Below are 57,671 nucleotides of genomic sequence, written 5' to 3'. Positions count from 1 at the left end.
TTTCTTTGCTTGCTAAAGGGAATGCAGCACTCTCAGTGAGCATGACGGCTTTTGCTACACTGCTCTCCATTGTGATGACTCCATTTAACTTTACATTTTGGGCAAGCATGTACGGCCCAACTAATGCCATACTTACTGAGATCCACCTCGACTTGTTTGAAGTCTTCCGGATTATCATTCTGATTTTAGGTATTCCCCTCATTTTAGGAATGACCCTCCGCCACTTTAAAGACGACTTCTCCAAAATGATCTCCCCATACATCAAGAATTTTGGGATTATCTTTTTTTCAGGATTTGTAATTGTTGCTTTCAGCATGAATTTCGACCACTTCATAAACTATGTGCATCTTGTAATAGCTGTGGTCTTTTTACATAACGCTATTGCCCTTTCAAGCGGATATGGGCTTGGCTATCTTTTTAAACTTCCAAAACCTGACCGAAAATCTATCGCCATTGAAACGGGAATTCAAAATTCCGGCTTGGGATTATTGCTTATTTTCAATTTCTTTGACGGACTTGGTGGTATGGCTTTAGTTGCTGCCTGGTGGGGCATCTGGCACATCGTGGCGGGACTAAGTATCGGATGGTATTGGTCAATCGGAAAATCAACCTTACAACGCAAATTCAGTAATGCGTAAAATAAATTATTTGTGGTATCAATTTTGGCGGCATACAATTGTAGGTAACGGCCTCAAAATCTTTTATAAAAAGATGCAACTCACGGGAAGGGAAGACCTCCCCAAAAACAAGCCTCTCCTTTTTGTTCCTAATCATCAGAATTCATTCATGGATGCTTTTTTGGTGACAACGAATCTTAAGCAGGTCATGTATTTTCTGACCCGGGCAAAAGCTTTCAACCCGCCGATTATGGGTTGGTTTTTACGGTCGCTGAATATGCTTCCAGTTTATCGTGTTCGGGATGGACTCAGCTCTGTTCAAAAGAATAATGCCATTTTTGATCTTTGCTATGATTATTTGAAAAATCAGGAATCGGTTTTGGTGTTTGCTGAAGCTAATCACAACCTGAAGCGACGGATTCGGCCTTTAAGTAAGGGTTTCACCCGAATCGCCTTTGGTGCAGAGGAAAAATATGATTGGGATTTAGACATACAGATTGTGCCGGTCGGTGTCAATTATTCAAGTCACCGCGAGGGTAGAAATCATGTTCATATTAAGTTTGGGGAGTGCATCCCGGTAAGCAAGTTTAAAGAAGCTTACATAGCAGATGAAAACGAAGCCAGCATGCAGATGAAAGATGAAGTTTCTGATGCAATGAAAAAGCTGGTCTTCCATGTGGAGGATCTTGATGAATACTCGGTTCATAAAATTTTATGGGAGGAACTGGAAGCTGACAATACTACCATCACCGATCCGGACATTTCCAATGCCCGCATCCAAAAAACCGATGCTCATATTACTCCCGAGCTAATTGAAGAAGCAAAAGAACTCGATAAACTTGCAGATAAACATAAGGTTTCCCTCAAAGACGTTGCCATCGGTAAACAAATTAGTGCCAAAGATGTAGTCTTATCTCCACTGTATATCTTTTCGTTTCTCAACAACATTATTCCCTATCAACCCATCAAATATTTGATATCCAACGTCATAAAAGATCGCGCCTTTGACGCGTCTATTAAATATATATCGGGACTTTTTCTGCTTCCTATATTTTATGGAATTGTAGCTGCAGTTTTAGCGATAGTTGGGGTTGATTCAGCTTTTATCTACGGATATTTAGTTCTCAGTGTATTTACGGCCCCTTTTTTCACTCGTGCAAAAGAGTTGTTCACCAAAAATTCAGCCCAACAAATTGAGAAATCTAAACCGGCTGTCTATCAGGAAATTAAGTCGCAGCTAGAGGCTTTCAAAAAGTTACGGCAGACCATTCTTAATGAATGAAGCCCACGTGCTTAGTGTTTATCTATCGAACTCAAATAAAAAATAGATTCACTTAATGAAGCTCTTTACTTTTTTTGCTGCCGTCTTATTTGCAACATCAGCATGTACGCAACAGACTGAAACTGAAATGACCGCGATGAATTCGGATACTGAACATTCTGAATTAGTAGCTACAGTAATGCAAGTTGGTGACAGTAACGTTGCCGGTTCTGTTACTTTTAGCAAAGCTGAAAATGGGGTCAGAATTCAAGGAAATTTTGAGGGACTTGAGCCTGGCAACCACGGTTTTCATATCCACCAATATGGAGACTGTACTGCTGATGACGGAACAAGCGCCGGCGGACATTTCAATCCTGCCAATAACGATCATGGTGCACCAACCGATATGGTTCGTCACATGGGCGACTTGGGTAATATTGAGGCTGATGACAGCGGAATGGCATCCGTTGATTATGTAGATGAAACGGTTACTATGAACCAAATTCTTGGACGAGGAATTATTATTCATGCCGGTGAAGATGATTTAACTTCACAACCAACAGGAGCAGCTGGGAGTCGCGTTGCTTGCGGTGTTATTGGAATAGCACAGAAGTAGTTTTAGCGACCTGGGACGAGACCTTACAGTTATAATAAAAGCTCACTTTACCGGTGAGCTTTTATATTTAAACCGAGGTTATATCGACTTCCACTCTTCAAATAATTCTTCAATTTCTTCGGCAGATGATTTCTCCAGTGCAGCCTCAGCGAATGCTTCAAAATCACTCTTTGATCGGGAGCCTAAAAGTTCGCTTATCTTCGGAATAGAGCCTGGAACCATACTCAAATCTTTGATTCCAAAACCGGTGAGGCAAGCTGCACCAATTTCATCTCCGGCAAGCTCACCACAAACGCTCACCTCAATATCTGCTTTATTAGCACCTTCAACCGTCATCTTAATAAGCCTCAAAACGGATGGATGATAATGCTGAAAAAGATTACATATCCGCTCGTTCCCACGATCGACAGCCATGGTATATTGGGTAAGATCATTCGTACCCACACTCAGGAAATCTACCTCCTTAGCAAATTGATAAGCTGAAAGAGCTACGCTTGGAACTTCCACCATGAGTCCGAGCGGTACATTATCATCAATTTTAATCCCTTCTGAAAGAAGCTCGCCCTGAATCTGCTCAACTTCTTTCCTGATAGCCTTAACCTCATTGATGATAGAAATCATCGGTACTAAAATTTTAATTCTGCCCGGATATTTAGCAGCTATTTGCAAAATTGCCCTTAGCTGATTTCTCAATAATTCTTTTTCATCCAGTAATAAGCGAATTCCTCTCCAGCCTAAAAATGGATTGCCTTCTTTCACAGCTCGGCCGCTACTTTTATCTCCTCCAATATCAAACAAGCGAATGGTAACTGGGCCCTCAGAACCTTCAAGGATAGAATTATAGAAAGCGAGTTGTTCTTCTTCACTTTTGCGGCGCCGATGCCCAAACAGTAAGCTTTCAGTCCGCAGTAATCCAATTCCCTGTGCTCCTTGTTTTTTTACTTTCGGCAGTTCAGCTTCAAACTCAATATTTGCCTTTAGCGTGAAGGGAAAGCCATCGGAGGTTTCAAAAGTATCACTGCATTTTTTTGTCTTAGCCTGATCTGCTTTTGCAGCCTTCTTTTTATATTCTTTTAAGGTCTCTTTTGAGGGATGGTGAACTAAACTTCCCGACTCACCATCCAGTATAATTAATTCATTATTGTGAACCTCTTTTGTTACGTGATCTGCACTTACAATACAAGGCATGCCTAGCGATTTTGCGATAATAGCTGCATGAGAGGTCACACCTCCCTTCTCCATCACTAAACCCACAGCACCATCTTCGTAATAAGAAACCAGATCGGTAGGACTAATTTCCCGCGCTACAATTAAAGCTCCTTTTTTAATCGATTTTTTATTTTTCTGATCGGAAACCTTAGAAATAAATCGGTCGCGGAGGTCTTCGAGGTCTACAATACGCTGCCTAAACAACTCAGACCCGCTCTCTTTCAGGCGTTCAATAAATTGGCAATAGGTTTGGTATATAGCGAAGTCGACACTGAGGAGTTTATTCTCAATAATTTCGAAGACGTTACGCTCGATTTCCTCATCTTTAATAATCTGTTGCTGAGTATCTATAATTTCGGCAGACCCGGAGTCATTGAGCTCATCAGCCATCAGCTGAAGTTCATCAATAAGGCTTTCTCTGGCTTTTAGAAAGCGGTTCTTATTACTTTTAACCTTCGCCTTGGTAATAGAAGTTGGGTTAACCGTCTTTGATTTTGAGCTAACAAGAAAGGCTTTACCAATAGCCACCCCGCCACCTACGCTGCGGCCTTTTATAATCCCTTCTTTAGTGTTGGTGGCTTCCATCATATTATTTCAGGCGATTCTATTCATCTTCCATTCCGAACTTACTTTCTACTAAATTCACAATTGCATCCAGTGCTTCTTCTTCGTCCGGGCCGTCTAATTCCAGTTCTAACTCAGCTCCACTTTCAGCGGCCAGCGTCATCACGCCTAATATACTTTTCCCGTTCACCCTATACCCATAACTATGGATGTAGAAGTCGGATTTATATTTACTGGCAAGTTTAACCAGCTGCGCCGAAGGGCGAGCGTGTAAACCTGCTGAATTTATTATAGTTACTTTCTTTTTGATCATGAGAATAAATTAGTCTCTTAAAATGAAAATAATAATTACAATATGCCAAGTTTTTGAACCTAATTTATGACACCTTCATTCTATACTAAATGAAATAACAATAAGTTCTTTAAAAACCGATTAATCTTTCTCGCAATGTTTCTTAAATTGTGACGAATTAAAAAAATTGATTGATGTATGTCTGTAAATGAAAACGACGTCCGTTACATGGCCGACTTAGCCCGGCTACAGTTATCCGATGATGAGGTGAAATCCTTCACCGGTGATATGAATAAGATTCTGGGTTATATGGAACAGCTTGAAGAGCTTGATACTTCTGACGTAGAACCGCTTGAGCATGTTATTGACCTGGAAAGCCGACTTCGTAAGGATAAAGCCGAAGAACCTCTTTCTCATGATGACGCCCTCAAAAACGCCCCTGATGCCGATAGCGATTATTTCCGCGTTCCAAAAGTGATTGAATAAAAAAGCCTGCATGACTGACCAAGCCTCTTCACCGAACCAAGATTTCTTTTCAAGTCTCCCTGAAACGCGCAAGCACATTATTGCGCTTGTGATTCTATTTTTGGTTCCATTCATTTTATTTACTGCTACTACTATTGGCGGAAAGGAATTTAAACGTCATGATATTACCCAGTGGCGCGCTGGTGCTGAATCTGTAATTGAGTACCGAGAAACTTATGATAAAGAGCCACTATGGGTGAACAATATGTTTGGTGGGATGCCGGCATTTGTGGTTTCTGTCAAAAAAGCAGTTCCCCATCTAGATCACTTTTCAGGATACTTCAATAATATATACCCGGCATTTCAATATTGGGTTCTATTATCAGGAACCTACTTTTTATTGATTATAATGGGTTTTAGAAGCCTGACTTCTCTTTTTGGGAGCCTTATGTATGGGTTAACCACCTACTTCCCTATTATCATAGTTGCAGGTCATACATCTAAATTTTCGGCCTTAGCTTTTGCACCCTGGATGATAGCGGGGTATTGGCTACTCACCCGAAAAGAGAAAAAGCTTCCCGGATTATTACTCTTCACTGTTGCATTGACCCTAGAGCTCCGAGCCGGTCATCCACAGATAACTTACTACTTCTTTTATTTACTGGGATTCCTATGGCTGTTTGATACTTGGAAAGCCTACAAAGAAAACCGACTTCAAGAATGGGGTATGGCTACCATTTTGTTGGTTTCAGGAGGTATTGTGGGAATTTTAGGACATGCACAAAACCTCTTATCTCTTCGTGAGTATGCAGAATATAGCATACGAGGAGGTTCTGCCTTAGACAATTCAACAGGATTAAGTACAGGTTATGCTTTTGCCTGGTCTCAGGGAATTAGAGAAACATGGACTTTACTTGTGCCAAATATTTTTGGAGGTGCATCTCCTGAGTACTGGGGTCCTAAATCTGTTACTTCTGGACCTCATTACCTTGGAGCCCTAAGCCTTCCTTTTGTAATATTAGCACTTTTCAAGAATAGAACCAGAGTGATGCTTTCTTTCTTTGCAGCAGGAACGTTAGGCATTATCTTTGCCTGGGGAGAAAATTTCAGTTTACTCAATGAATTTGCTTTCGACTATATCCCATACTTTGACAAATTCAGAGCTCCTGAAACCTGGTTAACCCTCACAGCGTTTTGTTATACCATTGTTGCAGTATTTGGTTTGGAGTGGCTTGTCGGTTTTGCCCAATCAAAAGGAAAACAGCTAAAAGAATTATATGTGCCCATAGGGATTTCAGCCGGAGTGATTCTGATACTTTTTATTCAAATCAACTCCATGAATTTTACACGCCCTGGAGAAGTAGCAAATATTGCTAATCAGATAGCTCAACAAAATCAGGTAAGCCCGACAAATCCTCAGGTACAGCAGCGTGCTGAGAGTTACGTTAATGCACAGATGGTCCCAGAACGAGAAGAAAAAGCGAATGGCGATTTACTCCGACTTGCTATTATTTTTGCTATAGGTATAGGTCTCATCTATTTGATGTCAAATCAAAAAATACCTGTTAGTCTTGGCTTAATTGGATTTATTGCCATTTTGACTTTTGATATGATGAGTGTGGATAAACGATATATCCCTGAATCTTCCTTTGTAGCAGAGAATGTAAGCCCTGAGAAAACTTTAGAATCCCAACGCAGGGATATTGACACCTATATCCAAGAAAACATCTCTGAGAATTCAGAGTACTCATACCGTGTATTTCCTTTGTTAGATAACCCTTATAGCAGTGCTGATGCAGCCTATTTCTACCCCATATTAGGTGGCTATACGGGAGCAAAGCTCAGTGTTGTTCAGGATGTCATGTATGGGCAGCAAGGACCACTTAATGTTCAGACACAAAACTTCAATCCGCAGCTACTTGATCTGTTGAATGTAAAGTACCTGACTTATACACAAGGACTTCCTCTTCCTGGTTTTGAACCGGTATTCCAAAGTCAAAGTGGGGTCGTATATGAGAATCAAAATGTGTTACCTAAAGCCTTCTTTGTTGACTCTTTAATAACAGTACAAGAGCCTGCTGCGGCCTACAACTATTTAATGCCTGGACAGCTTGATTTTTCTTCAACAGCCGTAGTGGAAACTTCCGATAATATATCTTCTACAGAAGACACAACAGCTTCAGCCGAAGTCGTCAATTATACCGGCCCTGAAATGACTCTTAAACTTTCTCGATCTGAACCCGGGTTCCTTGTACTCAGCGAAATTTATTATCCTGCAGGTTGGACAGCTACTTTGAATGGTAAAGAAATCCCGATTTATAAGACCAATTACTTATTGCGCGGACTTCAAATTCCTGCGGGAGAGCATACTCTTCAACTCAACTTTATGCCTCAATCATACCAAATAGGTGTCATGTTTGCATGGATTTCCTTGATTCTTCAACTTCTGATTGCTGCTCTCTGGGGCTTCACATGGTTTAAAAACCGCAGTGACAGTGGCTCGTAAGAAAGTTCTGATAATAACCTACTATTGGCCTCCAAGTGGAGGGGCAGGTGTACAAAGGTGGGTGAAATTTTGCAAATACCTCCCCGACTTTGGCATTGAACCTATAGTATTAACTGTAGAAAACCCAACTTATCCATTGCTGGATGAAACGCTGACAAAAGATGTTTCACCAGAGTTAGAAGTATATCGATCTAAAAGCATAGAACCGTACTCTGTATTTGGGAAACTTACAGGCAAGAGTAAAAAGGAAGTATCCACTCCCTCAACTGCTTTTTCTACAGAAGGGGGATTAATACAAAAAGCCGGTGTCTGGATTCGAGCAAATTTTTTTATACCTGATGCGCGAATAGGATGGATTAAAAATGCATCTTCTAAAGCCAAGCAGATCATAGAAAACTATGATATTGAGACCGTTATTACTACCGGACCTCCGAATTCTACCCATATCAGCGGAACCAAAATCAAAGAGTGGAATCCCGATTTAAAATGGATTATGGATATGCGGGACCCATGGTCGAAAATTTTCTACAATGAAACTCTGCCACGAACTGCTCTAGCTCAGAATATTGATGAACACTTGGAACAAAAAGCTTTAAGCAAAGCCGATGAAGTTATTGTCGTTTCCAGGCATATGGCTAAACTTCAAGACAAGATTTACAGAAGGGACTATCAGGTTTTACCCAATGGCTTCGATCATGAAGACTTTCCTAAAGTTCAGTATAAACACTCTAATTCAAAGTTCACAATAAAGTATGTAGGCAGCATGACAGAACCTGCCATACCTCATGCTTTTTTTCGAGCCATCAGTTCTCTTGGTGATTCCGAAAAAGCAAAACTGGACTTGCAGTTCTTTGGCTCCTATAATTATCAAGTACATCATACCATTGAAGAAGAATATAAGATTAAATATCTCGTAAATTTTAATGGTTACATACCTCACAAAGAGGCTAAAATAGAAATGCAGAATGCAGATTTATTACTTTTAGTCATCCCTAAATCAAAGCACAATAAATTAATTCTGACAGGTAAATTATTTGATTACATTGGCGCCCAAAAGCCTATACTCTATATTGGACCTAAGGATGGAGATGCAGCCAAAATCATTAAGGACTACGGACTAGGAGAATGTTTTGATTATTCCGAAGTAGATACGCTTAAGATTTATCTAAGAAAAATGATGGCCAAAAAAACCGGCACTATCCAAACTGATAATGAGAACTTAAGAGATCATCCTTACAGTCGTTATAGCCTGACCCGGCAATTGAGTCGTATCATTAACCCTGAGGGAGAATAATACAGATACTAATATTACTGATCATATCTCTGGTTTTTTCTCTATAAATCGTTTTAGTATACCCCCACAAGAAAATTCTCAATCATCACCATGAGGTGCCAGAACAAAAACTTTTTGATATCTTCTATAGACATATTAGTCTTATTTTGAATTTTGGATAAGTTAAAAAAGAATCCCTAATCGAAATTAATACCGATAAATCTGTTTAAAAAAATACACCTTTTACTTTTTCTGTTCCTTTTCCAGCTGACCATACAAATTAATAAGCTTTTTAGCCTCTTTTTCCCAGTTATATTTTAGTTTGACTGCTTCTCGACCATTTTTAGAATACTTTTCACGAACTTTAGCATCTTCAAAAAGATGAATTACATGCTCACTAAATTGATCCTGAGATTCTTCTTCATATACAATACCGCATTGTTCTTCGTCTACCAGTTTCTTAACGGATGTGCAATTGGTAGCTAATACGGGCACCCCAAAATACATGTATTGATAGAGTTTATTCGAGCTGGAGTTATTAGTTTGAGGTGTTCTTTTAAAAGGTACTAAACCAACATTGCTGGCTTCTAAATAAGAGCGGATTTTATTTTGCGGTTGCCAACCTTCAAAATCAATTACATCTTCCAGATCAAGCTGTTTTGTAAGTTGTTGGAGAGTATTCATCACCTCCCCATCACCCACTAACAACAGCTTTATATTGCTATTATACTCTTTAACTGTTGCCATTCCCTTTACGACATGCTCTAATCCTCTATTGCTTACAAACCCCCCTACATATATCAATGTGAAAAAATCTTGGTATCGATCAATAATAGCCTCATCAATCTCATAATTAGAAAATGTGGCTGTATCAATACTATTGGAGACAACTGAAATCTTATCTTCAGGTACACCTTTAGCAATATTCTTATCCTTCATTCCTTCATTCACTACAATGAGTCTGTCAAAATATTGAAGCCATTCTTTTTCTTTTCTTTCCCACTTTGATATAGAAACAATAAGCTTATTTGGGTAGGTCGTACTCCATTTATAATCTTTTAAAGCATCCACATAATTTTCATGGAGATCTCCTACAAACCATTTGTTTACTTTTTTTCTTACTAATCTAATAGCACCAAATAAGTAAAGATCGTGAACATGAATGGCATCGTAATCTTCATTACTTAACACTTCTATGATTTTTTTTGCCACATAATAATCTATCCAGGGAATCATAGCCGCTAACCCATGCATCTTATCTGCAATAAATTTGGATAAAGCTATTCTGTAAACAGTAATCCCTTTGTGATTAATAACTTCATTCCGCTCGTAGTCAGCTATAGAGAGAATTCCTACAGAGTACCCAGCTTTAACTAGCGAAATTGCCTCTTTTTCTACTCTTATATCCGTTGGGAATGCTTTGTCTAAGACCATTAATATTTTCACACTCATCCTCTTTTCATCAATGTCTTTATTCAAGTAAATCGGAGCTCAAGATATATTATATTTGGGCACATATGTAATTGAAGTAGTCAAATAAACAGATTTAATTTATAGTTTGTAAGACACTTAATATGAAAGATAATTTAATACTCTTGACATCGACATTTCCTTTTGGAACTGGAGAAACTTTTCTTGAAACAGAGCTTACTTATTTGGCTCAAGGCTTTTCTAGCATCATTATTTTACCTACAAAAAAAACTCTTACTCAGAATTCCCGTCCAATACCCAAAAATTGCACCGTTGATAGTTCGATTATTTCTCAAGTAAACAGCGAAAGCAGTCTCAGGCGTGTCATATCAAAGTTATTTGTTGCTCTGAAATCCTCTTTTTTTTATCAGGAATTGGCAGAGATTTTCCCAACTCGTATAAACAAAGAAGTAATTGATAACTTACTCACATATTCACGTGATGCTGCGTTAAGTAGAAAAGCTATTCAAGAAATCAGGAAAAATAATTCTGCCGATAATGAAAAATGGATAATCTATTCTTACTGGTGTAATGGAGCTACATTAGGCGCTACTATAGCTGGCACTGATATTCCTGTAATTTCGAGAACCCATAGGGGAGATTTGTATGAGGAGTTACACTCAAAAAACTATATACCTCTACGTGAAAAGACCATAGCTAATATTGAAGTATTGTATAGCATTTCGAAAAATGGAGTTCAATATCTTTCGAATAGATATAGCAAGTACCAGTCTAAATTTCAGCTTTCCAGGCTTGGCATTCCAATTCCTGATGAAAATGAAATGCAGCATAATGAAAAAAAAATACCACAGACTCTTACCTTGGCTTCTTGCTCAAGTATAAACAAGAATAAGAGAGTTGATAGAATAGCTCTATCATTAAAAAAATTCGCCTCAAAACACCCTAAAATTAATTTATATTGGAACCACTTTGGTTCCGGGCCAGGTTTAAATAACTTAAAAAAACTGACAGCTGACTTTCCGCCAAACCTTTCTGCAAGTCTCCATGGACATATTGATAATCAAGAACTACTTGACTGGTATAGCAAAAACCCAGTTCACATATTTATAAACCTAAGCAAATCAGAAGGCATCCCAGTCTCAATCATGGAAGCAAATAGTTATCGTATCCCAGCCATTGCAACGAATGTTGGGGGTACTTCTGAACTTGTTAATACAGAAAGTGGCTGGTTGCTAAATCGGGATTTTAACTCTTCAGAAATTCAAGCAACTTTAGAGGAAGCGCTACTTAAGCACTCAATTAGAATTCAAAAAGCAGATAAAGCGTACAAAACGTGTCTGAGTCATTTTGACTCAGGAAAAAATTACCCCGACTTTACCAAAAAGCTAAAAGAAGTTATGCTTGAACATGATGCACACTAACAATAGTAGGATTTAAGTTTTGCTTAAGTACGTAAAAGAGACCATTAAGAATTCTGCTATTTATAGCCTTGGCAATGTTTTTGTAAAGTTGACAGGGTTTATTCTTATCCCATTTCTTACAAATCCTGAATACTTAAGTGTTAATGATTATGGAGCGCTGGGAGTTTTTGAAGCTGTAAACCAAATCGTTATTTCAATAATGGGATTTGGTTTGTACAACTCATTAATTAGGTGGTATTATGAGCAGGATAAGGATGAAAATAGAGCCACATTCTTTACCTCATCCCTTCTAATTGGATTTCTGGTTATCGCTATTGTTTCAATCACTTATTTATTTAAAAGTGACTTATCTCTATTAATATTTGAAAACGCGGATTACCAAGACATTGTAGTTCTTGTTATGGTATCTACTGGTCTACAGGCGCTTGGAGTAATGCCTGCAACGTTAATGCGTATGCAGGAACGGGCGGGTTTTTTTACAGTCACTAATATAATAAAGTTATTAGTTACACTGATTGTCACCTTGTACTTCCTACTCATGCGAAGCGACGGCTTGTTTGCAATTTATGCCGGACAAATAGCTGGTTTTACTATCTATCTTATTATCCTGATACCTTACATGCTTAAAAATTCCATGCTGCGAATTCATTACCCCGTTTTTACAGAAATGATGGGCTACGGGGTTTCAATGATGATGGCCGGTTTGGCTGCTTCTTCTACAAATGTAATTGATCGCTTTGTATTGAACTCTATGTCAGGTTTGCAAGAAGTTGGCTTGTATTCATTGGCATACAAAGTTTCTTCTATCCTAAAGGTGTTAATAATCACCTCTGTGAGTATGGCACTTACCCCGTTGATGTTCAAGAAACTCAAAGATCCGGACAGTCATCGGTTTTATCAAAAAACTATGACTTATTATGGATTCGGGATGATGATCTGCATAATGGGGGTTTCTTTGTTTGGGAAAGAAGTCCTTAAGGTATTTACAGGTAGTGCTGTTTACTGGTCTTCATTTTCTGTGATTCCCATTTTAGCATTTGGTTTGTTTTTTGTTGCCTTAAATGATGTTGTGAATATTGGACTAAGAATTGCAAAAAAAACATCCCGAATTACACTGATGACCGCTATTGTTTCCATTCTAAATCTAGTGCTAAATATACTCATGATACCTGTTTTAGGGGCAGAAGGAGCAGCACTTGCGAGTTTTATTTCACACTTGGTTTTCTTTTTGGGGCTATTCTACTTCTCAAACAAAGTGTATCCAATTCAATTTGAATGGCGAAAAATAATCCTCATTTTCTCAATTGGCGTTGCATTAGTATATGCATCTTTGCTCACCAATGGCATGCATTTGGCCATCCGACTTACTGTAAAAACATCAGCAATTTTAATGTTTCCTTTTATTCTATATCTCTTCAATTTTTATGAAGAAGTGGAATTGAAACAGATAAAGAAAATTTGGCTTCAGTGGAAGAACCCAAAGAACTGGAAAGAGAATATAAAACAACTTAAATAGATGCCTTTTAATTAGGCTCGATTAAATAAGTCCGTTCTTTTTCAAAGCCTCAACCATCTGGACTTTATAATCGGAATTTGAAATTCCCAAAGGAATATGAGCCATATATATTTGATCTGCTTTAGCAAGGCTTCTTTTGAAATTATCAGTGTTTTCTCCAATAATTGAATCGAATGTACTTGCAGGTTTTTGACCCATTGAAAGCGCGTTAAACTCATGCCACCTAAGGTGGTTGAAAAAGAGATCGTACTCTGTAGACATAATAATTGAATTAAAAATAGCTGCTTTCTCTGCAGAAATAACTTCCATTTTGATTTTTTCAACCTTACTCCTAAATAAAACCACAAAAGATGAAATCTTTTTCACACTGTTAGAAACCTGTCCATAAAAAACAGCAGGGCTAACTCTCCTCCTTACTTTGTTTTTTCCTTTTAGCTCATGCAAGCTGTAATGAATTCTATTCGCCAAAGATAGGTCGCCTAATATCTTTTCCTTTATTTGTTTAACCCCCTGAAGGTTATAGCCATAAATTTTTGGGTAGGAAAAATTTGGGAAACAATTGCCTTCAGAATCAACAACTGCTATATCATCATTGAAAAAAGTGCATTTATGGTTCAGGCATAAATCCATTTCCAATGATGTTTTACCTACGCCTCCAGTCCCCCCAAATAGAACAACATCGCCTTTGCCATTAACTACTCCTGAACTATGTACTACAGAATAATCCTTCTCAAAGAATGCCATAGGTACTAATAACAACTCATGAAATATTTGGCCAATAGCTTCCTCATCGGTAGCATACTGTATGGACTTCCATTTACGGATATTTCTTTTCAGAGAAGATTCCCGATTAATACTAAAGTTAATTTTTACAAGTTGATGTTCCTCAAATACAAACTGTACAGTAGCAGATCCAAGTTGACAAATCATGCCATCACCTGATAACCAATTCAAAGTAGGATTACTGCTTATAACATCACCCTTTTCAACATCTGATACATAGTTAATAGCTATATCATAATCCTTTGATCTCTCTATTGGGTATTGTGATAACTCATTATGCAGTATTGCACCAGCACTGCTTTCAAAAGTGTCTACTTTAATTCGCATTCCAAAGATCTGATAAATACGGTTCATTCTAGTCTCTTAATAAGGAAATAATTTTATACTCTACTCAATAGCTTCTTGATTTTACTCATAATGAAAACAAATCTCGCCTTCATCTTATAGCAAATTAAGGTAGTTATTGTACAGATATTCATCCACACGAACCTTATCTTCTTTCAAATAATTTTCAAAGGAAATAGTAAGGTATGGCCAAACCAAAATACACCACCCACCTCGGAATGGTAGACATTCTTCCTGACGAATCTCCGAAGTGGAGAGCGCTCGAACAAATCATTCACGAGGAAGCTGCTAAGTTCAATTTTGAAGAAATACGAACTCCTATCATGGAGCAAACGGAGCTGATTGTTCGCGGAATTGGTCAGCTGACAGATATTGTCTCCAAGGAGATTTTTGCTTTTAAAAAGGGCGACAGCCACTATGTTCTGCGACCTGAACTTACAGCACCGGTAGTGCGTGCTTTTGTGGAACACCACATGCAGCAGCGCGGTGGTTCTCAGAAACTGTATTACATCGGACCGATGTTTCGGGCCGAGAAGCCACAGAAAGGCCGTCAACGACAGTTTCATCAGTTTGGGGTTGAGATTATCGGGAGTGATGACCCTGTTGCAGATGTGGAATGCATTTCTTTTATGATGCAGATCTACAAACGTATTGGTATTAAGAATTTTGAGCTGAAGCTGAATTCAGTGGGAGACCCTGAAAGCCGGGAGGCTTATAAAGAAGCTTTGAGAGATTTTCTTAAGCCAAACCTTGACAAAATGAGTGAACTTTCTCAAAAACGTTTTGAGAAAAACCCGATGAGAATTCTTGATTCAAAGGAAGAAGAAGATCAGGAATTCATCAAAAAAGCACCTGTTATTCAGGATTATTTGAATGATGAATCGAAAGAGCATTTTGAGAGGGTTACTAATTATCTGTCTGAGCTTGGAATTGATTACACGCTGGATCCTTACCTCGTGCGCGGCATGGATTATTATACCCGTACTGCTTTTGAGCTTACAAGCCCAGATCTCGGCTCTCAAGATGCCTTAGCCGGGGGAGGTCGCTACGACCTGCTTGTTGAGGAAATTGGTGGACAAGATACGCCCGCAGTAGGTTTTGCCGCCGGCATGGAGCGACTAATGATTGCTTGTGAGGAGCTGGACATCAACCTCGCCGAAGAGAAGTCGGTAGATGTTTATTTTGTGACTTTAGGTGATGAAGCTCGAAACTGGGCTCTTTCCCACCTCCCAAAAGTTCGAGAGGCCGGCCTTTCAGCTACCATGGATTATATGAGCAGATCCATGAAGGCTCAAATGAAAGATGCTAACCGCGAAAATGCACTCTACACTATCATTGTTGGCGGGAATGAATTACAAGAAGGTAAATTCACTCTGCGCAATATGAAAGAAAGCGAAGAAGCATCCCTCGAATTTGAAGCCATTGTAGAGAAGCTTACTCAAAAGCTTCTCTAATTATTCAGCTTGGTTATTAATTCAGCAGTTTTTTCAGTGATTTGATGTCTTCAATCTCACCGATGATGGAGACTTCATCATCTTCCTGAAGGACTGTTATTCCATGTGGAATTTTGATCTGGTCATTCCGCCTTATAATTGTGATCAGACTTTGACCTGGAAGGGAAATGTCTTTAATCATCTTTCCAACATACTCTGAAGTTCCATCATCATTGCTTAAAATAAGCCTGATGAAACGTTCATCCCTTAATAAAATCTCACGAAGTACTTCTTCATTATCTGCTGCTATCCACCTATTCAGGAAGTTTTTCGTACTTACCATTTCAGCGATATGGGCCAATATCCTCAAATGTTGACCCGCGTTTTCGTCAGGGCTTATGAAGAAAAGTAAACACTTTAAGGATTCATCCCCTACTTTTTTAGAATTCAGCTTTTTGAGCTTATCTACTTTTAAGCCGCCTTTAATACGAACCAACACCATTTCAGGTAAAATATCAGCATCAATTCGGGCATGATTCAGAGCTACCCCGCTTGCAATAGGAATGATTTTATCGGCATCGAGCTCAGAAAACATTTCATATAATTCATCAGTACTTCTGCCTAGTTTTTCGGAGTACAGCTTGCTGGTTTCCTCAAGAATCTCGTCGTACCCAACGGATGAATCGAACTCGAGTACATCTGCTCTTGATATCATTTCCTCATATGGATCTTCTTGACGCAGACCTTTTTCTCGTAATATATTTCTCATTTCGTGCTCAAGTCCCTGATCTTTGTTTTTTCCAAGCCGGGCATGAACATGAAAAATAGCACCTTGACGATCTACTTTATCCGCTGCATAGTACTTGAACCAAATAATTCCGAATACACTCACAAGAATTGTGAATAGAATAGATAAGACGCCCATTTCAAAAATCAGAATAATGGATAGTATAATACCCGCAATCTGTATCCAGGGATAGAATGGTGAATTAAAGCCAGGATCATATTCCTCAATCTTACTTTCTCGCATTACAATTACGGCAAGATTCAGTAACCCAAATAGCAGTAACTGAAAAGCACTCGCGAGCTTCGCAACTTCAGCAACATTGAAAGCTACCAAGAAGAATATCATCATCAATACCGTGGCCACTACTGACCATAGCGGTGTTCCCAGTTTACTAAGCTTGGCAAATCGTTCGTTGATTAATTTATCGCGCGCCATTGCCATTGGGTATCTGGAAGCCGACATAATTCCTGCATTTCCAGTTGAGGCAAAAGCCGCTACAGCCGCAATCACAACCAGAATTAGTCCTGTTGGTTCAGGAAGCCAATCTAAAAATACCTCTCCTGCTGTAGCAACCGGCGTAAGATCTTCGCGGAAGGCTGCAGGTTCAAGCAAAGCAACCATGATATATACACCTATCACATAAACCGTGACCGCTGTAGCAATCGCCAGAAACATTCCCAGAGGAATATTCCGATCTGGATTTTTAACCTCTTCGGCTATGCTAGCTACTTTTGTGAGACCGGCATAAGACACAAACACCATCCCTACCGTAGCGAAAAATCCATAATAGCCATCAATAAAAAATGGAGTGAATTGCTCTTGAGTCACTTTTACAATATCCAGCTCAAAAACAGCAAATACCCCTTGTACAATGTAGAAAAACATGATGGAGACTAACGCTGTTACCAAAATCTTCTGCAACATCGTGGTTTCTTTAGCTCCCACCACATTCAAAATCCCAAAAACGATGGTCAAAATCACAGCTACTGGTATTATCGGAACTTCATAAAAAATGGATATGTACGCTCCCATACCTATCAAAGCAAAAGCACTTTTCAGGACTAAGGCTAACCATGAACCGTATCCCCCAATTGTACCAATCATGGGTCCCAGACTTCTGTCGATGATATAGTAAGTACCTCCAGCTTTAGGCATGGCCGTCGCTAATTCGGCAACGCTAAACATAGTTGGGAGTACGATAATACCAGAAACCAAATAAGCTAAAAATACAGAAGGACCCGTTTCAGCGGCTGCTAAACCAGGTAATAGAAAAAAGCCTGAACTAAACATTGCTCCAGTAGCAATTGCATATACATCTGATAGCCCTAATTCTTTGGCTAATTTTTCATGTTTCATGTTATACTGCCCTTGAAAAGGTTTTAAAAGTAGTTAGTAAATCCAGATTGAAGCTCTGCTTCATAATATTAAATCAAAAAAATAGACAGTTCTCTTGAACTGTAAGTAGTCCTGAAATTGTTTAAAGGTTATCCCGATTTGAACAGATAAACTTACTTAGCATCCATCCTTATGCTAAAAGGAAAATTTACGGGATTATTGATTGAATTTGATCATTTATTTTAACCCTAGCATAATAACATAACCTTACCATAATTACATGCTGATCTGCCTTTTAAGCTTTTGGTTATTATATAAATATTATTCTGAATGATCTTCAAAAGTTAGATGTACATTCAGTACCTTATACACGGTATTTTATGAATGCGTTCATAAATTTTATTTTTTAAACTTTAGGCCATTCTTAGTAATAAATTAATGAACCTAATACGGTTCATTTTGCTTTGAATACAAAATTTTAGCTTCAGTCCAACTCAACTAATTCATGTTTCCAAACACTATTATTCCTGCACTGCAAAAGTTTAAAACCCCCTATTTTTTCTATGATTTTGACGTACTCAGAAAGACGCTCGAAGAAGTAAAGAAACATGCAATTGCTAAAGACTTTCATGTTCACTTCGCTTTAAAGGCGAATAATCAAACTCGTATTCTTGAGATTATTAAGGAAGCGGGTCTGGGAGCTGATTGCGTAAGTGGTGGTGAAGTAAACCGTGCCATTGAAGCAGGATTTAATCCGGATGAAATAGCCTTTGCAGGGGTTGGTAAAAGTGACGAAGAAATAGAATTAGGGCTTAAGCATGATATCTTTTGCTTCAACGTTGAGTCGCATCAGGAAATAGAAGTACTTAATGAAATGGCCGGAAAACATGGGAAAAAAGCACACATCGCTTTGCGACTTAACCCAAATGTTGAAGCCGATACGCATAAATATATTACGACCGGACTCAAGGAAAACAAGTTCGGAATTAATGAGACCGATTTAGATGAGGTCCTGGGAATGTTGCCTCGGTTAAAAAACATCGAATTAATAGGCATCCACTTTCATATTGGATCTCAGATCCAAAAATTCACTCCTTTTGAGGAGCTCTGCAAAAAAGCCAATCAGCTTAACAATTACATCGAAGACAAGGGATTCAAGCTTACGGTTATTAATGTTGGCGGTGGATTTGGCATTAACTACGATCACCCTAACAATAATTCTATTCCTGATTTTGAACGTTTCTTTGGGCTTTTTAAAGAGAACATCACCCTAAAAAGTCATCAGAAGTTACACTTTGAATTAGGCCGTTCAATTGTAGGTCAGTGTGGTAGCCTGATTACGAAAGTGCTGTTTACGAAAAGCGGACAGGCCAAGAACTTCGCTGTGGTTGATGCGGGCATGACAGAACTTATCCGTCCCGCTCTCTATCAGGCTACTCACCGTATCGATGTTCTTACAAGCGATAAAACTGAAAAAACCTATGATGTGGTTGGCCCGATTTGTGAGAGCTCAGATACCTTCCGAAAAGACATTTCCATCCCAGAAGTTCAGCGCGGTGATCTAGTGGCTATCCGAAGTGCCGGTGCATATGGTGAAGTAATGAGAAGTGCATATAACTTGAGGGAAGCGAATCCTTCTATATTCTCAGATGACATCAAATAATTCAAAATTTTGAATTATTTGAGCTTCCCGGCAATATACCCAGTTGTCCATGCTGCCTGAAAATTGAATCCACCTGTGACTCCATCAATATCTAGCACTTCACCCGCAAAGTAGAGATCTGGTGATTTTCGGCTTTCCATTGTTTTCATATCTACATCCAGCAGGCTAATTCCGCCACAGGTTACAAACTCTTCTTTGAAAGTCGTTTTTCCCTGAACCTGATACTCGTCATTAGTGAGTAAATGCACCAAGCGATTGATGTTTTTCTTCCCCAAATTTTGCCAGATCATGGCATCCCCAAGTTCCAGCTTATCAATCAGAAAATTCCATAATCTATTGGGCAGTCCAAATGGATTTACATTCGGAATTTTCTTTTTTCCGTGCTCGGCTTCTATGTCTTTGAGTAATGACCTCACTTCCTGCTCAGGCCGATCTCCCGTCCAGTTTACCAAGGCTTTGAACTCATAATCCATGTCATGGAAATCGCGAGCCCCAAAAGATGATAGCTTTAACACGGCCGGGCCGCTCATTCCCCAGTGAGTAATTAACAAAGGGCCACTGCTTTTAAGATTCGATCCCATAATTTTAATGGAAACCGGCTCGGCAACAACACCCATTAGCTCTTTTATCGGTTCGTCCGGCATGTTGAATGTAAATAATGAAGGAACCGGTTCTTCAATATCGTGCCCAAGCTCGCGCAGCCAATCAAAGCCTTTTGCTCGCGGACTTCCTCCTGTTGCAATAATTACTCTGTCAGCCGTTTTCCTCCCTCCCCGATGGAATCCCATCTCATAGCCTTCTTCCAGCTTCGAAAGGCTTTTTATATTGGCGCCGGTTTTGATTCCTATACCCAGCTTCCGGGTTTCTTCCATGAGACAGTCGATGATCGTTTCAGAATCATCGGTAGTTGGGAACATACGTCCATCAGGTTCCGTCTTAAGCTCTACTCCCCTTTTCTCAAACCAAGCCACTGTATCCGATGGCGACCACATCCCAAAGGCTTTCTTTAAAGGCCGCTCACCGCGAGGGTAAAACTTCACAAGTTCCCTCACATCAAAACAATGGTGGGTTACATTACATCTTCCGCCACCTGAAATCCTGACTTTTGAAAGTAGCTTATCCGACTTTTCATAGATGGTGACTTTGGCATCCGGATTGTGTGTTTTAGCTGATATAGCGCTGAAAAATCCAGCCGCACCTCCACCAATTACCGCAACTTGTAGCTCTTTTTTACTCATGTTCTAAAGATACCCTTTCTTTAGGTGAGTCTCTTTATTCAGCGCCACTAAATCTCTAAGGCTCAAAGAAAGATGAAAATTTGTCTATAAATACAATACAGATCACATAGATAATCAGGGAGTTCTAACTATCGTATTCCTTAAAACCATACCAATTATCTGCTAGAATCCTCTACATGCTTGTTTTACAAAACACTTTATCTCATTTCGCGCTTTAGAGATTTAGTGGCTCAACTCCCGGAACTTAATTCAGGATTTGGCATGGAATAGGATAAGATTCCCCTTATTTTCTACACTCATTTTTAAGAAGCTATTTTATGCAAATTAACGTACTTAAATTCGGCGGCACCTCCATGGCCGATCATCAAACCTGGAAACAGGTATTGGAGATCATCGATAACTATGAATTCCCTGTAGTGGTAGTTTCAGCAACTGCACGAACAACACGACAGCTGGTTGAAGCCGGCAATTTAGCTGCTGAAGGAAAACTCGATGAAGCTATAGAAGTTTCCAAAGCTATTCAGGACCGGCATAGCAAGGTCGTTTCTGATTTCCTCGAAGAAAATCCCCATGCCAAGAATAAGCTGATCAAAGAAAGCTGTACTAAAAACACAGCCGCTAAAATCAGTAAGCTAAATAAGCTGCTTACCTATACGGAACGGCAGGGAACTCTTTCACCGCAAATGAAAGACGCTATCTCTGCCATGGGAGAGCAGATTTCATCATACCTTTTGGCGCAGTGTGGCTTGGCTCTTGATATGATGACCCAGCATATTGAAGCCCGAAAGCTTATAAAGACCGATACAGAATATGGGCGTGCAAATCCGAATATGATGCAAATCAACCAACGTTGCGGATCTCTTGAGACGGTTATTGAAAGCGGGTTTATTCCCATCATCGGTGGGTTTTATGGGGAATCAAATGAGAAGACCATTACAACGCTTGGATTTGAAGGTTCTGATTATACGGCGAGTTTGATTGGAGGTGCCGTTCATGCAGAAACAATCGAAATATGGACGGATGTAAGCGGAGTTTACACCAGCGACCCACGGTTCATCCCTGAAGCAAAACCGCTCGCTGTGATGAGTTATTTTGATGCTACGGAAATGGCTTACTTTGGTGCCAAAGTCCTTCACCCTTCTACCTTAAAACCTGCACAGGAAAGAAACATACCTGTATTTGTTAAGAATATGTTTAAGCCGGATGAAGCAGGAACCAAGATTGTACGTGAAGCAAAGCATGATCACGATGTGCTGGCGATGTCTTTTAAATCAGACATGGCAACCCTAACCATTAGTGCTTATGAAACGGTTATGGGCTACTCATTTCTGACTAAGGTGTTTTCTGTTTTAGAAAAACATCGCCTCGCTGTAGATGCTGTAAACACTACGGAAGCTTCCGTAACTATTGCACTGTCTGATTCTGAGTTACTCGACAAACTTTCTAAAGAATTTATCGAGATTGGGACTGTATCTCTTGAACGTAATAAAGGGTTGCTCACGCTTATAGGCTGCTCCATTCATTCCGCAGAAAAACTTACAGAGCAAATATTCAATTCAATTGGCGAGATTCCAGTTGATCTCATTTCATTCAGCAAGGAAAAGAGAATCCTGAATGTGGTATTAGAGAATGAAAAACTGATTGAAACGGCCCAGAAGATTCATAAGAAGTTGTTTTAAACAGTACAAATGAATTTACTATCTCAGTAGTCATCCCTGCGCAGGCAGGGATCTGGATCTTAAAATCGCATTATGTTGCTGTATATAACAACCAGATTTCGGGCATTCGCCGCGAAATGACAAACACCGGGCAAGACCCTACTTCTCTATTTGTGAAATAAGTTTAGTTCTGAGGTTTGCTTTCAGAGAATCGACTCCCACTTCATAGGCTTTGGCTGCTGCTTTTTCATAGCTATCGCTGATTCCTTTTATGTCTACAACGGAATAAGTAGCTACTTCTTCACCCGATATTAGGCTGGTGGCTGTAATTTTATACTCCACAAAAGCAGAGTACAGACCATACGTCTCGCTGCCTTCCCGGGCCGATGTTTCCAGTTCTATGTAAAGTTCAGCATCATTCAGTTCATCCGTAAAAACATAGCTCTCTTCGTTGAATAGCTGTGTAAGAACAGGCTGGATATAATTAGTCGATTTTTGTTCACCTAAGAAGGTTTCTGAATATTCAAGGTAAACCGGCACCCCGCTTGCTCTGATAATAAATCGGGCAGAAAGTCCGCTGAAGCTACCCAACAAGTTTTGCATAAACTCATTCTTGTTTTCTTCAGGAAGGAAGCTGATCAAATTCAGTTCTGCCATAACAATCTGTAGTTTGTCATCTCCAGTAAGTTTAGAAAGTTGAGAACGGGCTTCACCATTTTGGTTGGTATTGGAAGATCTCTCCAGTTCTCCTTCTCCTCTTGTGAAATGAAATTTGAATGGAATTCCATTTACCGGGCTCCCAGATTCATTTACCACTTTCACAGAAAAAGGCTGATCCGCGGCTTTCCCAATTCGGACATCCTCAGGACCTTCACTTGAAGAAACCTCTAGTTTATCTATGCTGTTTTGAATCCTCGACCTAAGGGTTGAAAAAAGGTTGATTGATTCATCTTCAAAAACAGCATCCGGAAGCTGATCCAGATATGGACTGATATCAGCTACTGCTCTCACATAAGATGATAAGGCGGTACTGTAATTTTTCTCGTCGAAAGCTGCATTTCCGTCCCTTAGTGCGGTAACTGCCTGGGAACTGGCAAGCATCATTTTCTCCCGCAGCCTTTGTAAATACTTCTGTTTTGAAAGACGAATCATAATCCAGAATTCTTTCTCGTTCTGCCAAGAATCGACCACCTCGAAATCCTCTATCGTCTTTTGTGCCTGCAGCTGAATCAGTTGAGAAAATGAATTTCCATATTCCCCATTCACTTCCATTTCGGATGTATTGGTGGTACTGGCAACATTCACTTCAATTTGAGATATTAGCTCTCCGAGTGCGATTTCACGTGCTTTTGATTGAAATTCGGTATCACCATCAGCTTTTTCAATCCCGCCAACACCATAATAAAATAGGGGGTCGGACGGATAATTAAGAAGCCAATCCGGTTTTTGCTGTGCGTTCGTCGTTTGGAGTGATCCAAACGCTATTGTTACCCACAATACCACATACAAATACCTTTGATTTGTTTTCTTTACCCGCACCTTCCCCCTGATTTTATTCATTGTCCTTCCTGAGGTTTAATTTGAGGGTGGACTCGGTGGGCCCGGCAAACTGCCACTGCCCCCGCCATTTGAAAGCAGCAAGAACCCGGCCGCAGCCCCTCCAAGTACTGCTACCCCGGTTGCATATAGCCAGCCTCTTTTTTTCTTTTCTACATAGGTTCCGGCTAATTTCTGAGCGAGAATTTCATATTCTTTCAGCAAACCGGACTGTTCTCCTTCATATTCTAACGATTCTGAATTTTCGATGGAAGCAGTTTGCACATCAATCAGTCGCACGAAGGTCGAGTAGGTATTTCCAATTTTCCCGATATCGGCTACTACTACTTTGGAAGCTGAAAGTAAACGCCCTAACTGTACTGCCTTGTCTTGGTCAGCTAAATCAGATGCACTGAAGCGCTGCTCAGAAAGCACCTGTTCCATCGCAGATCGCTCAACCATTATATAATTTCCGGTCTTAGCCATTTCATTTCTGAATTTGTTGGTCAGCGTGACCGCTACATTATCTGACATCCCCGAAGTAACCCGGAAATCAAATACAGCTACCCTTTCCTGAGCTATCAAAAGTGAACTGCTAATCACGGCAAAGAATAAAGTTACTAAAAGTGTTTTGTTGAATGTGGTCTTGAATGGATTCATAACTCTAAGGTGTTCTGAATTAAAAATTTTGCTAGTAGGTGACTATTTGATCAGCGTCATTTTCTGAATTTTGGTAAACGTTGATTTACCACTGCCTGCCTGTGCTGTCATCCTATAAAAATACACGCCACTTGCTACACTGGAGGCATCCCAAATGAAATTGTGATATCCCGCATCCATACGCTTGTTGATGACGGTAGCCACTTTGCGACCGATGGAATTATAGATTTCGAGCGTAACATCTGAGGCTTCCGGTAACCCAAACACAATAGTTGTTGAAGGGTTGAATGGGTTTGGATAGTTATGCTTCAGCACAAACGATTCCGGTGTTTCACTTATCCCAAGATTGTTGACGCTCAGGAATGCTTCTGTACCAACAACCAGCCGGAATGACCTGCTTAGTGAATCTCCCATAGCCGAACGTATAGATCGCTTCATATCCTCTTCATTCTCAAGATTCCAGAGCGTTTTCTGATCTTTATCAATAAGCTGCATATTGAATCCGGAAGGAATCTCGCCAATTACTGATAAATCCAGCGTGATATTTGAAGCGCTCGTATTTGTATTTACTTCAAAATCCCAGTAGTGGCCACTGCTTGTTGGCTGACGCATATCCACTGCTCTTTTTTGCTGATCTTCTCCTATAAAAGCAACTTGCAGATACTGTCCGGGTTGTTTTGGAGCGTCACTGCGATCCAACTCGTCACTACCATCAAGAGCCTCAGGAAGTACTCCCGCAAAGTTATAGCCATCTTTTACTATCCCCGATTCTGCGCTAATCTGTATTGACCATCCTGCTTCGGCATCAAACCCTAAAGCATGGCCGGCGTACAGCTTTTGTTTCCTCTTAGCCGCACTGGATTCCACCGCACTTAACTTCAGCTCAACAGGATTATTCGTTGTATTGTTAACGAAGTATCCTTCCCATGGAGCTAAGGTTGTGCTGTTTGTGAATCCGTTTCCATCATAAGCCCACAAATTTTCTACGCCGTCCGGAATTTCTGCATTATCCCAGCTGGTATTGTAGGTGAATGGTGAGCCGATCATATTCCAGCCCGGCTGCAAGAATACACTGAAAGGTTCATCAGTGCGAGCACTTGTCCCTCCTCCGGTTTGAATAGAAGCTGCCGTTGTAGTTATAAACCAATAACCACGTCCCGGAGCAAAAGACTCAAAACTACTTGCCGAGTGCTCTATATAACTGCCCGACTGCCACCTGAAAAGTCGCCAGCTGGTATCATCAGCCGGACCAAAGTTCTTGAGTACGGTATCAATGCTTCCGGCTGTAAGCGTCAACGGAACAGATATCAGGCGATAGAAATTCTGTCCCGATCCTGCAGGTTGGGGCGAATTTTTAACCAATCCATCAGGAATCTCAACCATGACACTGTATGGGTTTAAATGTGGGTTTGTGGTTGGCGAAGTCACAGATTCTATCCCGTCACTCACTTCAAACCAATAAGAAATCCCTTTTTCTGAAGATAAGTTTGAAGGAATGGAAGTTGAATAAATCCCAGAGCTATTTACCTGCATGGCTACTCTTGTATAACTACTTACTTCGCCACCACCTCCGGCTTTATAGTAGATATGAGCAGAACCATTACTTCCCAAGCCTGTTGGACTAATAGTTATCGGCACCGCTTGTCCGGTTACAACCGGGTCGGTATTTGAGCGGACTTCAACTGAATCAACCCCAGTGGAAAGTGTAACCCCTTCTCCAGTCAAGTCTAAAGAAACCGGATTTATATTGCTGCTGATAACCAATTCTGCTTCAAATACCTGAACTTCGTTCGGGCTGAAGTCAACCGTAAAATCCTGACTTTCCCGAGGAGCCAAGCTAATTGAAACCGATGATGGTGATGTTAAACTAAATGCATTGTTATTGATGGAAACGTTTGAAATATCAAGAGTGGCATTTCCTCCATTGGTCAGGCTGAATGACAGTGAAGATGAATTGCCAGTTCGAAGCTCTCCAAAGGCAAGTGTTCGCGTGCTTAACTGGATGTTTGGAGTGGGTTGATCCACACCGACACCGGTCATTGCTACTACTTCAGGCTCATCTGAATCTGTACGATCACTGCTAATGGATAACTCCCCGGTAAAGGTTTGGTCGGCGCCGGCCGAAGGAGCAAAAGACACTTCAACATCAGCTGACGATTCAGCCGGAATAAATAACGGAGCATTAGGGGTTGGGCCGCCAACAACAAAGAAGTCACTCACGTCAGAAGCAATCACGGTTACCTTTAAAGTGGCATTCCCCTCGTTCAATAAAGTGATAACTTGTTTTGCAGTATCAGCAAAAGTTACTTGTCCAAAATCTAAAGACTCAGGGTTTACTGAGAGTATTTTTGTAGGAGGTCCCGTTGTTCCTTCCCCTGTAAAGACTACCTCAACTGTACTATTGGCGGCATCGTTACTCGCGATGGTGACACTTCCGGAAAAACCAGAGGCCGTGCTAGGAGAAAAGGATATCGGTATGTTCAGCGGACTGCCCCTTTCTATATCTTGTGGAGCAGAGATACCGGCAGAAAAAGCACTTCCCGAAACGCTGATTGAAGATAGAGTCAACGTATTGGTTCCAAGGTTTCGAACTTGAAGGGTTCGCATAGAGTCTCTGCCTATTTCAACCGCTCCAAATGAAAGACTATCCGAATTTAAAGCAATAGTAGGTTGAGGATTCAGTTGTGCGGTTCCTGCTAAACTTACCGTCTGCGTCGTCACATTTCCTCCAAGAGAAAGAGTCGCCGTTTTATTCCCTTCAGATTCCGGGACTAGTGCCACATTAATAACCAAGCTATCGGTTAAAGAGGATTGCGGGCGTAACCTTCTATTTGGGGTCGTAACTTTAAATTCCCCTGAGTTTACAGAAATATTAGAAAGATCGAGCGTGTCATATCCGGTGTTATAAACTGCGACATAGCTGGATACACTATCTCCGACTAACACCGTGCCATAGTCTAAGCTGGTTGTTGAAAGCACCATGACGGGCTCTTTGGCAAGGGCCGATCCTAACAGGCGGATGGTTTTATTCTGATCGTTATTGGCAATGGTCAGTACCGCATTTTTATCTCCGGCTGAGGTAGGTTTGTAAGTCACGGTAAAAGTGAGTTCATCACTTGAGTTGGCGGCAATCGACCCCGTGGTTTGGTTCACGCTAAAGTCCGCTGTCGAAGAAGTGATGTTGGTGATATTCAAAGCCGCATCACCGTCGTTACCAACCGTAAATGTTTGGGTTAAACTGTCACCCACAACTACTGGTTCACTGAATAGAAGAGTATCCGTTGAAAGTGTAATAGCGGGGCGAGTCTGAACTGTAATCTGTTGTGAAGATGTCTGACTCCACTCTCCTTTCGAATTTTTGAATCGCAAATACATGGTATGAAGTCCAACATCTAATCCGGTGTCAGACATGTCGATGTCTAAATCAATTTCTTCAGAATCAGAATCGAAATTCCCATCTTTTGCTACCGTGATTGGAGTCCCTGCACCTTCGCCCGGATCACTATCAAAAAAGTATTCAGCCTGATCTATATAAACGATATTTTCGACTTGAAACGGAACTCCCCGAGCCGGTCCCCATCTGCCGTTGGAAGCTCTTACACGGAAATAAGCATAATGGCGACCTACCCCTAATCCAGATACATTAAAACTTGCTTCCAGCTCTTCAATCTGCTCATCAAAAGCCCCATCTTTTGGAGCACCAATGGGTGTTCCTAACCCTTCGCCCGGATCGGTATTGATAAAATACTCTGCGGATTGAATAACCAGGTCTTCTTCTTCGGAAGATTGTACGGTAAACTGAAAGCCCTTAGGTGCTCCCCAATTCCCGGTATTATCCTGAAAACGAGTGAATATTTTATGCGGTCCATCCGAAAGCCCGGTTAGCGAAATTTCATTATTTACCGTTTCAAGGGCTTCATCGAAGGTTCCGTCCTCCGCAGTAAGCGGCTGACCGTTTCCTTCTCCGGGATCTGTATCTATATAGTATTCTCCCTTAGAAAGAGCATAGGTAAAATCCGCATCTTGTCGAATTTGAAAAACCTGACCTTTTGCCGGTCCCCAATTCCCGTCGGTATCTTTAAATCGGACATATATTTTATGTTGCCCTTCAGTATATGCCCCGCCTGACAAGTTTATCGTCACGCTTTCTGTGGAAGCATCGAATGTGCCATCGGTTGTACTTGGGATGGCTGTTCCCATTCCCACTCCCGGGTCCGTATCCACATAATATTCAGCAGCAACCAGCTGTTGTTCAGCTGTGGCTGTAATATTGGCAAGAAACAGGAGGCATAAAAAGATTATACCCCGAAAAACCCATTTCTTACTTTTTCTTTCTTTGTTATAAAAATCGCTCACTATTCTACCCCGTATTCGGTTTTAATTAGTAACTATTAGTTGAATCCTGAAATAGAATTCCTACTAATTATCCCCGGCGCCAATACGGCCAGTAGCTTGAATAGTAATAGTACCCGTAGGTGAAACCGTAGTTGGTGATACCTGAAATTGAATTACTACAGGAACTGAAGGAGCCCCACGGCCATCATCAAAGGGATTCGAACCTGCAAAGATCCCAATGTCACTTCTGGAACCGTCGGTATCTAAATAAGGGGTTCCAGTTCGACCTGCATCAATCCAATTAGAACCAGTATCTAAAGAAAGATCATATTGATTCTCATCCAACTCCTCTAGGGTCAATTCCTGATTGTCTGAATCGAACTCCACAAAAACAGGATTCTCATCAACAGCATTTAATCCTGTTGAACCAGAATTATAGAAACCATTATTTGTTATAAAAGCTGATCCTGTATTCCTGATAGTATACGTTGAATTCACAAACCCATTAGAGTACACTTCAGGTGAACCGGAAATTACGTTTATGTCTGGTCTTGTAAAGCTTGTGGTGGAAGCAGTATTTAGAAAAAGGTTATAAGCTATCACCACACCTGTTGCGTTAGCCACATATATTAAGCCTGTGCTACTGTTAGGAATAGCATTCTCTGTAAACAGGTTATTTGTGATTTGAGTATTAGAGTTTGAAGTCCTCACTGAATAATAGGAAGTACCTGCAAAAATATTACTTCTAACCGTGTCAGCCGTTCCCTGAAAGTACAAGACGGAAACCCCTTCAATAAAAAGATTTTCTTCAATGGTTACATTCGCTGTGCCACTTTCGGTATCCAAGAAACCAGCTGCCCCTTGTACTCTAAATCCCTTTATAACTGTACCATCAGCAGTACCAGTGAGGTCAAAGAAACCTGAACCTGTAATATCAATCAACTCTGAGCCCCCATCCTCAACAGGCATATAACCGGAGCCAATGATAACTAGTTTCTTGTCTACCTCTATCGCTCCTAAGTCTGCCGTAAAAGCATATTGATCGGGTTGAACACGGATGGTATCCCCGGAAGACGCAGCATCAACAGCTGCATGAATAGAAGTGAAATCGCCGGTTCCCGAAAGATCAACGATGTGTGTTTGCTGTGCGAAAAGTGTCGAAATGCTGCTCATTACAAGAACAGCAGCAAAAGCTATTTTTTGTATCATTTTGCCAAACGTTAAGTATTGTGGGTAATTCAATGCTTAACATATTTCAACGAACTTGAAAATGGCATACCCCATTCGGGGTATTTTCTAAAAAGCGTGAATGGCCTTTACGTTGCCCTGCTATTTAGAATTTATTCTTCTTTTTGCTTTAGCTTGTCCGGTATCACGATCCCTAACCGCTTAGCGCGCTCTCTCCATTTTTGGCGGGCCAGCTTTTGCATGTCTTCGATAGCGTCAATTTCATCTACAATCTCCATTCCCAGCAGCGTTTCCACCACATCTTCCATCGTCACCACTCCGGAAAGTCCACCATATTCATCTACAACTACTGCGATGTGTTCTTGCTTCTCCAGTAGCCTCTCAAAAAGGGTTCGGAGCGAAATAGTTTCGGGAATAATCAGTACTTCACGTTTAATTTCTCCTAATTTTTTAGCCTCATTTCCTTCAGAGAGATTATAGTACAGGTCATTCTTAAGCACATAACCGGTAATGTCTTCTTCATTTTCCCCAAACACCGGCATCCGTGAAACCCTGAGTTCTTCTTTCTGATTAAGAACTTCTTTGATCGTCAGGTCTTCCTGAAATTTCACAACTACAATTCGCGGCGTCATGATGTCTTTCACCCTAAGAGAACTAAAACGAATCAGGTTTTTAAAAATATTGGATTCTCCTTCTTGAAAGACACCTTCTTCAAATCCCAACTCTGCCATTGCGCTGAATTCTTCCCGGCTCACCGTTGGCTGCTTATCTTCACTCGACAGCCACTTGGTGATTCCTTTGGAAAGCATTACCAGTGGCCACGTTACATAAATAAGAATTTTGGTGGTCTTGGCAGCAAATCCGGATAACTGTTTCCAGTAGGTAGCCCCGAGAGTTTTGGGGATGATTTCCGAAATCACCAAAATAAGCAACGTGAGTACAGCTGACGTCACACTTACATAAGCGTTTCCAAATACTACCTGAGCCTGTGCTCCAACTCCGGCCGCACCTACCGTGTGGGCAATGGTATTTAAACTCAGAATAGCCGAAAGAGGTCGGTCAATGTCTTGCTTCAGTTCTCTTAGCAGTTTCCCTGCAGAAGATCCTTCGCGCTCCAGAACAGCTACAAAAGATGGCGTTATGGAAAGCAGAACCGCCTCGAGAATAGAACATAGAAAGGAAACTCCTATCGCCAGTATCAAATAAAAAATCAGTAAACTCATATCTTAATAACCGGCCTTCTAATATTCCTGCTTACAATTTTCTTGTAGCATCGTTAACACGTGTTGGAAGTCTTTAGGTAAATCGGAATCAAACTGCACCATCTCTCCGGTGGTTGGATGTTCAAATCCCAATGTTTTGGCATGAAGGGCTTGTCGGTCTAATCCGGTAAGCAGATTATGGAACATCGACTTACGGGAACCGGTATTTGGGCCATATCTCACCGATGTCCCTCCATAGGTTGGATCTCCAAATACATGATGACCAATGTGTGCGAAATGAACTCTAATTTGATGCGTCCGCCCCGTTTCCAATTTCACTTCAACTAAACTTAGATAATCAAAATACTCAAGGACTTTGTAGTGAGTCACAGCCGATTTCCCCTGACCTTCAGGTTTTACCGTCATCAGCTTTCGGTCTCTTTTAGATCGACCGATATCGCCTTCAATCGTGCCCTCTTCATCCGGTGTTCCCCAAACGATAGCCCAGTAAGTTCTTTCGACATCCTTTTCTTGAAAAAGTCCGCTTAGCTTGGCGAGTGTTTCATCGTTTTTGGCAACTACTAATAATCCACTGGTGTCTTTATCTAAGCGATGTACAATACCGGGGCGCAGGTTTTCGTCTTCTTCATCGCCAGCTAACTCATCAACATGATACATAAGTCCATTCACCATGGTGCCTGACCAGTTTCCGTATGCAGGATGCACAACCATCCCGGCTTCTTTATTCACCATGATGATATCATCGTCTTCATACACGATGTTCAGGTCCATTTTCTCAGCTTTCGCTTCTGGCGGGGGAGGCTTGGGGAGCTCGATGAAAATTTCATCACCGGGCTGCATGATATATGAGTTTTTTTCCTGATTTCCATTGACGCTTACATAGCCATCACTAATCGCTTCCTGCACTTTTGTTCGGGATGCATTCTCCACGAATGAGGTTATATATTTATCTAATCGAATATCAGTATGCTGTCCGTCTGGAACGGTATGTTCGTAAATCGTACTCTGCCGATCTTTGCCTGCTTTCTTTTCCATAGCCTAAAGGTACGGAGATTCAGCCTTCTTTTTTACTCTAATGAATTTTTGTAAGGAATTGGCTTGAACTCGCTCTTACTTAATGTTAAATGCTAAGTGTTAAATTTTAAATTAAAAACTATGGCATCCGAAAATGTAGTTTCTGATAAGAGTTTTGAGTTTGCTCTTTCTATTGTTCAACTTTATAAAAAACTAGTTGACCAACGTGAGTATGTTATTTCTAAACAGCTCCTCAGATCCGCAACCAGCATTGGTGCAAATGTAGAGGAAGCATCTGCAGCGCCAACAAAGAAAGATTTTGCTTACAAGATGTCAATTTCATCTAAGGAAGCACGAGAGACCAGATATTGGCTCAAACTATTGGACAGAAGCCAGATCGTAGAGTTAGATTACTCAAATTATATAAAAGACATTACAGAGTTAATCCGAATACTGACTGCTATTGTTAAAACTGCACAAAAACACTCGTGATGCCATTTAACACTTAGCATTTAACATTTAAAATTCTAACCTTTACAGATCAAATTCTTAATCTCCAATTTCCATGATAAAAAGCTTGCACATAAAAGACTTCGCCCTAATCGATGAGCTTGAGGTCGATTTTGAAGAGGGGTTGAATATTCTCACCGGGCAGACGGGTGCCGGAAAGTCGATCATAATCGGTGCGTTGAATATGATTTTGGGTGAACGGGCTGATACCGATGTCATCCGCCAGGGCAGAGACAAAGCTATTTCGGAAGCCACTATCCGCGTGGGTGAAAATTCAGAGCTGAAAGCACTGCTGGAAAAAAATGAAGTAGAATTCAGTGAGTATTTAATTCTCAGAAGGGAAATCAGGAACACCGGTAGCCGGGCCTTTATAAACGATACTCCTGTGAACATCAGCGTACTGAAGGCGGCCGGTGATTTATTGGTGGATCTTCATGGACAACATGATCATCAGCTATTGCTGAAGGAAGAAAATCATCTGGGAGTTATTGACGGTTTTGGAGAGGTAGATCCCGTGATGAAAGAATACAAAACGGAGTACAAGAAAATGACGGAGCTTCAGAAAGAGCTTCGAATACTTCGAAAAAGAGAAAACGAACTTCAGGAAAAAACAGAGCTCTACCGTTTTCAGGTTCAGGAATTAGAAGAAGCACGTTTAGGTGAAATTGATCTCGAGCAGCTGGAGTCAGAAATGAATCTACTGGATAATGCCGAAGTATTGGATCAAAAAGCGGGAGCTATTTCAGAGATGGAAGCTTCCGATGACGGTAATATCATTCAGCTGCTAAACTTCCTGAAACTTAATCTGGAAGATCTAGCCCGTATTGAGCCGGAGTTTAAAAACTATCTGGAAGAAATTAATGCAGCACGGGTCAGTGTCAATGAAGCCATTGCTTTTGCAGAGCGATATCGGAACAGCATCGAGTTCAACCCAAAAAGGCTGGAAGAACTGCGGCAGCGGCAGTCTGAGCTAAACCGACTTCAGAAAAAATATCAGCGGGACCTGCCTGAACTCATCAGTTATCTTCATGAAATTCAGCGTGAACTTTCCATAGCAGATAATTTTGATCTGGAAATTGAAAAGCTCGAGAATCAAATCCAGATGCAAGCCAAGAGGCTTAAAGAAAAAGCAACTCTGCTTCATGAAACACGCATCAGTATTGGGGAAAAGTTAGGCATCAAAATTCAGCAGGAATTGGAGAAAGTCGGTATCCCCCACGCAAACCTTGATGTGCGTGTAGACTGGCTGCTTTCCAACAATGGATTGATTGAAGTAAACGGAAAACAAATTGAATGCCATGAAAATGGCTGCGATGATGTGCGAATGTTCATCTCCACGAATAAAGGCGAAGAACCAAAACCGTTGGCTAAAATTGCTTCCGGTGGTGAAATCAGTCGGGTGATGTTAGCACTCAAATCGATCCTGGCCAAAGAGCAAAGTCTGCCAGTTATGATTTTTGATGAAATTGACACCGGAATTAGCGGGGAGATCTCTGAAAAGGTAGGAGCTTCCATGCGTAAGCTTTCCGAACATTGCCAGATTGTAGCAATCACTCATCAGCCACAGATAGCCAGCCAGGCCCATAAACACTACAAAGTAGCCAAAGGCGAAGAAGGGGGAAGAACGGTTACTCGTATCATCCCACTTTCTGATGAAGAGCATATCCACGAAATCGCCAGCTTAATGAGCGGAGCTGAAATATCAGAGTCAACACTTACCAGCGCCCGGGAATTGATTGAAAGAAATACTTTCAAGAATTAGGTGATAGTTTCAAGGTGATAGGTTTTAGTTCAGTTTACCCTAAAACCTAACACCTTGCCCCTAACTTCTATTTGACCAAAGTCATTTTATCGGAACCGAGCAGATATCTTTGTCCACTGGTAATTGCAATCACCTGATAGAAATAGATACCGGAAGGCTGATTTCTGAAATCCAGCTTAATTGAAGATTTTCCGGCAGAAGCATTCCCTGCAATTTCTTCAACCAATGCACCTTGTGCTCCATAGACTTTCACCTGGTACGAAATGGCTTCCGGTACCTCAAAGGATATATTTGTAGTGGGATTAAAAGGGTTGGGATAATTACTGTTTAACTTAAACCCTTCTGGAAGATCCGTTACAAATTCGCCGGATGTCGCTACTTCGTTCGCTCCTTCCGATATCCATTGACGGATTAATGAGATTTGATCCGCTGAAAGAGCTCCACCCTGTGGCATTCTAACCCCAAACTCCGGATTTGGCTCTATCTTATCTACCAAAGGACTAGCATCTGGTTGGCCGGGTATCACAATCAATTTATCGTATTGAGTACCTATACTTTCCATCGTGGCATTATAACTGGTAAGTGTAACCCCACTTTGCCCACCGTGACAGCTGGTGCAGCGGGAATTAAATATAGGCTGTATATCGTCATCGTAATCTACCTGAGCAAAAACCTCAGCGCTTGTACTGCAGAATATCAAAATCAAAAATGGTATCAACTGTTTCATAAGCTCTCTTTTTAGTGGATTGTTGACTTAAAATTACAATAATTTATTTAACATCAAACAATTATTTAGTCAAGGCTAAATATTAGATTTTCGTCAAATAAATCTACTTCTTTAAGAAAGGCTACGATATATAAGTTCCGCCGGATGGTAAGATTTAATATTCACCCCGTCTTTAATCTGATGCCGGCAAGAAAACCCCGGGGCACAAACCAGCGTCTCTTCTCTCTCTTTGAGTGATGGAAATAACACCAAGTTTCCTATTTCCTGAGATACCTCATAATGATCTTTCTCATAACCAAAACTGCCGGCCATTCCACAGCATCCCGTTTCCAGTACTTCTACGTCATAGCCTGAAGCCTCAAGAGCTGCTACGGTTGGATCATTTCCCACTAAGGCTTTGGCATGGCAATGTCCGTGTAAAGTCACATTCTGTTTTATGTTTTGGGGTGAAAGGCGATCTGCATTATTCGCTACAAACTCTTCAAACAAAAACGATTGTTTCGCCAGCTTTAGAGCTAGAGGAAGTTCCTTTTCAGAACACAACTCTAAAAATTCATCCCGAACGGTTAGTATTTCAGAAGGCTCAAGTCCTACCACAGGAATGCCAGCCTCAATATATTCCTCAAACTCGTTCAGCACTCTTTGGCATATCTCTTTGGCTTCCTCTAAAAATCCTTTCGAAAGTTGTGGCCGCCCCGTTTCCATGGCTTTTGGTATGATGACCTCATAGCCCATATTTTCCAGCACGTGCACAGCCGATTTACCAATCTCCGGATCATTATAGTTGGTAAATACATCTACAAAAAGGACCACCTTTTCGTCACTTTTAAGAGCGCCGTTTCTGCGATGCTTACTATACCAGCGCCGGAAAGGTTGATCAGCAAATTCGGGCAAATCCCGCCTGGAGTCGATTCCAAAAACTCTCTCCAATAACTGCTTCCCAATTCCTGATGCTGCCACCGCATTCGCTATTTTTGGGGTGATAGATGCCAGTGGGAATACTTTGGCTGCATCAGCAAAGAAACGTTCTTTTATAGTCGATCCCTTTTTCTTGTGCCAGCCATTCGTGAACTCCGCCTTCATTTTGCCCATATCCACATTGGCGGGACATTCACTTTTACAGGCCTTACAACTGAGGCATAAATCGAGAGCTTCCTTGAGTTCTTCGGATTCATATCCTTTAGGATCTTCCCCGGCAAAAACCTGTCGAAAAACATTAGCTCGTCCGCGGGTGGAATCTTTTTCGTCCCTAGTTGCCATATAAGAAGGACACATCGTGCCACCGCTTTCAGCTAGCTTCCTGCAGACTCCGGCTCCGTTACACAATTCCATTGCTGAACCAAAGTCTCCTTCTTTTCTCCAGGAAAATACTGTATCAGGTTTGGGCTTTTTATAAGATGGAGAAAACCTGAGATCGGCATCTACTGGTTTGGGCTTGACAATTTTACCGGAATTGAAAATATACTCAGGGTCCCAAATTTCTTTCACCTGTTGAAGCACCGGCAACATTTCTTCCCCTAAAATCTTTTTTATGTAGGGCGCCCGAACCCGACCATCACCATGTTCCCCGGAAAGCGATCCGTTGTACTTTTTGACCAGATCAGCTATTTCATCCGCCATCGCCTTCATCTTTTCCAACCCTTCTTTTTTGAAGAGATCGATCTGCGGACGAAGATGTAATTCCCCCACCGAAGCATGAGCATAGAACACACATTGTGTATCGTGCTTTTTGAGGATAGCGTTGAACTCATTGACATATTCAGGCAGGTCTTTCACACGGACAGCCGTGTCTTCACAAAAAGAAGGAGAACGACCGTCCTCGCCAAGTCCCATCAACAAACCAAGTCCTGCTTTTCGAAGATCCCAGACCCGCTTCATTTTATCCGCTTCGGCAATTATAGGGTATGCATAGCCAAGTGATTTTTCTTTCAGCTTTTCGGCTAAATGATTGGCTCTTTGGTGAAGCTGATCTAAATCATTGCCTTCAAATTGGGTGATCAGGATATATCGTGGCTCACCTTCTAAAAAGAATCTGTTTTTACGCTGCTCAATATTTCCTTTGGTTGCATCCATGATGATATGATCCACCAGCTCAACCGCCGCCGGTTCAAAACTCACAATATCCACGGCTGCCCGCATGGCTTCTTCCAGCGTTTCGAACTGAGGGACTACAACCAGTTTATGCTTATCCAGCGGACTCAAATCCAGCTTAGCCGAGACTGTCATCGCCAATGTCCCCTCGCTTCCACAAAGCAGTTCACAAAGATTGAAATTTCTTCCTTCGGGGTTGAAGGGCTGCATTTCACAAAGTTTATCTAAAGCATATCCCGTATTTCGTCGAATAATTTCTTTATGCGGATAGCTCTTTTCAATCAGCTCCCGGTTGCGCTCAATCAGCTTAAGCATAGAGCGATAGATGTGCCCTTCTAAGTTATCCAGCTTCTGCTTGGCTTCCAGCTCTTCCGGGGTGAGTGGTTTGAAGTGAGCGATGGATCCATCACTCAAAACAGCTTCGATTTCAAGCGTGTGTTCCCGGGTTGTTTTGTATTTGATGGAGAAAGATCCCGAGGAATTATTTCCGACCATCCCTCCAATCATACAGCGGTTGGTGGTGGCTGTATCAGGACCAAAAAGGAGCTGATGCTTTGCGGATTCCCGATTTAAGGTATCTCGGATTACTCCCGGTTGGACATGAGCTACTTTCGCTTCTGCATCTAAATTCAGGATGTCTTTCATGTGGCGAGACACATCCATAATTATCCCTCCGCCGGTGGTTTGTCCGGCCAGACTGGTCCCTGCACTTCGGGCGGTAATGCTAAACTTTTTCTCGTTGGCTTCCCGAACTAATCGCTGGATATCTTCCCCTGATTTAGGAAAAGAAACACCTTTTGGAAGCTCCTCATATAGCGAAGCATCCTGCGCATAAAGCTGTCGGGTAAGTAGGTCTCGTTGAATCAAAAAACTCCTGTATTTGGGAACAGGAGTTTGAGGTTAATTTCAATGAATTTCAATAATAAATGTGGATTAAATGGAATTCTTGTTCCGCCGCTCGGCTGCGAAACCAGTGTTTGAGGCAGAGCCTCTGGCAAGCATTACGGAGCAGAGCTCCGTAACGAGGTTCTTGGTTCTTGGTGAGTAGATCTTAGTTCTCGGCAATCCAGCCAGAAATAATGTCTAAAAACCCATCTATAAACTCTTTATCCAGCATGGCATATTCTGAAGCCATTCCGGTGTTTGCTTTTTGGAATAGGTGGTTGGCTTCCGGCAGGACTTTCACTTCATAGCTAATTCCGGCCGTTTTTAACGCTTCTTCAATTGGCGCTCGGTTCATTTCTTCGGTGACCTGCGTGTCTTTTTCTCCAAACACGACCAACACCGGGATATCTAATTCTACAAGATCTTCAGCGGGATCATAAAAGAGCAACGACTTGGTCTGCGGAGCGCCATAGTAAGTAACCAGTTGTTGAACCTGTTGCTGAACAAAAGTATCCACATCCGGAATTCCGGTTTTGCGCTCTTCGGGAAGCTTCTCCAATATAGATTTATAGTGATTCATATATGCCTTTTTTGCTTCCTCTACGCCTGATTCATCCCGGATTGCTGCCATCAACTCCTCCCGAAGATCAATTTCTTTTTCTACATCTTCTTCATCGTGAATCCCTTCCCCAAAACCTTGTTTCACTTGAAAACGAAGGATGTCTTTGAGTGGAAGTCCTGTTGAAGCCATCAAAATAAGCTGATCTACCGACTCATTTTCTGACGCCACTTTTCCGGCAACTACTCCGCCCTGACTGTGCCCCAGCAGAACGATCTCGCCAAAATTGTAGGCATTCATTTCACTAAGATGAGCAATAATCGATTCCACATCACCGGCTAGCATCTCCAGCGTGGTATTCATAAAGTTTCCGGTAGACTCCCCCATCTGTCGATCATCATATCTAAAACTGGCGATACCGTTGTTCTTTAAATGCTCAGCCATTTCCGCAAATATCTTGAACTCAAAAATATTGGAATCCCGGTTTTGAGCACCGCTTCCTGAAATCAGAATCACCAATGGAGCTTGCCCTTCACCCTCGGGATAGACCAGAGTGCCACCTATCTCTACTCCATCGCCTTGAATAACTAAGTCTGTTCCCTGCCCCGGTGCGGGTTCATCGCTGGTTAATTGTTTTTTAATTTCAAACGGAAAGGAAGCCGGGCCCTGAGAATAGGTTCCTGTAATTAAACTATCAGAACTAAAAGTCCCTTCAAAAACACCATCACCCGAACCGGTAAAAAAGGCGAATCGAACTGAATCTCCATCCTGTTCCACTATAGTTAGGTTCAACCCCATTGCTCCTTGCTGGGGAATATTGAGAGTGCCTGAAAAAGCACCCGCTTCTTTTTGTATGTCGAATTCCACAACCAGTTGTTGTGCCTGTATGTTAATAGCTCCTTTCCACTCACCCTCAATCGTTTGCTGAGCAAAAAGTGCTGAACTCCAGGTGATTAATGTGGCCACCAAAATCAATTTTTTCATCTCTACTCTCCCTTTGATTCTAACTTTTTGAATTCGGTATATGAATAGATAAGAGGCACCAGCACCATGATTGCTATAGATATCCCAAAGATAATGGCATTCACTCCTTCTGAGAAAACAAGCTTGGAGACTACAATGATGATCCCTCCCACCATCCAGATTTTACTTCCCAGGCGATGCGTCTTCTTCCATACAATTGGGCTTTCCAGTGTCCATGGGGTTCTCAACCCAATAAAATAATTGGGCTTCACGCTGTTCATATAATTCCCAAAGCCGATGAACAAAATTCCAACAGCAATAGAGACATACGAGTTTATATCAATGTCGGAACCGGTGACGATGAGCATCATTATGCTATACAAACCTACCATGAATAATGCTAGCACCAAACGGATAGCTGCTATGGGTTTTTGTGTTTCTTCTATTCTCTTCTTCGGATCAATTCCGGGCAGGAAAAGCAAACCCAAATAAATCACTAACCCCAAAGCTGGGAGCATATACAGGATAATCCATTTGGGACCGAAGTCGTCTGCCTCCCCCTGGAGATTAAAGTGCGTAGGAACGGTATCAGGCACCCGATCCGAAAGAATAAGAGAGACTACAAATGGGGCCAAAAGAAGAATTAATATCGGCCACTCTTTTTTCATCGCTTTCAGCATATTCATAGTCGAAATTATTTGTCGTTCATGAGTTTAAACAACCACTGGGTCACATCTTCAAGGCCCGTTGTGTTCAGTGAATAATAAATGAACTGTCCTTTTCGCTCGGTGTCTACCAGTCCTGCTTGCTTCAATATTTCAAGGTGATGAGAGATACTAGGTCTCGATATATCGAACGCTTCGGCAATCTCCCCTGCTGAAAGATCTTTGTCTTGCAGCATATCCAGGATTTCCCTCCGGGTGGCATCATTAAGTGCTTTAAAGAATGTATTCATTTAGATATTTAGATAACTATCTAAATAATAATTAAAAATTCGAGTAGTTCAAAAATTTGGTCTAATCTGTTTTATAGGATTATCTCATTTCGCGGCGTATGCCTGAAATCTGGATGTTAGTCCTTTATCAAGAGCTGATTTTAATACTACCATCCAGATCCCTGCCTTCGCAGGGATGACTTAATTCGAGGTAGTTGCCTTTTTTCAGATCCCGCGTCAAGTGCGGAATTATACATGTTAGATAATTCGATGACAGTTTTTTAGTTAAGGTACTTACTCAACAAGCGTTCGACCTCTTCTGTCTTTGCTGAATCAAGTTCAGCACAGGCTTCCTTCAACAAGGAGAAGGACGCGTTGATAAGATTTCTACGCTTTAACCCGGCATAAATGCCTTTAACAGGTTCGGACAAGTCTCTCCTTGAGAAGGAGAGATTTAGAGAGGTCGGAGTATAGGGCTTGGAATAGTTGCCGGGCTGTGCAACCTTCTTAGTTTTTAACTTTGGGCGTAAAGAAATAACTCAGAGATAGACCCGAATGTTCTTGGGCCTTAATCAAGCCAAAGCTCCTACAGCGAAATTAGCTTCTACTTTTTTAACGATTTCATCGCCGATGGCAAGTCCGGCGGTAGCTGCGGGACTTGGTGCATTCAGTACATGAATTTGACGATCTACTACTTCGAAGTAGAAGTCATCCAGGATCTCGCCATTGGGTTGAAGTGCCATTGCCCGTATTCCGGCTGGAGAAACTTTGAGGTGTTCTTCCTTAACTTCAGGAATCAATTTCTGTAATCCTTGAACGAATGCTTTTTTAGAAAATGAGCGCTTGTATTCATCCAGTCCCATGCGCCAGTGCTCTTTGGCCATTTTCCAGAAGCCCGGAAAATTAAAGGTCTCTGTAGTATCTTTTAGGTTGAAAGACAGCTTGTTATAGCCCTCTCGCTTGAAGGCAAAAACGGCATTGGGTCCGCATTCAATTCCTCCCAAAGCCATTCGGGTAAAGTGAACTCCCAAAAATGGAAATTCAGGATTGGGCAATGGATATATTAAATCTTTGACGAGGTATTCAGCTTCAGGTTTTAACTCGTAATATTCGCCTTTGAAAGGCACAATTTTTACCGGGGAATGAACACCCGCAAATTTGGCAACGTGATCGGAATAGAGTCCCGCACAATTCACCAGGAATTGTGTTTTAATTTTCTCGCCCCCAGCTTCAACTATAACTTCATTTCCTTTATTCGAAATATTTGAAACAGCACTATTGAATTGAACTTTTCCATTTCCTTCTTCAAGTAGACGCATCAATACACTGCACATTCCGGCATAATCAACAATACCTGAGCAAGGTACATGGATGGCGGCTACTCCTTTTACGTGAGGTTCAAGTTCATTAAGGCGTTTGGCATCAATCAACTCAATGCCTTCAATTTCATTTTTTAGTCCCCGTTCATAAATCTCTTTTAGTTTGGGAATCTCTTTCTCTTCAGATGCCACAATTACCTTGCCACATACTTCAATGGCAACGTCATGTTTTTTGCAAAACTCAACCAGCTGGTGCCGGCCATCCACACAGTTTTTAGCCTTATAGCTTCCCGGTTTGTAGTAGATCCCGGAATGGATAACTCCGGAATTTTTTCCTGTTTGGTGAGCGGCAACAATATCCTCTTTTTCTAAAACAAGGATTTTTGCATCAGGATATTTCAGTGATAATTTATAAGCGGTAGAGAGCCCTACTATTCCAGCTCCAACAATAGTAAAATCGTACATCATGGCTCAAAGATATCATTTATACATAAAAAAAGAGCCCTCAAATTTTTGAGGGCTCTTTTAAGTTTTATCCGATTAGGTTTTAACTATTGCCATTAGCAAAGTCTTCCCAATCTAATTCACCCTGAGGACGACCAATTTGAGAAGGAACACTACCACCGTCAATTGATGTATCGATATCGTCAAGTCGGTCATAGCGACGCATATCTACCCATCGGTGTCCTTCACCCCAAAGAGAGTAACGACGTTGCTTCAACACTTCGTCAATAATTGAGTCTTCATCAACAGGGCCTGTATAGGCACCAACTCCCCAAATAGTTCTGATAGTATTTAAAGCAGTTACTGCATCAGCAAGATTTGTTGCTCCACCTAATCGAGCGTTTGCTTCAGCATATATAAGAATGAGTTCTTCATTTCTTATGAATGGCATATCAGATGTTGCCGAAGCATACTTAGCAATTTGGTAATTTGCTGTGAGGCCTGAGATATCTGCGCTAGTAGCTGGGTTTGTTCGCTGCTCAAACATACGATCTATCCTTAAATCCCCTGCATCTGCTTCATTTATATGCGTTGGGCTGGGTACCATCAAGAGGTTTTGATCGGCATCAGGTACATAATAATATGGGTTGAATTGATCATTTCCTCCAGCAAAGGTATGTGCAGGACCTACCATCAGGTCAGCCTCTGTAGATGCATTCAGATTTAGGAATGAATCACCCAGAGCATCCAATGCATCTTGCCACTCCCCATCATAAATGGCTAGCCTTGCTGCAATAGCACGGTTTACTTCCAACATTGTAGCTGGTGTATTAAAGCCAGAAAAGCCATCTGTCAGTTCAAAATTGAAACTGCTTCCAGCATTCTGAAGCTGAGTTGCTCCATTATCAAGAATAGTTCTGATTTCGCCAAGAGCTTCATCATAACCAAGAAATGCCCCCGGTTCTAATGGTTCACTAAACGATACATCAACTCTGATTCCACCTTGATACTGATGTAATAAAGGAAACTGAAATTGATATCCTTTAATGGTATTGGCAAAACCAAGATATCCATTCTTCTGAGTATCGGTTACACTATTTGTGTTATTGATCGACTCAATCAGAAGGTTAGCTTGTCGTATTGCACCATATGGAGCTTCATATCCACTAGCATCAGCGAAGAAATTAGGATTTTGTTCTGCATCAATACTTCTGGTTGGTAGCTGTAACCAATCAATGGCAAATGTTGGGTCCGAAGTGTTGATGTAATATAGCTCGCGACTCATGGTCCCTGTTAAAGACCACCAATCAGCAGTGCCATTATTATAGTTTCGGTGAACTGATTCAAGGCCAACTACTAAATCTTGTAATTCACCAGGACTTGCGTTGTTAAGAACACCGGTTGTACTTGGGCTGTTTGGGTCAACAACCTCATCTACTTCAAGCAGATCACAGGAAATTGACATAAAAATCAATCCTGTTACTATAAATGTAGTTTTTATTAATCGTTTCATAATAATTTCCTTTTGAGTTTATAGGTCAACTTTTACGCTGAAAAGCACTTTCCGCGAGGTTGGGTAAGGTGTAATATCCACCCGTTGTGCCAGCGCACTTCTACCTGTTGCATTCACTTCAGGATCGTACCCATTGTAGTCTGTGAACATCAGAAGGTTAGTTCCTGATACTCCAACTCGCACGCCACTTAGCGTATTACCTACCGTTTTTTCTAAGAATGATGAGGGAACGGTGTAGTAAAGAGAAGCTTCTCTAAGTTTCACATAAGAGGCGTCTTTCATGAAAGAAAGGGTTCCTCCTTCACGCTGAACAACTTCATCATTGCTGTTAAAGTAATCAGCTGTATTTCCAGCTCCATCCGTCAACAATTGGGAGAGATTAATACCTTCTCCTCCTTTACTCCAATGCACGAGCAGACTTGCTCTAAAGTTTTTCAGGAAGGTAAAGTCGTTGGAAAATGACATCTGAAAATCGGGCTGTAAGTCACCCACTATTTCACGTTCAGCTTGCCCTGGTACAAAACCATAAATCCCTGTTGGTGAAACACCTTCTTCTAATCTGGCTGCACCGAAGGTTGGTGAAGCATAGAACGTATTTGTTTGAGCAGGAATAATTAGATCTGTCAACTCAGTGTCGTTCGTCCACCAAAGTATGCCGGAGTTCCATGTAAAGTCACTGTTTTGAACCGGTATAACATTCAGTCCAATTTCAGTACCTACATTTTCCATCTCAGCAGCATTGGTAGTTATGGTACCCACACCAGTTGATGGCGAAGGAACTAACGGTAAAATCAGGTCTTCAATGGTTTTATTGTATTGCGTAAACTCAAGTGAGACTCGACCCTCAAACAGGGAAAGGTCAACACCATATTCTATTTCTTTGGCTCTTTCCGGTTTCAAGTCAGGGTCAACGTCTGTTCCTGGGGCAACTGCACCACCAGAGGAACCAATGTTTGTTCCACCTAAACTTGAAAAGATAGCACCAAAGTTTGGCAGGCCACCTGTTTCACCATAAGCTACGCGCAACTTAAGCTGACTGACGTCCTCTACTGTCCAGAAGTCAAAATTTGTCAGGTTTGCCGCGAGAGAAGCTTTAGGGTAAAAATAGAACTCACTTTCATCTAAGTTCAGTGTTGACTTGTCCCATCGGCCACCAACAGTAGCAATCAGTTGATCAGCAAAGTTGATCTCTTCCTGAAGAAAAACACCTAAATCAGTAACCTCGGTGAAGTTCTGATTGGCTGTAACCTGAGCTGCATTCCCAACATTTGTTTGCCCAGGCAATAAGCCTTGGCCTCGAATTCGATCGAGTGAAATGCTTTGATCGTAGCGGGAAACACCTGCCTGAGTACTTAAGTCGAAATTGCCCAGATCGGTTCCCACGGTTGTATTAAATAAAAATACTGCCTGCAAGTTAGTATTAAGCACTTCTTGCGTTGTATGAATTACGTCACCGGGATTGATAGCCGCGGTACGCTGAAACTGCATAAATTCCGGAAAATAAATAATGGAATTAGCATTGGTATAATCAAGGCCTCCATCAACCTTAAGGCTGGCAAGGGAGGATTCATTTTGAAATAAATCTGCTTCTAATGCTACAGACTGCAAGAAGCGATTAACTTCCTGATTATTTGTTGCCACATCAATTAATCGAAGCGGGTTCTCACCAAAATATGGAGTATCAGGATAGGTACCATCCGGGTTTTGCTTAATAATATTATACGCATAGTTAGGATGTGCGGATAAGGAGTAACCTATCGACCCTCCGGTATTATTCTGGTTACCAGTGAAACCCCTGTCACTATCCGTATAAATGTAATTCGAATTGCTGGAAACGCGGAATCTTTGTGTTATTGAATGATCAATATTTGCTCGAATTGAGTTTCGCTCAAATCCGGTTTTTTTAATTATTCCGTCCTCAACATCAATACCACCTGAAATGTAATAGCGTGTTTTTGAGTTTCCACCTGATACACTCACCTGAGTATTATTTATTAGGCCAGTATTTCCATAAACCTCTTTTTCAAGATCTTTTACATTACCAGCAGCTTGTGCGTCATTAAGCCTTTGTCGTTCCCGAACTGCAGCAGCAGAACCAGCACCGTAGAAAGCATCTATTCTTTCCTCAGTCCAATCTGTTCTGCCAAGCAAATTTAAGGCATTGTTAAAACCTACTTCCTGCTTAATGGATACCTGAGTTTCTCCGGCAACACCTTGTTTGGTGTTAATAATGATTACACCAGCATTAGCTCTGGCACCATAAATAGCAGCAGCAGAAGCCCCTTTTAGTACTTCAATACTCTGAATTTCATCAGGGTTTATATCAGCAAGTCGGTTTGCAACATCATCCTGACTATTTCCACCGGCACCACTTACAGCAGAACGTCCGGTAGTAAGAAATTCATTATTCACATATACACCATCAATAATATAAAGTGGCTGAGAACCTCCGGCTCCCAAAGTACTTACTCCACGAAGCTGAACATTAAACCCACCACCTGGAGCTCCACTATATGATGTGATTTGCACTCCGGGAATCTTTCCCTGTAAGGCGTTATCAATGGTCTCCGGTTGTGTTCGCTCAGCTATATCTTCAGCTGAAATTGAAGCCACTGAATTTGCCAAGTTTGCCCTTTTAACAGAAGAGGCTAAACCCGTAACAACCAGTTCTTCAAGATTAGCAACATCAGCGCGCATCTCGACATCGAGGGTAACTTCCCCACTTGTGCCTGATACATCTACATTCTGAGTGACGTAACCAATAGAAGAAAATCGTAAACTAGTCTCACCTGAGGGTAATTCAAGAGTGTATTCTCCTTCAATATCTGTTGAAGTACCTGTATTGGTATTAGCGTCAAAAATAGTGACACCAACTAAGGTTTCTCCGGTTGCGGCATCTGTTACCGTACCGGATACTGTGTACTGAGCTATTGCTACCTGTGCACAAAAGAGTGTGACAGAAAGAACAGCCAGAAATCGTATATAGTAGCTTTTTTTCATTGTGTTCTCGTTTGGTTAGTAGTTAATTATGATCATTCTGAATGGAGATATGAAGCTTTCTCCGAACGACCATATGCTTATAAAAAATCATTAATAATTAATAAAAAATTAAACAATGACTGGTTCCACACAAAATAACATATTTAAACACAATTGCACGTAGATTCTAATGCGTTAATATCATGGCTTTAATTACTTAGATTTCTATTACTTAACACTTCAGGCTCAATCTATATCATGAGCTCACCCATTCACTTCATCTGTCTTAATCATACAAATTGTAGTGGAATCCTTTTTCCTTGGCTATTCCCCTTTTTTGAGAACTAAATCGTATCTTTATTGATTGTACTGTTATAATTCACATAAGCATTTTATGATCTACTTAAGAACTGCCTGTTCAGTTTTATTTTTAACAGCATTATTTGTTTCCTGTAATTCTAACGTCAGGGAAAATCCGCGTGATTTAACGGAAGAAGAGCAACGAATTGATAGTGTAATCTGGAATTCAAGTTTTCAAGACCTGGATGGAAATGAAGTTACCATTGCTGACCTTGAAGGAAAGGTGGTCCTAATTGATTTCTGGGAAACCTGGTGCGGACCTTGCTTACAGGTTTTTCCGGCTATGGACTCTCTACAGAATGAATACCCTGATGACTTTGTTGTATTAGCAGTGAACCTAACTAGTTCTGATACCATCGAGGAAGTTCGATCTTTTAAAGAGAAAAACGATTATGAGTTTGAGTATGTAGCCGATGCTAATGGAGTTGGCGATCAAGTAATATCCCTTGGCATCCCCTTTAAGGTATTTGTAGATCCACAGGGATATTTAATCAAAGCCGAACTTGGATTAACTGGCAGGGATTATCAAGACACCAAAGAAATTATAGAACAAAACAAAACATCATAGATATATGCCACAAGTAAAAGAACAAGAAAAACTAGCTTACAAAGTAAAAGATATTTCTCAGGCCCATTACGGTCGTCAGGAAATTGAACTCGCTGAAGCGGAAATGCCGGGATTGATGGCCATCCGTGAAGAGTACAAAGAAGAACAGCCTTTAAAGGGAGCTCGAATTGCTGGATGCCTCCATATGACTATCCAGACCGCGGTACTTATTGAAACTTTAGTTGACCTGGGCGCTGATGTAACCTGGTCTTCCTGCAACATTTACTCTACACAAGATCACGCTGCAGCCGCTATTGCTGAAGCCGGCATCCCCGTTTATGCCTGGAAAGGAATGACGGAAGAAGAGTTTGACTGGTGTATCGAGCAAACTCTTTTCTTCCCTGACGGAGAGCCTTTAAATATGATCCTTGATGATGGCGGTGACCTGACTAACATGGTCTTGGATCGCTACCCTGAATTAGTTGATGGTATCAACGGAATTTCTGAAGAAACTACCACAGGTGTTCTTCGCCTGATTGAACGTGAGCGAAAAGGCACACTTTCTCTTCCTGCGATTAATGTTAACGACTCTGTTACAAAATCTAAGTTTGATAACAAGTATGGCTGCCGTGAATCTGCAGCTGATGCTATCCGTCGTGCCACTGATGTAATGATGGCTGGAAAAGTAGCCGTTATTGCAGGTTATGGCGATGTAGGGAAAGGAACCGCTGCTTCACTGCAAGGCGCCGGAGCCCGTGTGATTGTAACTGAAATCGATCCGATTTGTGCGCTTCAGGCTGCAATGGATGGTTTTGAAGTGAAGACGATGGACAACGCCGCTGAAGAAGGCGATATTTTTGTAACCGCCACAGGTAACAAAGACATCATTAAAGACCGTCATTTCAAAAAAATGAAAGACAAAGCCATCGTTGGAAACATCGGTCACTTTGACAATGAAATTGACGTAGCTTGGTTGAAGCAAAACGCGAAAGAAGAGAATATTAAACCACAGGTTGATCTCTTCACCATGAATGACTCTGGTAAGCAGGTTGTATTACTTTCTCAAGGTCGCTTAATGAATCTTGGGAATGCAACAGGCCACCCTTCTTTTGTAATGAGTAACAGCTTTGCTAACCAAACTCTTGCACAGATAGCACTATGGAATCGTCCGGAAGAATTTGAGCCGGGTGTACACGTACTGCCTAAATCTTTAGATGAGAAAGTAGCGAGACTACACCTGTCCAAAATTGGTGTAGAGCTTGAAACACTTACTGAAGAACAAGCCGACTATATCGGTGTTCCGATTACAGGACCTTACAAATCAGATCAATACCGCTATTAAGATAAGTAGCTGACGATACTGATCTGTTTGATCAATTTTAATCCCACATTATTCATTTAATGTGGGATTTTTTTATTTATTCTTTTCGTGGAAGTATTCAGCAGCTTCATCCAGTGTACGGAAGTGATTAAATACTTTAATCAGTTGTGTTACCATTAACAGACTTTCAATCTTCTTATCTGCCTGACAAATAACCAATTCGCCACCAGCATTTTTCATAGTTGTCAGCCCGCCAATCAAAATCCCAAGTCCTGAAGAGTTGATAAACTTCACTTTTCCGAGATCGACGATAATATCTTTTTTATCGTTTTCAATGAGTTCGTGGAGCTCGTTCCTGAATTCCTCTGCATCAGGTCCGCCCATTAAATTCCCCTTAAACGTAATCACCACACAATTGTACCGTTCCGAAATGTCGTATTTCATAATCTTGATGCTTGTTTTAAAATGAAACTAAACAAACTAAAAAGTGGCATAAAAATCCACTCATCAATATTAAAGTTATAGTTTTGATATCAGATATTTTCTATTAGCTTATTTTGGCTACAGAATTGGGTACAAATGCTTCAGTATTATTGTCTATCGTCATAATCAAAGCACTTTCTTTAGCTAAGGGTATTTTTGGGGATTATAAATAGGTAATCCCTATAACAATCAGTGGCGTACAATTGGAGATTAGAATGGGGAAGCAGGAAGCGTCAGAGCTATTAAAGCAACGGGAAGCTGAATTAAGTGTAATCAACAGCATCCAAAAAGCACTGGTTGCCGAAACCAGTCTTAAAGGGATTTATGATTTGGTAGGGGGAAAAATCCGGGATTTGTTTGATGCTCAAATTGCTTCCTTATCTACCTTTGACTTTGATAACAACACAGAAGTATTCCATTACATCTTTGAGGATGGTGAGCGCTATTATCTTGATCCCCGGCCTATTGATACCTTTCGGCAAATACTAATCGACAATCATCAACTGATATACCTTGCTGAAGATGTTGATGCAAAGTGGACGGAGTTAACCGGAGAAGAGCCTTCTGTAATTCCGGGGACTAAACTCACCAAATCAGCACTATACGTTCCAATGACGATTGGAAGTGAAGTTCGTGGCTATGTTAGTCTTCAGAATGTAGATCGTGAACATGCCTTCAGCGAGTCGGATGTTCAGCTGCTCAGCACCATCACAAATAGTATAAGTGTGGCTCTGGAAAATGCCCGGCTCTTTGACGAAACCGAACAGCGGAATGCTGAACTGGCGGTAATCAACAGTGTACAGCAGGGGCTTGTAGCCGAAATGGATCTTCAGGGCATTTACGATCTGGTAGGCGACAAAATCCGCGACCTTTTTGACTCACAGGTTACCGTGATAGCTGAGTTTGATGTAGAGAATAAAATAGAACATTTCCATTATGTATTTGAAGATGGGAAACGGTTTTATCCCGACCCAAGGAAATTTGATGGCTTACGCGATGCCCTTATTTCTACTCAAGAATTAATCCATATTAATGACAACGCAGCTAAAACGATTAAAGAATATGGAGCAAGTGGCGAGGCGGCTCCGGGTACCGTGTTCCCCGAATCCATGGTTTATGTACCCCTCATTTTGGGGGATAAAGTCCGTGGCTATGTAAGTCTTCAAAATTTAGATCGCGAATTTGCTTTTAGCGATTCAGACGTCCGCTTATTGAGTACGCTTGCCAACAGTATGAGTGTGGCTCTGGAAAATGCCCGGCTGTTTAATGAAACGGAGCAGCGAAATGCAGAACTGGCCGTAATTAACAGTGTTCAGCAAGGACTTGTAGCTGAAATGGATATGCAGGGGATTTATGATTTAGTAGGTGAAAAAGTCCGTGTTCTATTTGATGCCCAGGGGGTGATCATTGCAACCTTCAATCATGAAACGGAGCAAGAACATTTTCAATACGCTTTTGAGAATGGGGAACGGGTTGAGCCCAGCCCCCGACCGTATGATAAAATTCGGAAGCGACTTATCAGCACCCAAAAGCTGATTAACATCGAGGAAAATGCTAAGGAAGCCTACACTACTATTACCGGAGAAGCTCCACAGGCCGTTCCGGGAACCACCTTCCCAAAATCGATGCTATATGTCCCTCTTAAGGTTGGGGATGTTGTTCGTGGATACGTAAGTCTTCAAAATATTGATAAAGAACATGCTTTTAGTGACTCTGATGTTCGCCTTTTAAGCACGCTTGCCAACAGCATGAGTGTGGCACTTGAGAATGCCCGCCTCTTTAATGAAACGGAACAGCGTAATGCAGAATTAGCTGTAATCAATAGCGTGCAGCAGGGACTTGTAGCTGAGATGGATATGCAGGGGATTTATGACCTTGCCGGAGATCAGATCCGTAAGGTCTTTGATGCTCAGGTGGTAGGCATCTATACCATTAATGTAGAAGAAGGAATGGAATACTTTAAGTATCTCTATGAAGATGGAAGCCGAATTTATCCATCTCCCCGAAAACTCGATAAGGTTAGAGAACAGCTCATAGAAACCAAGGATCTCATACTTATTAATGAGGATCTTTCTGCCAAAGTTGAAGAAATTACAGGGAAAGTTGCGAAGGCTGTTCCCGGCACCAAACTGCCAAAATCTATCCTTTTTGTTCCAATGGTGGTTGGCGACATGATTCGCGGTTATGTTAGTCTTCAAAATCTGGATAAGGAGCACGCTTTCAGCGACTCCGATGTGCGATTGCTCAGCACGCTGGTGAATAGCATGAGTGTTGCTCTTGAGAATGCCCGGCTTTTCAATGAGACGAACCGACTGCTTGCCGAAACTGAACAACGAAATGCTGAATTGGCTGTCATCAACAGCGTACAGGAAGGCTTGGTGCGGGAAATGGATATGCAGGCTATTTACAGCCTCGTTGGGAATCGAATATGTGAGGTACTGAATACTCAAACCATGCTCATCCGAACCTTCGATCATGATAAAGAAATTGAAGCCTGGGAATACGCTATCGAAAATGGAGAGCGACTTTATATAGAACCCCGTCCGTTTATTTGGGCCAACAAGCACCTCATCAAAACCAAGGAAGCGTTACTAATTAATGAAGACTACATAGACACCGCAAAGAAATATGGGGATACCGAAAGCGGTGTAACGAAAGGCCTGGCTCCTAAATCAGCTATCTTTGTGCCCATGATTGTTGGTGATAAAGTTATGGGATCCATCAGTTTGCAAAATGTTGAGAAAGAGCATGCCTTCAATGAATCTGATGTAAGATTACTCACAACACTTACCAACAGTATGAGTGTGGCCCTGGAAAATGCCCGCCTCTTTAATGAAACCACCCGATTACTTGCAGAGACTGAACAACGTGCTGCTGAGCTTCAAACCGTAAATAGCATCAGTAAGGCGATTGTAGCCCAGTTGGAAGTGGATGCTTTATTTAAGCTGGTTGGTGAAAAAATGCGAGATACTTTTAAAGCGGATATTGTATATCTCGCGATCCATGACCGGAAATCGGACATGCTTCATTTCCCTTATTACTACGGGGATAAAGCTGAATCCCGTCCATTTGGAAATGGGATTACCGAGAAAATTATTACCAGCAAAGAACCGTTGCTTGTAAACCATGATCTGGATGAAACCTACGACAAGATCAAGGCCGAGAAGAAAGGTGAAATGGTGGAGTCCTATCTCGGGGTTCCAATCGTAGCCGGCAAGAAATCACTGGGCGTAATCAGTGTGCAAAGTAAAGAACAGGAAAATCGGTTTAGTGAATCAGATCTTCGCCTCCTCTCCACTATCGCCGCTAATGTAGGTATTGCCGTTCAAAATGCAGAGGCCTATCAAAAACTTCAGTCTGCCTTAAATGATTTACGTGCCGCTCAGGAACAATTGGTACAACAAGAGAAGCTGGCATCATTAGGTCAGCTTACCGCAGGAATTGCACACGAGATAAAAAACCCTCTCAACTTTGTAAACAACTTTTCAGATTTAAGCATTGAACTTATTGCTGAAGTCCGTGAAGAGCTCGCCAAGTTTAATGAGAAATCAGAGGATGTAGATGATATCCTGAATGATATCGAGATGAACCTCAAAAAAATTCACCAGCATGGCACTCGTGCCGATGGTATCGTGAAATCCATGCTTCAGCATTCCCGCGGCGGAAGCGGAAATATGGAGCCGGTAGATTTAAATCAGTTGGTAAAAGAATATGTAAACCTTGCCTTTCATGGGATGCGGGCAAGTAAGAATCCTATCAACGTAGATATTGATGTACAGCTTGAAGATAACGTCGGAAAAGTGCCGATGATCTTTGAAGACTTCAGCCGGGTGATCCTGAACTTATGTAATAATGCTTTTGATGCCATGAGGGATAAGCTGAAAGCGCTCAAAGATTCCGACGAAAATTATAAGCCAAAGCTCACGGTAACTACAAGCAAAGCAGGTAACTCCATTACCATTCTTGTAGAAGATAACGGGCCGGGAATTCCGGAGCATCTTAAAGCACAGGTTCTTCAGCCATTCTTTACTACCAAAAAAGGAACCGAAGGTACCGGCCTCGGTCTTTCCATCACAAACGATGTTATAAAAGCCCATGGCGGGGAGTTAGACCTCTCCTCCGAAGCCAGTAGCGGAACTACATTCATTATTAAGATTCCACAAAGCTAATTATTGATGGAAGTCTTTAAGATGAACGTATTAGATGAAGCTTATGAATAATTTATTTCTTTTCCTTATTTGCTTCTTATGGACTCCTTCAGCTCAGGATTCATCGGTCGTTGAGCTATCAAAAAATATGTTTGAGAGTCATCAAAGATTAAATCTTGCTTCACTGGATGGATGGATTTTTAAAGAGGGAAATTCCCCTAACAGAGCTGATCCGGAACTCGATGTTTCAGATTGGAAGTCTTTCCGGCCGGTAGAGTTGTCTGCAGAAATGGAAGATGGAACCGGTCGTCTGGAGGGTTGGTTCAGGATTTCCTTTAAACTTGACAGCACCTTCTCTGGAATGCCGCTTGCTATCAGTCGGGATTTATGGGCAGCGACTGATATTTATTTAAATGGAAAGTTATTCCATTCCTTTGGGGATACTGGAAATCCCTATTCCGCCTACAATCCTTACCTCGAGTACCCGGTACCCATTGAATTAGAAATTGGAAAGGAATACATCATGGCAGTTCATTTCGTTGATTATGAGACCACTTTTACTCAGCGGGAATTACGGTTGAAACCGGTATACCTTAAAGACTTCCTTAATCTGACTGGCCCGGAGTATGATGACTTTGTAACCAATGACAGACGCTCGGCATATGTTTTTGGCGCCCTGACCATATCCATCAGTTTTCTGCTCTTTTTCCTTTTCTGGTTGCTCGTATTTCTGAATCCGAAGCAGAGCATTTTTAAGTGGATCGCCTGGATGACCACCTTTACCCTATTGGCGGCAATCGGAAGCTTCTTCCAATTTTTCAATGAACTAAGCTATACCGAGGAAAAAATACGGTTCATCATCGTCATATCTTTACAGCCTATTTCCACCATATTCGGCTTGTTAATCCTTGAATGGTTGTTAACCTCCAGGGTTTCAACCTTTGTTAAGTCTCTGGTAGTTGCCATTTTGGTGACTAACTTATTCGCTCATTTATTCTCCATATCCTGGCCTTTTGGGGTCGCCTTCTTTACGATGATCGGATATTATACCTATCTGATTGTTCAATATAAAAACCAGATTAAGGGTTCTTTATGGGCGGTGGTAGCGGCCATGATATTCCAGGTGGTCGTAGCCTCTATATATATAACGGTCCATAAATATTCCTTGGATCTTTTCAATGAGTACGACAAACTCATGACTTCCATGCTTCAGCTGGGGACCCCTTTATTGCTATTGGGCTATATATCTATTCGATTCAGGGAAACGCTCGATTCCGTTAAGGAAGAAGCAGATAAAGTGCTTAAAGTTACAGAGGAGAAGAAAGAGCTTCTACAGAATCAGAATTTGATTCTTGAACAACAGGTAGAGACTCGCACCAAAGAGCTTAAAGATTCTCTTGAGGAACTCAAAGCAACACAGGATCAACTCGTTCAACAAGAAAAACTAGCTTCCCTCGGCCAGCTTACCGCAGGTATCGCCCATGAGATTAAAAACCCGCTGAATTTTGTGAATAATTTTTCCGATTTGAGCATAGAGTTGATTGAGGAGACAAGGGAAGAGCTGTCAGCTTTCAGACGTCAGCTCTCAGAGGGAAAAAATGCCGATATAAATCAGGAAAATTCCCCCTTTGAAGGGGGACGGGATTTATCCGCTGATCAATCACCGGGGGATGTAAGCCATCTGGATGAAGCCCTTGAAATCCTCAACGACATCGAAACCAACCTCCGCAAAATCCACCAGCACGGCACACGCGCCGACTCTATTGTTAAATCCATGCTGGAGCATAGCCGGGGCGGTTCCGGGAAATTAGAACCGACTGACCTAAACAGCTTGCTCAAAGAATATGTGAACCTGAGTTTCCATGGCATGCGCGCCGGTAAAGATCCTATCAATGTAGACCTTCAATTTGATTTCGATGAATCCATTACAGTAGTCCCACTGATAGCTGAAGATTTTAGCCGGGTGATTATAAATCTGAGTAATAATGCTTTTGATGCGATGAGGGAGAAGCTGAATTCAAAAGAATACAAACCGAAGTTAACGATTCGAACCCGGCAAACTGATTCCGGCACTACTATTGAAATACAAGATAATGGGGGCGGTATTCCGGAGGAGATGAGGGACAAAATTATGCAGCCGTTTTTTACGACAAAGAAAGGCACGGAAGGTACAGGGCTTGGGCTTAGCATCACCAATGATATTGTAAAGGCCCATGGTGGGAATATGGACATTCGCTCAAAACCGGGACAAACGGTTTTCACTATCAAACTTAACGGGTAATTCTATGCTGAAATTCTTCCGCACCATCCGAAAAAAATTAATGGATAGCCCATGAAACTAAGTCAACAACAGATTATAGAGGGCTTCGTATGGACGCCGTGAGAAAAAATTTATTGGAAGAGACCTATGAACGCATCATCAATGTTGGGCTTTGCATCGTGCCCTATGAAGATTTATCAGATATCGCTGCCCCTGAACTGATGTTTTTTGGCACTACCAAAGATGAAAAGGTTTTCTCATTCAGCGAATTGGACGCGATGTTTAAATCTCAGTACGAACAGATGGACGGATTTGTGAATTCACTTGATCGCAAACGACTTTTCACTCGAACATCGAATGATGGGAAAAACGCATTTATCACAGAAGAAGTAACCCTTACCATGACTTCCCCCGAAGAAGTGAACACCATTTTTATGAGGTGCAGCTGCGTAATGGAATACATAGTCAACCAGTGGAAACTAACCCACTTGCATGCCTCAACTCCGGTAGATACAGAGAATGATCACTGGCACATGGAGGAGTGGAAACGGGAAAATGAGAAGCTTCAAAAGCTCGTTGATCAACAAACAGCAGACCTTCAAGACAAATACAGGGAGCTGGAAATCGAAGCCGCCCTGGAACGCGTACGTGCCCGAACGATGGCGATGCAGCATAGTGATGAGCTGATGGAAACATCAGAGCTAATGTTTGAACAGATCAAAAATCTGGGCATCGAACTTTGGTCATGTGGATTTAGTCTTTGGTATGATGATGACAGTTACTTTCTGGGATACAACCCCGGCCCGGATGGAAAAATGGGTGAGCCTCTCAGAATACCGCTGACAGAGGACGACTTTTTTACAACCATCCGCGAGGCGAAACGCAGAGGTGACGAGTTCCTTGTTTTTGAATCCGAGGGAGATTCCCTGAAGGAAACCTACCGTTATATGGATACCCTGCCGGTTGTGGGAGAAACGATGCGCGGTTTTGTTGAAGCCGGATATCCCCTGCCAACCTACCAGGTAACACACTGTGGGTTCTTTTCAAATGGACATTTGATGTTCATCTTACAAGAGAAAAACCCTGAAGCTACCGAGATCTTCCAGCGATTCACCAAGGTCTTTAATCAAACCTATACCCGCTTCCTGGACCTCCAAAAAGCCGAAACACAGGCGCGGGAAACAGAGATTGAGTTGGCATTGGAAAGGGTTCGTGCCCGGACGATGTCAATGCAAAAATCCGAAGAACTTGCAGATGTAGCATTTGTACTCTTTGAACAACTAAGAGGATTGGGCGGTAATCTTTGGGGCACCGGCTTTGGATTGTGTAAAGAAAATAGAGACAAGGATGAGTTTTGGTTCGCTAACGAAAACGGCGTCTTCCCTCCTGTTTCTATTCCAAACACCGTGGATCCTGCTCACAAAAAAATGTATGATGGATGGAAAAATGAGATAGAATTTCTGGCAATTGAAGGAACCGGACAAGAACTGAAAAACC

At 41.5% G+C, this 57,671-nt stretch carries 39 protein-coding genes (2 of these 39 running past the window's edge); 18 read left to right on the top strand and 21 right to left on the bottom strand.

The features are described 5' to 3' along the window. The 3 genes in view from CL667_04590 to CL667_04580 are tightly spaced (at most 55 nt apart) and all read left to right on the top strand, a layout consistent with a single transcriptional unit that may run on beyond the window. Positions 1-638, top strand: partial view of a symporter gene (locus tag CL667_04590; protein MAL16971.1) — the 3' portion only. The gene continues 289 nt to the left of window position 1, outside the view; only the last 638 of its 927 coding nucleotides appear in the window; its start codon lies beyond the left edge, outside the window; its stop codon occupies positions 636-638. Further along, positions 631-1,899: a hypothetical protein gene (locus tag CL667_04585; GenBank protein MAL16970.1), complete on the top strand. Its 1,269-nt coding sequence runs from the start codon at positions 631-633 to the stop codon at positions 1,897-1,899. The genes CL667_04590 and CL667_04585 overlap by 8 nt, the downstream gene beginning before the upstream one ends. A gap of 55 nt (positions 1,900-1,954) precedes the next feature. Further along, positions 1,955-2,494, top strand: a complete 540-nt coding sequence (locus CL667_04580; GenBank protein MAL16969.1) for a superoxide dismutase — start codon at positions 1,955-1,957, stop codon at positions 2,492-2,494. Positions 2,495-2,572: 78 nt separating this feature from the next. Here the strand turns inward: CL667_04580 and ptsP are convergent, their stop codons facing one another. Both ptsP and CL667_04570 read right to left on the bottom strand, forming a co-directional pair. Further along, positions 2,573-4,291, bottom strand: a complete 1,719-nt coding sequence (gene ptsP, locus CL667_04575) for a phosphoenolpyruvate--protein phosphotransferase (protein ID MAL16968.1) — start codon at positions 4,289-4,291, stop codon at positions 2,573-2,575. A 16-nt stretch (positions 4,292-4,307) separates the two neighbouring features. Further along, complete coding sequence (locus CL667_04570) at positions 4,308-4,580, bottom strand: phosphocarrier protein HPr (protein MAL16967.1); 273 nt, start codon at positions 4,578-4,580, stop codon at positions 4,308-4,310. Positions 4,581-4,757: 177 nt separating this feature from the next. Here CL667_04570 and CL667_04565 point away from each other — a divergent pair, with 177 nt between their 5' ends. The 3 genes from CL667_04565 to CL667_04555 are packed head-to-tail and all read left to right on the top strand — an operon-like array spanning position 4,758 to position 8,824. After that, positions 4,758-5,045 (top strand): Asp-tRNA(Asn)/Glu-tRNA(Gln) amidotransferase GatCAB subunit C, encoded by a 288-nt coding sequence (locus tag CL667_04565; GenBank protein MAL16966.1) that lies wholly within the window; start codon positions 4,758-4,760, stop codon positions 5,043-5,045. A 10-nt stretch (positions 5,046-5,055) separates the two neighbouring features. Then, positions 5,056-7,530, top strand: a complete 2,475-nt coding sequence (locus CL667_04560) for a hypothetical protein (GenBank protein MAL16965.1) — start codon at positions 5,056-5,058, stop codon at positions 7,528-7,530. Next, a complete protein-coding gene (locus CL667_04555; GenBank protein ID MAL16964.1) occupies positions 7,520-8,824 on the top strand; it encodes a hypothetical protein in 1,305 nt (434 codons plus the stop codon). Before CL667_04560 ends, CL667_04555 begins: the two co-directional genes overlap by 11 nt. A 222-nt stretch (positions 8,825-9,046) precedes the next feature. On the opposite strand, the gene CL667_04550 is transcribed toward CL667_04555, so the two are convergent. Then, positions 9,047-10,255, bottom strand: coding sequence for a hypothetical protein (locus tag CL667_04550; protein ID MAL16963.1), 1,209 nt, complete (start codon positions 10,253-10,255; stop codon positions 9,047-9,049). Between the two features lie 122 nt (positions 10,256-10,377). Between CL667_04550 and CL667_04545 the strand changes: the two genes are divergently transcribed. Both CL667_04545 and CL667_04540 read left to right on the top strand, forming a co-directional pair. Continuing rightward, positions 10,378-11,655, top strand: a complete 1,278-nt coding sequence (locus tag CL667_04545) for a hypothetical protein (protein ID MAL16962.1) — start codon at positions 10,378-10,380, stop codon at positions 11,653-11,655. A gap of 19 nt (positions 11,656-11,674) precedes the next feature. Next, on the top strand, positions 11,675-13,171 hold the full coding sequence (locus CL667_04540) for a hypothetical protein (protein ID MAL16961.1): 1,497 nt from the start codon (positions 11,675-11,677) through the stop codon (positions 13,169-13,171). Between the two features lie 21 nt (positions 13,172-13,192). Here the strand turns inward: CL667_04540 and CL667_04535 are convergent, their stop codons facing one another. Next, complete coding sequence (locus tag CL667_04535; GenBank protein ID MAL16960.1) at positions 13,193-14,308, bottom strand: hypothetical protein; 1,116 nt, start codon at positions 14,306-14,308, stop codon at positions 13,193-13,195. Between the two features lie 176 nt (positions 14,309-14,484). Between CL667_04535 and CL667_04530 the strand changes: the two genes are divergently transcribed. Then, the gene (locus CL667_04530) at positions 14,485-15,753 is read left to right on the top strand and encodes a histidine--tRNA ligase (GenBank protein ID MAL16959.1); all 1,269 of its coding nucleotides are present in this window, start codon (positions 14,485-14,487) and stop codon (positions 15,751-15,753) included. 16 nt (positions 15,754-15,769) lie between these two features. On the opposite strand, the gene CL667_04525 is transcribed toward CL667_04530, so the two are convergent. Beyond that, positions 15,770-17,875, bottom strand: coding sequence for an amino acid transporter (locus tag CL667_04525; GenBank protein ID MAL16958.1), 2,106 nt, complete (start codon positions 17,873-17,875; stop codon positions 15,770-15,772). Between the two features lie 484 nt (positions 17,876-18,359). Between CL667_04525 and lysA the strand changes: the two genes are divergently transcribed. Further along, complete coding sequence (gene lysA / locus CL667_04520) at positions 18,360-19,517, top strand: diaminopimelate decarboxylase (protein MAL16957.1); 1,158 nt, start codon at positions 18,360-18,362, stop codon at positions 19,515-19,517. A gap of 14 nt (positions 19,518-19,531) precedes the next feature. On the opposite strand, the gene CL667_04515 is transcribed toward lysA, so the two are convergent. Further along, positions 19,532-20,755 carry an aminoacetone oxidase family FAD-binding enzyme gene (locus tag CL667_04515; GenBank protein ID MAL16956.1) on the bottom strand — a complete coding sequence of 408 codons (1,224 nt, stop codon included), beginning with the start codon at positions 20,753-20,755 and terminating at the stop codon, positions 19,532-19,534. Between the two features lie 317 nt (positions 20,756-21,072). Between CL667_04515 and CL667_04510 the strand changes: the two genes are divergently transcribed. Beyond that, positions 21,073-22,434 carry a hypothetical protein gene (locus CL667_04510; GenBank protein MAL16955.1) on the top strand — a complete coding sequence of 454 codons (1,362 nt, stop codon included), beginning with the start codon at positions 21,073-21,075 and terminating at the stop codon, positions 22,432-22,434. A gap of 138 nt (positions 22,435-22,572) precedes the next feature. Here CL667_04510 and CL667_04505 read toward each other — a convergent pair whose 3' ends face one another. The 6 genes from CL667_04505 to CL667_04480 form a co-directional block, all read right to left on the bottom strand. Beyond that, on the bottom strand, positions 22,573-23,973 hold the full coding sequence (locus CL667_04505) for a hypothetical protein (protein MAL16954.1): 1,401 nt from the start codon (positions 23,971-23,973) through the stop codon (positions 22,573-22,575). A 15-nt stretch (positions 23,974-23,988) separates the two neighbouring features. Then, positions 23,989-24,609 (bottom strand): hypothetical protein, encoded by a 621-nt coding sequence (locus CL667_04500; protein ID MAL16953.1) that lies wholly within the window; start codon positions 24,607-24,609, stop codon positions 23,989-23,991. Between the two features lie 42 nt (positions 24,610-24,651). Further along, positions 24,652-28,965: a hypothetical protein gene (locus CL667_04495; protein MAL16952.1), complete on the bottom strand. Its 4,314-nt coding sequence runs from the start codon at positions 28,963-28,965 to the stop codon at positions 24,652-24,654. Between the two features lie 63 nt (positions 28,966-29,028). After that, on the bottom strand, positions 29,029-30,153 hold the full coding sequence (locus tag CL667_04490) for a hypothetical protein (protein MAL16951.1): 1,125 nt from the start codon (positions 30,151-30,153) through the stop codon (positions 29,029-29,031). 131 nt (positions 30,154-30,284) lie between these two features. Continuing rightward, positions 30,285-31,355 carry a hemolysin gene (locus CL667_04485; GenBank protein ID MAL16950.1) on the bottom strand — a complete coding sequence of 357 codons (1,071 nt, stop codon included), beginning with the start codon at positions 31,353-31,355 and terminating at the stop codon, positions 30,285-30,287. An 18-nt stretch (positions 31,356-31,373) separates the two neighbouring features. Beyond that, positions 31,374-32,390, bottom strand: a complete 1,017-nt coding sequence (locus tag CL667_04480; GenBank protein MAL16949.1) for an RNA pseudouridine synthase — start codon at positions 32,388-32,390, stop codon at positions 31,374-31,376. Between the two features lie 120 nt (positions 32,391-32,510). Here CL667_04480 and CL667_04475 point away from each other — a divergent pair, with 120 nt between their 5' ends. Beyond that, complete coding sequence (locus CL667_04475; protein ID MAL16948.1) at positions 32,511-32,861, top strand: four helix bundle protein; 351 nt, start codon at positions 32,511-32,513, stop codon at positions 32,859-32,861. 73 nt (positions 32,862-32,934) lie between these two features. Continuing rightward, positions 32,935-34,641 (top strand): DNA repair protein RecN, encoded by a 1,707-nt coding sequence (recN, locus tag CL667_04470; GenBank protein ID MAL16947.1) that lies wholly within the window; start codon positions 32,935-32,937, stop codon positions 34,639-34,641. 67 nt (positions 34,642-34,708) lie between these two features. Here recN and CL667_04465 read toward each other — a convergent pair whose 3' ends face one another. The 8 genes from CL667_04465 to CL667_04430 all read right to left on the bottom strand — a co-directional run bounded on the left by CL667_04465 (position 34,709) and on the right by CL667_04430 (position 47,076). Continuing rightward, the gene (locus tag CL667_04465; protein ID MAL16946.1) at positions 34,709-35,368 is read right to left on the bottom strand and encodes a hypothetical protein; all 660 of its coding nucleotides are present in this window, start codon (positions 35,366-35,368) and stop codon (positions 34,709-34,711) included. A 111-nt stretch (positions 35,369-35,479) separates the two neighbouring features. Continuing rightward, positions 35,480-38,323: an FAD-binding oxidoreductase gene (locus tag CL667_04460; GenBank protein MAL16945.1), complete on the bottom strand. Its 2,844-nt coding sequence runs from the start codon at positions 38,321-38,323 to the stop codon at positions 35,480-35,482. Between the two features lie 187 nt (positions 38,324-38,510). Next, positions 38,511-39,887 carry an alpha/beta hydrolase gene (locus tag CL667_04455; protein ID MAL16944.1) on the bottom strand — a complete coding sequence of 459 codons (1,377 nt, stop codon included), beginning with the start codon at positions 39,885-39,887 and terminating at the stop codon, positions 38,511-38,513. A gap of 2 nt (positions 39,888-39,889) precedes the next feature. Further along, positions 39,890-40,552, bottom strand: coding sequence for a hypothetical protein (locus tag CL667_04450; GenBank protein MAL16943.1), 663 nt, complete (start codon positions 40,550-40,552; stop codon positions 39,890-39,892). A gap of 8 nt (positions 40,553-40,560) precedes the next feature. Next, entirely contained in the window at positions 40,561-40,821 is a 261-nt protein-coding gene (locus CL667_04445; GenBank protein ID MAL16942.1) for a transcriptional regulator, read from the bottom strand. A gap of 551 nt (positions 40,822-41,372) precedes the next feature. Further along, positions 41,373-42,584 (bottom strand): L-2-hydroxyglutarate oxidase, encoded by a 1,212-nt coding sequence (locus CL667_04440; GenBank protein MAL16941.1) that lies wholly within the window; start codon positions 42,582-42,584, stop codon positions 41,373-41,375. Positions 42,585-42,666: 82 nt separating this feature from the next. Then, a complete protein-coding gene (locus CL667_04435) occupies positions 42,667-44,076 on the bottom strand; it encodes a RagB/SusD family nutrient uptake outer membrane protein (protein MAL16940.1) in 1,410 nt (469 codons plus the stop codon). 18 nt (positions 44,077-44,094) lie between these two features. After that, on the bottom strand, positions 44,095-47,076 hold the full coding sequence (locus CL667_04430; protein MAL16939.1) for a SusC/RagA family protein: 2,982 nt from the start codon (positions 47,074-47,076) through the stop codon (positions 44,095-44,097). A 373-nt stretch (positions 47,077-47,449) separates the two neighbouring features. Between CL667_04430 and CL667_04425 the strand changes: the two genes are divergently transcribed. Continuing rightward, complete coding sequence (locus CL667_04425) at positions 47,450-47,983, top strand: hypothetical protein (GenBank protein ID MAL16938.1); 534 nt, start codon at positions 47,450-47,452, stop codon at positions 47,981-47,983. Between the two features lie 4 nt (positions 47,984-47,987). Beyond that, on the top strand, positions 47,988-49,304 hold the full coding sequence (locus CL667_04420) for an adenosylhomocysteinase (protein MAL16937.1): 1,317 nt from the start codon (positions 47,988-47,990) through the stop codon (positions 49,302-49,304). 72 nt (positions 49,305-49,376) lie between these two features. Here the strand turns inward: CL667_04420 and CL667_04415 are convergent, their stop codons facing one another. Beyond that, a complete protein-coding gene (locus tag CL667_04415; protein MAL16936.1) occupies positions 49,377-49,727 on the bottom strand; it encodes an anti-anti-sigma factor in 351 nt (116 codons plus the stop codon). A gap of 254 nt (positions 49,728-49,981) precedes the next feature. Between CL667_04415 and CL667_04410 the strand changes: the two genes are divergently transcribed. The 3 genes from CL667_04410 to CL667_04400 all read left to right on the top strand — a co-directional run. Then, complete coding sequence (locus CL667_04410; protein ID MAL16935.1) at positions 49,982-53,935, top strand: hypothetical protein; 3,954 nt, start codon at positions 49,982-49,984, stop codon at positions 53,933-53,935. 34 nt (positions 53,936-53,969) lie between these two features. After that, positions 53,970-56,195 (top strand): hypothetical protein, encoded by a 2,226-nt coding sequence (locus CL667_04405; protein ID MAL16934.1) that lies wholly within the window; start codon positions 53,970-53,972, stop codon positions 56,193-56,195. A gap of 89 nt (positions 56,196-56,284) precedes the next feature. Continuing rightward, positions 56,285-57,671: the beginning of a hypothetical protein gene (locus CL667_04400; GenBank protein ID MAL16933.1), read on the top strand. 1,700 nt of this gene lie beyond the right edge of the window; only the first 1,387 of its 3,087 coding nucleotides appear in the window; the start codon lies at positions 56,285-56,287; the stop codon falls past the right edge of the window.

The sequence above is a fragment of the Balneola sp. genome, from assembly GCA_002694685.1.
Classification (GTDB): Bacteria; Bacteroidota; Rhodothermia; order Balneolales; family Balneolaceae; genus Gracilimonas.
The sequence above is the reverse complement of the archived record's forward strand: the minus strand, read 5'-3'. Positions and strand labels throughout refer to the sequence as shown.

Coding starts and splice junctions, on each gene's coding strand:
- CL667_04585 (MAL16970.1), top strand. CDS start 631: ATGCGTAAAATAAATTATTTGTGGTATCAATTTTGGCGGCATACAATT.
- CL667_04580 (MAL16969.1), top strand. CDS start 1,955: ATGAAGCTCTTTACTTTTTTTGCTGCCGTCTTATTTGCAACATCAGCA.
- ptsP (MAL16968.1), bottom strand. CDS start 4,291: ATGATGGAAGCCACCAACACTAAAGAAGGGATTATAAAAGGCCGCAGC.
- CL667_04570 (MAL16967.1), bottom strand. CDS start 4,580: ATGATCAAAAAGAAAGTAACTATAATAAATTCAGCAGGTTTACACGCT.
- CL667_04565 (MAL16966.1), top strand. CDS start 4,758: ATGTCTGTAAATGAAAACGACGTCCGTTACATGGCCGACTTAGCCCGG.
- CL667_04560 (MAL16965.1), top strand. CDS start 5,056: ATGACTGACCAAGCCTCTTCACCGAACCAAGATTTCTTTTCAAGTCTC.
- CL667_04550 (MAL16963.1), bottom strand. CDS start 10,255: ATGAGTGTGAAAATATTAATGGTCTTAGACAAAGCATTCCCAACGGAT.
- CL667_04545 (MAL16962.1), top strand. CDS start 10,378: ATGAAAGATAATTTAATACTCTTGACATCGACATTTCCTTTTGGAACT.
- CL667_04535 (MAL16960.1), bottom strand. CDS start 14,308: ATGAACCGTATTTATCAGATCTTTGGAATGCGAATTAAAGTAGACACT.
- CL667_04530 (MAL16959.1), top strand. CDS start 14,485: ATGGCCAAACCAAAATACACCACCCACCTCGGAATGGTAGACATTCTT.
- CL667_04525 (MAL16958.1), bottom strand. CDS start 17,875: ATGAAACATGAAAAATTAGCCAAAGAATTAGGGCTATCAGATGTATAT.
- lysA (MAL16957.1), top strand. CDS start 18,360: ATGTTTCCAAACACTATTATTCCTGCACTGCAAAAGTTTAAAACCCCC.
- CL667_04515 (MAL16956.1), bottom strand. CDS start 20,755: ATGAGTAAAAAAGAGCTACAAGTTGCGGTAATTGGTGGAGGTGCGGCT.
- CL667_04510 (MAL16955.1), top strand. CDS start 21,073: ATGCAAATTAACGTACTTAAATTCGGCGGCACCTCCATGGCCGATCAT.
- CL667_04505 (MAL16954.1), bottom strand. CDS start 23,973: ATGAATAAAATCAGGGGGAAGGTGCGGGTAAAGAAAACAAATCAAAGG.
- CL667_04500 (MAL16953.1), bottom strand. CDS start 24,609: ATGAATCCATTCAAGACCACATTCAACAAAACACTTTTAGTAACTTTA.
- CL667_04490 (MAL16951.1), bottom strand. CDS start 30,153: ATGATACAAAAAATAGCTTTTGCTGCTGTTCTTGTAATGAGCAGCATT.
- CL667_04485 (MAL16950.1), bottom strand. CDS start 31,355: ATGAGTTTACTGATTTTTTATTTGATACTGGCGATAGGAGTTTCCTTT.
- CL667_04480 (MAL16949.1), bottom strand. CDS start 32,390: ATGGAAAAGAAAGCAGGCAAAGATCGGCAGAGTACGATTTACGAACAT.
- CL667_04475 (MAL16948.1), top strand. CDS start 32,511: ATGGCATCCGAAAATGTAGTTTCTGATAAGAGTTTTGAGTTTGCTCTT.
- recN (MAL16947.1), top strand. CDS start 32,935: ATGATAAAAAGCTTGCACATAAAAGACTTCGCCCTAATCGATGAGCTT.
- CL667_04465 (MAL16946.1), bottom strand. CDS start 35,368: ATGAAACAGTTGATACCATTTTTGATTTTGATATTCTGCAGTACAAGC.
- CL667_04455 (MAL16944.1), bottom strand. CDS start 39,887: ATGAAAAAATTGATTTTGGTGGCCACATTAATCACCTGGAGTTCAGCA.
- CL667_04450 (MAL16943.1), bottom strand. CDS start 40,552: ATGAATATGCTGAAAGCGATGAAAAAAGAGTGGCCGATATTAATTCTT.
- CL667_04445 (MAL16942.1), bottom strand. CDS start 40,821: ATGAATACATTCTTTAAAGCACTTAATGATGCCACCCGGAGGGAAATC.
- CL667_04440 (MAL16941.1), bottom strand. CDS start 42,584: ATGTACGATTTTACTATTGTTGGAGCTGGAATAGTAGGGCTCTCTACC.
- CL667_04435 (MAL16940.1), bottom strand. CDS start 44,076: ATGAAACGATTAATAAAAACTACATTTATAGTAACAGGATTGATTTTT.
- CL667_04430 (MAL16939.1), bottom strand. CDS start 47,076: ATGAAAAAAAGCTACTATATACGATTTCTGGCTGTTCTTTCTGTCACA.
- CL667_04425 (MAL16938.1), top strand. CDS start 47,450: ATGATCTACTTAAGAACTGCCTGTTCAGTTTTATTTTTAACAGCATTA.
- CL667_04420 (MAL16937.1), top strand. CDS start 47,988: ATGCCACAAGTAAAAGAACAAGAAAAACTAGCTTACAAAGTAAAAGAT.
- CL667_04415 (MAL16936.1), bottom strand. CDS start 49,727: ATGAAATACGACATTTCGGAACGGTACAATTGTGTGGTGATTACGTTT.
- CL667_04410 (MAL16935.1), top strand. CDS start 49,982: ATGGGGAAGCAGGAAGCGTCAGAGCTATTAAAGCAACGGGAAGCTGAA.
- CL667_04405 (MAL16934.1), top strand. CDS start 53,970: ATGAAGCTTATGAATAATTTATTTCTTTTCCTTATTTGCTTCTTATGG.